Annotated in this window: 57 protein-coding genes and 1 riboswitch (2 of these 58 running past the window's edge); of the genes, 48 read left to right on the forward strand and 9 right to left on the reverse strand. The window is 38.8% G+C overall.

The window, feature by feature from the left end; translation table 11 throughout:
- From tkt to AC1DEF_RS04120, 5 genes are all read left to right on the forward strand, one after another.
- Positions 1-1,766, forward strand: the 3' portion of a protein-coding gene (gene tkt / locus AC1DEF_RS04100; protein WP_013058774.1) for a transketolase. It extends 241 nt beyond the left edge of the window; 1,766 of the gene's 2,007 nt are visible here — the last part of the coding sequence; its start codon lies off the left edge, out of view; the stop codon is at positions 1,764-1,766.
- Positions 1,767-1,914: 148 nt separating this feature from the next.
- On the forward strand, positions 1,915-2,355 hold the full coding sequence (gene sirA / locus AC1DEF_RS04105; protein ID WP_013084721.1) for a sporulation inhibitor of replication protein SirA: 441 nt from the start codon (positions 1,915-1,917) through the stop codon (positions 2,353-2,355).
- 90 nt (positions 2,356-2,445) lie between these two features.
- Complete coding sequence (locus AC1DEF_RS04110; protein ID WP_013058772.1) at positions 2,446-2,658, forward strand: YneF family protein; 213 nt, start codon at positions 2,446-2,448, stop codon at positions 2,656-2,658.
- A 90-nt stretch (positions 2,659-2,748) separates the two neighbouring features.
- Positions 2,749-4,512: an ABC transporter transmembrane domain-containing protein gene (locus tag AC1DEF_RS04115; protein WP_097824478.1), complete on the forward strand. Its 1,764-nt coding sequence runs from the start codon at positions 2,749-2,751 to the stop codon at positions 4,510-4,512.
- Positions 4,502-6,307: an ABC transporter ATP-binding protein gene (locus AC1DEF_RS04120; protein ID WP_097824477.1), complete on the forward strand. Its 1,806-nt coding sequence runs from the start codon at positions 4,502-4,504 to the stop codon at positions 6,305-6,307. The genes AC1DEF_RS04115 and AC1DEF_RS04120 overlap by 11 nt, the downstream gene beginning before the upstream one ends.
- A 21-nt stretch (positions 6,308-6,328) precedes the next feature.
- Here the strand turns inward: AC1DEF_RS04120 and AC1DEF_RS04125 are convergent, their stop codons facing one another.
- Positions 6,329-6,505 carry an aspartyl-phosphate phosphatase Spo0E family protein gene (locus AC1DEF_RS04125; RefSeq protein ID WP_013084718.1) on the reverse strand — a complete coding sequence of 59 codons (177 nt, stop codon included), beginning with the start codon at positions 6,503-6,505 and terminating at the stop codon, positions 6,329-6,331.
- Positions 6,506-6,644: 139 nt separating this feature from the next.
- On the opposite strand from AC1DEF_RS04125, the gene AC1DEF_RS04130 reads away from it, so the two are divergent.
- The 3 genes from AC1DEF_RS04130 to AC1DEF_RS04140 all read left to right on the forward strand — a co-directional run bounded on the left by AC1DEF_RS04130 (position 6,645) and on the right by AC1DEF_RS04140 (position 8,716).
- The gene (locus AC1DEF_RS04130) at positions 6,645-7,352 is read left to right on the forward strand and encodes a cytochrome c biogenesis CcdA family protein (protein WP_034649306.1); all 708 of its coding nucleotides are present in this window, start codon (positions 6,645-6,647) and stop codon (positions 7,350-7,352) included.
- A gap of 210 nt (positions 7,353-7,562) precedes the next feature.
- Positions 7,563-8,120 (forward strand): DUF2179 domain-containing protein, encoded by a 558-nt coding sequence (locus AC1DEF_RS04135; protein WP_013058767.1) that lies wholly within the window; start codon positions 7,563-7,565, stop codon positions 8,118-8,120.
- Positions 8,121-8,224: 104 nt separating this feature from the next.
- Positions 8,225-8,716: a CcdC family protein gene (locus AC1DEF_RS04140; RefSeq protein ID WP_013058766.1), complete on the forward strand. Its 492-nt coding sequence runs from the start codon at positions 8,225-8,227 to the stop codon at positions 8,714-8,716.
- 31 nt (positions 8,717-8,747) lie between these two features.
- Here the strand turns inward: AC1DEF_RS04140 and AC1DEF_RS04145 are convergent, their stop codons facing one another.
- On the reverse strand, positions 8,748-9,173 hold the full coding sequence (locus tag AC1DEF_RS04145) for a DUF2621 domain-containing protein (RefSeq protein ID WP_013058765.1): 426 nt from the start codon (positions 9,171-9,173) through the stop codon (positions 8,748-8,750).
- Positions 9,174-9,449: 276 nt separating this feature from the next.
- On the opposite strand from AC1DEF_RS04145, the gene gabT reads away from it, so the two are divergent.
- From gabT to AC1DEF_RS04160, 3 genes are all read left to right on the forward strand, one after another.
- Positions 9,450-10,805 carry a 4-aminobutyrate--2-oxoglutarate transaminase gene (gabT, locus tag AC1DEF_RS04150; protein ID WP_097824476.1) on the forward strand — a complete coding sequence of 452 codons (1,356 nt, stop codon included), beginning with the start codon at positions 9,450-9,452 and terminating at the stop codon, positions 10,803-10,805.
- A gap of 148 nt (positions 10,806-10,953) precedes the next feature.
- Positions 10,954-12,324, forward strand: a complete 1,371-nt coding sequence (locus tag AC1DEF_RS04155; RefSeq protein ID WP_034649314.1) for a sigma-54 interaction domain-containing protein — start codon at positions 10,954-10,956, stop codon at positions 12,322-12,324.
- A gap of 31 nt (positions 12,325-12,355) precedes the next feature.
- Positions 12,356-13,780 (forward strand): NAD-dependent succinate-semialdehyde dehydrogenase, encoded by a 1,425-nt coding sequence (locus AC1DEF_RS04160; RefSeq protein WP_075419434.1) that lies wholly within the window; start codon positions 12,356-12,358, stop codon positions 13,778-13,780.
- A gap of 36 nt (positions 13,781-13,816) precedes the next feature.
- Here the strand turns inward: AC1DEF_RS04160 and AC1DEF_RS04165 are convergent, their stop codons facing one another.
- Positions 13,817-14,059: a hypothetical protein gene (locus AC1DEF_RS04165; RefSeq protein ID WP_043976583.1), complete on the reverse strand. Its 243-nt coding sequence runs from the start codon at positions 14,057-14,059 to the stop codon at positions 13,817-13,819.
- 124 nt (positions 14,060-14,183) lie between these two features.
- Here AC1DEF_RS04165 and AC1DEF_RS04170 point away from each other — a divergent pair, with 124 nt between their 5' ends.
- The 3 genes from AC1DEF_RS04170 to AC1DEF_RS04180 all read left to right on the forward strand — a co-directional run bounded on the left by AC1DEF_RS04170 (position 14,184) and on the right by AC1DEF_RS04180 (position 15,236).
- Positions 14,184-14,351 carry a hypothetical protein gene (locus AC1DEF_RS04170; RefSeq protein ID WP_014458527.1) on the forward strand — a complete coding sequence of 56 codons (168 nt, stop codon included), beginning with the start codon at positions 14,184-14,186 and terminating at the stop codon, positions 14,349-14,351.
- Positions 14,352-14,458: 107 nt separating this feature from the next.
- Positions 14,459-14,953, forward strand: a complete 495-nt coding sequence (locus AC1DEF_RS04175) for a metal-dependent hydrolase (RefSeq protein WP_230183202.1) — start codon at positions 14,459-14,461, stop codon at positions 14,951-14,953.
- Between the two features lie 133 nt (positions 14,954-15,086).
- Positions 15,087-15,236, forward strand: coding sequence for a hypothetical protein (locus AC1DEF_RS04180; RefSeq protein WP_176521301.1), 150 nt, complete (start codon positions 15,087-15,089; stop codon positions 15,234-15,236).
- Between the two features lie 62 nt (positions 15,237-15,298).
- On the opposite strand, the gene AC1DEF_RS04185 is transcribed toward AC1DEF_RS04180, so the two are convergent.
- Both AC1DEF_RS04185 and AC1DEF_RS04190 read right to left on the reverse strand, forming a co-directional pair.
- Positions 15,299-16,531 (reverse strand): ATP-binding protein, encoded by a 1,233-nt coding sequence (locus AC1DEF_RS04185; RefSeq protein ID WP_255255770.1) that lies wholly within the window; start codon positions 16,529-16,531, stop codon positions 15,299-15,301.
- A gap of 213 nt (positions 16,532-16,744) precedes the next feature.
- Entirely contained in the window at positions 16,745-18,172 is a 1,428-nt protein-coding gene (locus AC1DEF_RS04190) for a cryptochrome/photolyase family protein (protein WP_097824474.1), read from the reverse strand.
- 165 nt (positions 18,173-18,337) lie between these two features.
- Here AC1DEF_RS04190 and AC1DEF_RS04195 point away from each other — a divergent pair, with 165 nt between their 5' ends.
- From AC1DEF_RS04195 to AC1DEF_RS04250, 12 genes are all read left to right on the forward strand, one after another.
- Positions 18,338-19,135, forward strand: coding sequence for a hypothetical protein (locus AC1DEF_RS04195; RefSeq protein WP_477727302.1), 798 nt, complete (start codon positions 18,338-18,340; stop codon positions 19,133-19,135).
- Between the two features lie 251 nt (positions 19,136-19,386).
- On the forward strand, positions 19,387-20,079 hold the full coding sequence (locus tag AC1DEF_RS04200) for a copper homeostasis protein CutC (protein ID WP_097824473.1): 693 nt from the start codon (positions 19,387-19,389) through the stop codon (positions 20,077-20,079).
- 262 nt (positions 20,080-20,341) lie between these two features.
- On the forward strand, positions 20,342-21,706 hold the full coding sequence (locus AC1DEF_RS04205; protein WP_016765332.1) for an aspartate aminotransferase family protein: 1,365 nt from the start codon (positions 20,342-20,344) through the stop codon (positions 21,704-21,706).
- Position 21,707: 1 nt separating this feature from the next.
- Positions 21,708-23,228, forward strand: a complete 1,521-nt coding sequence (locus tag AC1DEF_RS04210; RefSeq protein WP_097824472.1) for a pyridoxal phosphate-dependent decarboxylase family protein — start codon at positions 21,708-21,710, stop codon at positions 23,226-23,228.
- Complete coding sequence (locus AC1DEF_RS04215; RefSeq protein WP_097824471.1) at positions 23,206-24,960, forward strand: IucA/IucC family protein; 1,755 nt, start codon at positions 23,206-23,208, stop codon at positions 24,958-24,960. Before AC1DEF_RS04210 ends, AC1DEF_RS04215 begins: the two co-directional genes overlap by 23 nt.
- Complete coding sequence (locus AC1DEF_RS04220; RefSeq protein ID WP_097824470.1) at positions 24,957-25,550, forward strand: GNAT family N-acetyltransferase; 594 nt, start codon at positions 24,957-24,959, stop codon at positions 25,548-25,550. The genes AC1DEF_RS04215 and AC1DEF_RS04220 overlap by 4 nt, the downstream gene beginning before the upstream one ends.
- A complete protein-coding gene (locus AC1DEF_RS04225) occupies positions 25,529-26,818 on the forward strand; it encodes a lysine N(6)-hydroxylase/L-ornithine N(5)-oxygenase family protein (protein ID WP_043976601.1) in 1,290 nt (429 codons plus the stop codon). Before AC1DEF_RS04220 ends, AC1DEF_RS04225 begins: the two co-directional genes overlap by 22 nt.
- Positions 26,819-26,821: 3 nt before the next feature.
- Positions 26,822-27,979 carry an MFS transporter gene (locus AC1DEF_RS04230; protein ID WP_097824469.1) on the forward strand — a complete coding sequence of 386 codons (1,158 nt, stop codon included), beginning with the start codon at positions 26,822-26,824 and terminating at the stop codon, positions 27,977-27,979.
- Positions 27,976-29,781, forward strand: a complete 1,806-nt coding sequence (locus AC1DEF_RS04235; RefSeq protein WP_097824468.1) for an IucA/IucC family protein — start codon at positions 27,976-27,978, stop codon at positions 29,779-29,781. The genes AC1DEF_RS04230 and AC1DEF_RS04235 overlap by 4 nt, the downstream gene beginning before the upstream one ends.
- Before the next feature lie 284 nt (positions 29,782-30,065).
- Positions 30,066-30,968, forward strand: coding sequence for a formyltetrahydrofolate deformylase (purU, locus tag AC1DEF_RS04240; RefSeq protein WP_042991947.1), 903 nt, complete (start codon positions 30,066-30,068; stop codon positions 30,966-30,968).
- 430 nt (positions 30,969-31,398) lie between these two features.
- Positions 31,399-32,193: a thymidylate synthase gene (locus AC1DEF_RS04245; protein WP_013058746.1), complete on the forward strand. Its 795-nt coding sequence runs from the start codon at positions 31,399-31,401 to the stop codon at positions 32,191-32,193.
- Entirely contained in the window at positions 32,190-32,675 is a 486-nt protein-coding gene (locus AC1DEF_RS04250) for a dihydrofolate reductase (protein ID WP_043976607.1), read from the forward strand. Before AC1DEF_RS04245 ends, AC1DEF_RS04250 begins: the two co-directional genes overlap by 4 nt.
- Before the next feature lie 272 nt (positions 32,676-32,947).
- On the opposite strand, the gene AC1DEF_RS04255 is transcribed toward AC1DEF_RS04250, so the two are convergent.
- Complete coding sequence (locus AC1DEF_RS04255) at positions 32,948-33,166, reverse strand: hypothetical protein (protein WP_043976608.1); 219 nt, start codon at positions 33,164-33,166, stop codon at positions 32,948-32,950.
- Positions 33,167-33,397: 231 nt separating this feature from the next.
- Here AC1DEF_RS04255 and ilvA point away from each other — a divergent pair, with 231 nt between their 5' ends.
- The 7 genes from ilvA (at position 33,398) to AC1DEF_RS04290 (ending at position 40,171) form a co-directional block, all read left to right on the forward strand.
- The gene (ilvA, locus tag AC1DEF_RS04260; RefSeq protein WP_013084697.1) at positions 33,398-34,669 is read left to right on the forward strand and encodes a threonine ammonia-lyase IlvA; all 1,272 of its coding nucleotides are present in this window, start codon (positions 33,398-33,400) and stop codon (positions 34,667-34,669) included.
- A 161-nt stretch (positions 34,670-34,830) separates the two neighbouring features.
- Entirely contained in the window at positions 34,831-35,082 is a 252-nt protein-coding gene (locus AC1DEF_RS04265) for a YpmP family protein (RefSeq protein WP_013058743.1), read from the forward strand.
- Between the two features lie 170 nt (positions 35,083-35,252).
- Entirely contained in the window at positions 35,253-36,095 is an 843-nt protein-coding gene (locus AC1DEF_RS04270) for a DegV family protein (protein WP_013058742.1), read from the forward strand.
- Between the two features lie 150 nt (positions 36,096-36,245).
- Positions 36,246-37,862, forward strand: coding sequence for an ATP-binding protein (locus AC1DEF_RS04275; RefSeq protein ID WP_097824467.1), 1,617 nt, complete (start codon positions 36,246-36,248; stop codon positions 37,860-37,862).
- Positions 37,863-37,886: 24 nt separating this feature from the next.
- Positions 37,887-38,465: an SCO family protein gene (locus AC1DEF_RS04280; protein WP_043976610.1), complete on the forward strand. Its 579-nt coding sequence runs from the start codon at positions 37,887-37,889 to the stop codon at positions 38,463-38,465.
- Between the two features lie 233 nt (positions 38,466-38,698).
- Complete coding sequence (locus AC1DEF_RS04285) at positions 38,699-39,586, forward strand: SGNH/GDSL hydrolase family protein (protein ID WP_241771332.1); 888 nt, start codon at positions 38,699-38,701, stop codon at positions 39,584-39,586.
- Between the two features lie 12 nt (positions 39,587-39,598).
- The gene (locus AC1DEF_RS04290; RefSeq protein ID WP_013058738.1) at positions 39,599-40,171 is read left to right on the forward strand and encodes a YpmS family protein; all 573 of its coding nucleotides are present in this window, start codon (positions 39,599-39,601) and stop codon (positions 40,169-40,171) included.
- 29 nt (positions 40,172-40,200) lie between these two features.
- Here the strand turns inward: AC1DEF_RS04290 and AC1DEF_RS04295 are convergent, their stop codons facing one another.
- Positions 40,201-40,956: a DUF4397 domain-containing protein gene (locus tag AC1DEF_RS04295; RefSeq protein WP_013084693.1), complete on the reverse strand. Its 756-nt coding sequence runs from the start codon at positions 40,954-40,956 to the stop codon at positions 40,201-40,203.
- Between the two features lie 214 nt (positions 40,957-41,170).
- Between AC1DEF_RS04295 and AC1DEF_RS04300 the strand changes: the two genes are divergently transcribed.
- The 13 genes from AC1DEF_RS04300 (at position 41,171) to AC1DEF_RS04360 (ending at position 54,171) form a co-directional block, all read left to right on the forward strand.
- A complete protein-coding gene (locus AC1DEF_RS04300; RefSeq protein WP_164796341.1) occupies positions 41,171-41,332 on the forward strand; it encodes a hypothetical protein in 162 nt (53 codons plus the stop codon).
- A complete protein-coding gene (locus AC1DEF_RS04305; protein ID WP_255255769.1) occupies positions 41,322-41,747 on the forward strand; it encodes a hypothetical protein in 426 nt (141 codons plus the stop codon). Before AC1DEF_RS04300 ends, AC1DEF_RS04305 begins: the two co-directional genes overlap by 11 nt.
- 91 nt (positions 41,748-41,838) lie before the next feature.
- Positions 41,839-42,024, forward strand: a complete 186-nt coding sequence (locus tag AC1DEF_RS04310) for a YjcZ family sporulation protein (RefSeq protein WP_075419415.1) — start codon at positions 41,839-41,841, stop codon at positions 42,022-42,024.
- A gap of 153 nt (positions 42,025-42,177) precedes the next feature.
- On the forward strand, positions 42,178-43,578 hold the full coding sequence (locus tag AC1DEF_RS04315) for an ATP-binding protein (RefSeq protein WP_013058734.1): 1,401 nt from the start codon (positions 42,178-42,180) through the stop codon (positions 43,576-43,578).
- Positions 43,579-43,795: 217 nt separating this feature from the next.
- On the forward strand, positions 43,796-45,265 hold the full coding sequence (locus AC1DEF_RS04320) for an NAD(P)/FAD-dependent oxidoreductase (RefSeq protein WP_097824466.1): 1,470 nt from the start codon (positions 43,796-43,798) through the stop codon (positions 45,263-45,265).
- Between the two features lie 601 nt (positions 45,266-45,866).
- Positions 45,867-46,021: riboswitch (cyclic di-AMP (ydaO/yuaA leader) on the forward strand.
- A 180-nt stretch (positions 46,022-46,201) separates the two neighbouring features.
- Positions 46,202-47,437 carry a dicarboxylate/amino acid:cation symporter gene (locus AC1DEF_RS04325; RefSeq protein WP_097824465.1) on the forward strand — a complete coding sequence of 412 codons (1,236 nt, stop codon included), beginning with the start codon at positions 46,202-46,204 and terminating at the stop codon, positions 47,435-47,437.
- A gap of 108 nt (positions 47,438-47,545) precedes the next feature.
- Positions 47,546-48,895 (forward strand): aspartate aminotransferase family protein, encoded by a 1,350-nt coding sequence (locus tag AC1DEF_RS04330; protein WP_043976613.1) that lies wholly within the window; start codon positions 47,546-47,548, stop codon positions 48,893-48,895.
- Positions 48,896-49,597, forward strand: coding sequence for a CoA transferase subunit A (locus tag AC1DEF_RS04335; RefSeq protein ID WP_097824464.1), 702 nt, complete (start codon positions 48,896-48,898; stop codon positions 49,595-49,597).
- Positions 49,582-50,244 carry a 3-oxoacid CoA-transferase subunit B gene (locus AC1DEF_RS04340; protein ID WP_043976615.1) on the forward strand — a complete coding sequence of 221 codons (663 nt, stop codon included), beginning with the start codon at positions 49,582-49,584 and terminating at the stop codon, positions 50,242-50,244. Before AC1DEF_RS04335 ends, AC1DEF_RS04340 begins: the two co-directional genes overlap by 16 nt.
- 13 nt (positions 50,245-50,257) lie before the next feature.
- Entirely contained in the window at positions 50,258-51,523 is a 1,266-nt protein-coding gene (locus AC1DEF_RS04345; protein WP_097824463.1) for a peptidase, read from the forward strand.
- Between the two features lie 26 nt (positions 51,524-51,549).
- On the forward strand, positions 51,550-52,398 hold the full coding sequence (gene ablB / locus AC1DEF_RS04350; RefSeq protein WP_097824462.1) for a putative beta-lysine N-acetyltransferase: 849 nt from the start codon (positions 51,550-51,552) through the stop codon (positions 52,396-52,398).
- A 67-nt stretch (positions 52,399-52,465) separates the two neighbouring features.
- Positions 52,466-53,878 carry a lysine 2,3-aminomutase gene (gene kamA, locus AC1DEF_RS04355; protein ID WP_097824461.1) on the forward strand — a complete coding sequence of 471 codons (1,413 nt, stop codon included), beginning with the start codon at positions 52,466-52,468 and terminating at the stop codon, positions 53,876-53,878.
- Between the two features lie 14 nt (positions 53,879-53,892).
- Positions 53,893-54,171: a YokU family protein gene (locus AC1DEF_RS04360; protein WP_013058725.1), complete on the forward strand. Its 279-nt coding sequence runs from the start codon at positions 53,893-53,895 to the stop codon at positions 54,169-54,171.
- Positions 54,172-54,206: 35 nt separating this feature from the next.
- On the opposite strand, the gene dat is transcribed toward AC1DEF_RS04360, so the two are convergent.
- The gene (gene dat / locus AC1DEF_RS04365; RefSeq protein WP_013084681.1) at positions 54,207-55,052 is read right to left on the reverse strand and encodes a D-amino-acid transaminase; all 846 of its coding nucleotides are present in this window, start codon (positions 55,050-55,052) and stop codon (positions 54,207-54,209) included.
- A 121-nt stretch (positions 55,053-55,173) separates the two neighbouring features.
- Positions 55,174-56,211, reverse strand: a complete 1,038-nt coding sequence (locus tag AC1DEF_RS04370; protein WP_013058723.1) for an acyltransferase family protein — start codon at positions 56,209-56,211, stop codon at positions 55,174-55,176.
- Between the two features lie 408 nt (positions 56,212-56,619).
- On the opposite strand from AC1DEF_RS04370, the gene AC1DEF_RS04375 reads away from it, so the two are divergent.
- Together AC1DEF_RS04375 and AC1DEF_RS04380 are read left to right on the forward strand one after the other, a co-directional pair.
- Complete coding sequence (locus tag AC1DEF_RS04375; RefSeq protein ID WP_013058722.1) at positions 56,620-56,835, forward strand: YozE family protein; 216 nt, start codon at positions 56,620-56,622, stop codon at positions 56,833-56,835.
- A 202-nt stretch (positions 56,836-57,037) separates the two neighbouring features.
- Positions 57,038-57,671, forward strand: the 5' portion of a protein-coding gene (locus AC1DEF_RS04380) for a hypothetical protein (RefSeq protein ID WP_097824460.1). It continues 53 nt past the right edge of the window; only the first 634 of its 687 coding nucleotides appear in the window; its start codon is at positions 57,038-57,040; the stop codon falls past the right edge of the window.

Below are 57,671 nucleotides of genomic sequence, written 5' to 3' on the forward strand. Positions count from 1 at the left end.
GATATGACTTATCAATTGAAGACCTTAAAAACTTCCGTCAATGGGGAAGTAAAACACCAGGTCATCCAGAGTTCGGTCATACAGCAGGTGTTGATGCAACAACTGGTCCACTAGGACAAGGTATTGCAATGGCTGTTGGTAAAGCAATGGCAGAACGTCATTTAGCTGAAACATACAACAAAGAAGGTTTAGAAATTGTAGACCACTTTACGTATGGTATTTGTGGTGACGGAGACTTAATGGAAGGTGTATCTGCTGAAGCAGCTTCATTAGCAGCACACTTAAAATTAGGACGTTTAGTTGTTTTATACGATTCAAATGATATTTCTTTAGACGGAGATTTAGATCGCTCGTTCTCTGAGAACGTAGAAGATCGTTTCAAAGCTTACGGATGGCAAGTAATCCGCGTTGAAGACGGCAATGACTTGACAGCGATTGCAAACGCAATTGAAGAAGCAAAAGGCGATTTAACACGCCCGACGCTAATTGAAGTAAAAACAACAATCGGATTTGGTTCTCCAAACCACGCGGGTACTTCTGGCGTGCACGGTTCTCCATTAGGTTCCGATGAAACAAAATTAACAAAAGAAGCTTATGCATGGACATTTGAAGAAGATTTCTATGTGCCAGAAGAAGTGTATGCTCACTTCAAAGCTACAATTGCTGAAGATGGCCAAAAGAAAGAAAACGAATGGAACGATGTATTTGCACAGTATAAAGAAAAATACCCTGAACTAGGTCGTCAATTTGAACTGGCAGTAGAAGGAAAGTTACCGGAAGGCTGGGAAGAAACGCTTCCAGCATACGAAACGGGTTCAAGCCTAGCTAGCCGTGCTTCTTCTGGAGAAGTATTAAACGCAGTAGCACAAGCTGTACCTCAATTCTTCGGCGGTTCAGCTGACTTAGCTGGCTCAAATAAAACAATGATTAAAGGTTCAGAAGACTTCACTGCAGCTGATTACAGCGGACGTAATATCTGGTTCGGTGTACGTGAATTTGCAATGGGAGCTGCATTAAACGGTATGGCTCTACACGGCGGTGTAAAAGTATTCGGAGGAACATTCTTTGTATTCTCTGATTATCTTCGCCCAGCAATTCGCTTAGCAGCTTTAATGAAGCTTCCTGTAACATATGTATTCACACATGACAGTATCGCAGTTGGAGAAGACGGCCCAACACATGAGCCAATTGAACAATTGCCATCACTTCGTGCAATGCCAGGTCTTTCAGTGGTTCGTCCTGCAGATGCAAATGAAACAGCTGCAGCATGGCGCTTGGCATTAGAATCAACTGACCGCCCAACAGCTCTTGTGTTGACTCGTCAAAATCTACCAACACTTGAAGGTACAAAAGAAAATGCATACGAAGGCGTATCTAAAGGTGCATACGTTGTATCTAAAGCTGGTAAAGACCAAGCGGATGCGTTAATACTTGCAACAGGCTCTGAAGTAAGCCTAGCAGTAGAAGCACAAAAAGCATTAGCTGCAGAAGGCATTGATGTATCTGTAGTAAGTATGCCTGCGTGGGATCGTTTCGAAGAGCAATCTGCTGAGTACAAAGAAAGTGTTATCCCTAAATCAGTGAAAAAACGTTTAGGTATTGAAATGGCTTCTACACTTGGCTGGGAACGCTATGTTGGAGACGAAGGACAAGTTCTTGGTATTAATCACTTCGGTGCATCTGCTCCTGGTGAAACAATCATGAAAGAATTTGGTTTTACAGTTGAAAATGTAGTAGCAAAAGTGAAAAGCTTGCTTAATGCATAATTCTCTTTCATAAGAAAGAGCAGACTCCTGTGGTCTGCTCTTTTTTTCGACAAAAAAACAAAGGAATTTTTTCATCGATAGACAAGCATTGCGTACACCATTCGGTATAATGGTACAAAAAAGAACGAGCCGAAAGGGAGGATGAATCGTGAGAACGTATGAAGTATATTTAATGGAGGAAGAAGTTGCATCATCCTATTTTCGAAGAGAAAAGCTCATTTATCAGCTGCTGATTGAATATAGAATGAAACGTCACTTGCAGGAAACGCACTTACAAAAACAAGTTCATTACATTACTCGCCAACTGCCCATTTCATTTATTCAACGAGAATTGCTTCAGGCGTTTTCTCATTATCCTCATTTTTTTACTCATCAAGAGACGTTTGTGCTGGAATATCCTCATAAAAAAAGTCGAGCATCTATAAAATTAACGAATCGCTGTATAACAATTGAAGGAGATGGCAATGTTGATGCTGAGACAGCTTTTTTTGAAGTATTACGCAAGCTAGATCCTTGTTTTTTAGCAGTGAATTATGGAACGGATGAATACGGCTGGCTGAGGCCTGTGAAAACAAGAAAATTTGTGTAATTATTTAAGGAAATTGGAACGGAAATATTGTATAATAGCGTATGGTCTAGTACACTGTAAGTTAGACAACACGAAGGAGGAAGTAATACCATGGGAATGTATATTCTAGTTGGTGTTCTAGCATTAATTGTTGGGATAGCGCTAGGATTTTTCATTGCTCGTAAGTATATGATGAGCTATCTGAAGAAAAATCCACCAATTAATGAACAAATGTTAAAAATGATGATGATGCAAATGGGCATGAAACCATCGCAGAAAAAAATTAACCAAATGATGAAAGCAATGAACGGCCAAATTAAATAATGGTTAATTGGACAGACACTCTCTATTCAGAAGGGTGTCTTTTGTTTTATGATAGAGATAAGAAAATGGTTGTGGGGCTAGGGGGATACGATGAAAATTTTTCGAGAGTTATGGTGGTTTTTCAAACAGGAAAAAAAGTCTTACATAACGGGGATAGCGCTGCTCATTATTGTGGCAGCATTAGAACTTCTCCCGCCTAAAATTATTGGTTTAACGGTAGATGGCATTAAAGAAGGGACGCTGAATGGAAAGCGCTTAATGCAGATGGTTGGAATTTTGCTAGGAGCTGCTGTTGTGGCCTATTTCACAAGATACATATGGCGTATTATGATATTTGGTTCATCTGTTAAACTAGCCAAGCAGCTGAGAAATACCCTCTACACTCATTTTACCAAGATGAATCAGGCCTTTTATCAACGGCGGCGAATTGGGGATTTGATGGCCCATGCAACAAACGATATTCAAGCTATTCAACAAACTGCAGGTTCGGGCGTTTTGACACTCGTGGATTCCATTGTCACAGGAGGGCTTGTTCTATGCACAATGGCCCTCACAATCAGCTGGAAATTAACGCTTATTTGCCTTATTCCTATGCCGCTTATGGCCGTTTTAACAAGTTACTATGGTACATTGCTTCATGCGCGGTTTCATCACGCACAAGCAGCATTTTCTACTTTAAATGATAAGGTTCAAGAAAGCATTAGCGGAATTAAAGTCATTAAGACGTTTGGGGAAGAAGCAGCTGATGTCGAAGAATTTCGCATCAAGTCTGCAGATGTTGTGCAAAAGAACATGAAAGTAGCCCGAGTAGATGCATTGTTTGATCCGACCATTTCGATTATTGTAGCACTTTCTTTTTTACTTGCTCTTATTTTTGGCAGCAAGATGGTTATTAGTGAAGAGTTGACACTGGGGCAGCTTGTTACCTTTACAACTTATTTGGGCCTTCTTATTTGGCCGATGCTCGCGTTTGGCTGGCTATTTAACATTGTGGAACGAGGAAGAGCATCATATGACAGGGTATTTTCTTTATTAAAAGAAGAAAATTCGATTGAAGAAGCAGCGCATCCCAGTGTTGAAATGCCGACAGGAAATATTGAAGCTGTTATTCAGAGGTTTTCGTATGGTAAAGAAAACGGATATACGTTAAACGAAATTTATTTTACACTTTCTCGCGGTCAAACGTTAGGTATTGTCGGAAAGACGGGAGCTGGGAAAACCACGCTTTTAAAGCTGCTGCTTCGTGAATTTGATGTAAGCGACGGAGCTGTTTTATGGGGAGGAAAAGACATTAAAGACTATGCTTTTGATTCATTGTACCAAAGCATTGGGTATGTTCCTCAAGATCACTTTTTGTTTTCAACAACAGTTGCTGATAATATCGCGTTTGGAAAAAGAGAAGCAAGCAATCAAGAAGTTAAAGAAGCGGCTAAAGTTGCCAATGTACATAGAGACATCCTCGATTTTACGGATGGCTATCAAACAATAGTAGGTGAAAAAGGCGTTTCGTTATCGGGTGGACAAAAACAGCGTATCTCGATTGCAAGAGCTCTTCTATTAGATCCTGAGCTTTTAATTTTAGACGACTCGCTATCAGCGGTAGATGGAAAAACGGAAGCGGGTATTTTACAAGCGCTGAAGCAGAAACGTCAAAATCGAACAACGATTATTACAGCGCATCGGCTGAGCTCGGTTACTCATGCAGACCTGATTCTTGTACTTGATAAAGGGAAAATTATTCAGCGAGGAACTCATGAGGAACTGCTTAGCGTGAGCGGCTGGTACCAGGATATGTACGATAGACAGCAGCTTGAACGTGCGGTAGAAGAAGGAGAGACGAAAAATGAAAATTGAGCATTCTTCGGTACATAAACGTCTGTTTCGCTATACAATTCCGCATAAAAAATCATTTTTTTTAGCGTTCACATTATTATTAATTGCTACGGCTGCGGATTTATTAGGGCCCATTTTGATTAAAATTTTCATTGACGATTATTTAACTCCTAAGTATTTGCCTCTTCAGCCTCTTGTGTGGCTTGCAAGCAGTTATTTGCTTTTACAGCTTTTAAAAATTTTCGTTCAATACTTTCAGCTTCTGCAGTTCCAAAAAATTGCGCTTCAAATTATTCAGCGGATTCGAATTGACGTTTTTTCTCATGTTCATCGCCTGGCTCTTCGCTTTTTTGACAACACGCCAACAGGAAGCCTGGTATCTCGAATTACAAATGACACGGAAGCCATGAAAGAAATGTTTGTGGAAGTCATCGCGGTTTTTATTCAAAATGGGGTATTTTTGGTCGGTATTTTTATAGCCATGTTTATGCTAGATGTGAAGCTGGCTTTTTATTGTTTAGTTCTTCTCCCGTTCATTTGGGGACTTATGAAGCTTTATCAGCATTACAGCGCTATTTACTACGGACAGCTTCGAGAAAAGCTAAGCCAGTTAAATGCCAAGCTTCATGAGTCTTTGCAAGGCATGTCTATTATTCAGTTATTTCGTCAAGAAAAGCGGCTGCGCTCGGAATTTGAAGAAATCAATGATGAGCATTACAAAGCGGGGATGCGCAATATTAAGTTAGATGGTTTGCTGCTAAGACCGGCAGTCGAAATTCTTTACATGTTAGCCGTTATTCTTGTGCTCAGTTATTTTGGTGTTTCCGTAGCTGACAGTCCTGTTAAAATTGGTGTTCTTTACGCGTTTATCAACTACTTGGATCGTTTTTTTGAGCCTGTTAATGAAATGATGCAGCGTCTCTCTATGTATCAGCAAGCGATGGTATCAGCCTCTCGGGTGTTTAACTTGATGGATGAAAAAGAAAAAAATCCAGTCATGACAGGAGAACAAAAGCAGGGGGTACAAAAAGGAACGGTAGAATTCAGAAACGTAACGTTTTCCTATGACGGTGTTCGAGATGTACTTTCTGATATATCGTTTACGGTAAACGAAGGAGAAACAGTGGCTTTAGTAGGCCATACGGGAAGCGGAAAAAGCTCCATCATTAATTTATTAATGCGTTTTTATGAGCAGCAAAAAGGAGACATTTTGATCGATAATAAACCGCTATCGTCTTTTTCAAATAAACAGCTTCGAGATGAGGTAGGGCTAGTGCTTCAAGATGCCTTTTTATTTGCAGATACCGTAAAACGAAATATTACGCTGCACGAAGACCATTTTTCTGATGAACAAGTAAAAGCAGCGGCGGAATTTGTGCAAGCTCATGCATTTATCGAAGCCCTTCCTAATAAGTATAATGAAGTGCTAGTCGAAAGAGGTTCCACTTTATCAAGCGGCCAGCGTCAGCTCTTAGCATTTGCAAGAACGGTCATCCGGAATCCTAAAATCCTTATTCTTGATGAAGCAACAGCACACATTGATACAGAAACAGAAGAAGCGATTCAAGAAGTGTTAAGAGATATGGGAAAAGGCCGTACAACAATTGCGATTGCCCATCGTTTATCCACTATTCAACACGCCGACTGTATTTTAGTACTGCATAAAGGAAAAATCGTCGAAAAAGGCACACATACTGAACTGCTAAACAAAGGCGGTTTGTACTATAATATGTATCAGCTTCAGCACAGTGAAAAAGAAGAGAATTTCAGCAAAGAAACAGGAGTAAAAGAGATTTATACAGAATTGATAGAGTGAAGGTAAAAAAAGAAACAACCTTCATGAAGAGGTTGTTTCTGTTGTTTGAGCAGGGAATTCATTGTAAACGTTTAATAAATGATCTAATTCTTGACTATGTTTAATAGCAGGTGGAGAGTTTAATCCACTTACTCGGACTATGCGGATGAGTTCTTCTCGTTTCTTTTCAATCGCTAATAGAATATCTTTTTTGGCCAATGCTATGTATCCCTTCTAACAAGTCGTTTACCTAATTATACAAGATAATGGTACTATTTGAAAGAAGTGAGATAAGACAATTTGGTTACAAAATGGTAACGAAAAAGAACAAAAAGAACAAAAAAGGGAAGTGGGAAATGTGGGAGATTTAAATTTGTTTTTGGCATTCGGCGCGGGGTTTTTATCGTTTATTTCACCCTGCTGTTTGCCTTTGTACCCAGCTTTTTTATCGTACATAACGGGAGTGTCAGTTAGCGAGCTAAAGGAAGGCGCTAAGTCACATCAGCGCAAAGCTTTTATTCACACAGCATTTTTTCTATTGGGGTTTTCTGTTATTTTCATTATGATTGGCTTTGCTACTTCTTTTATTGGTCAGTGGTTTTTCAACTATAAGGATTTAATTCGGCAGATTGGCGCTATTCTTATTATTTTCTTTGGTCTAGTTGTACTAGGAATTTTTAAGCCTCGAATTCTTATGCAGGAACACAAGCTTAAATTCGCAAATAAGCCGGCTGGACTCTTAGGTTCTTCTTTTATTGGTATGGCTTTTGCTGCCGGCTGGACTCCGTGTACGGGCCCTATTTTAGTATCGGTTATGGCCCTTGCAGCGACAAACCCAGGCTCCGGTCTTTTGTATATGATAGCTTATTCACTTGGGTTTTCTATTCCATTTTTTATTATGACGTTTTTTATCGGGAAAATGAACTGGTTAAAAAAACATATGAATTCCATGATGAAAGTTGGCGGATATGCAATGATTGGTATGGGATTTATTTTGTATTTTGACTGGATGACAAAAATTATTATTTATACAACGAGCGTATTTGGAGGGTTTACGGGCTTTTAAAAAGGGAAAATGATAAAAAAAAGAATCTGATAATTGGCAGATTCTTTTTATTTTTCAAAAGATAAAATAGTTACTTTTGCTCTTAGGAAATATACAAGAATATGATGTAAAAAATATATAGAAAAAATTTATTTTTACTATATCTTCTATAAATACGGAGTGATACAATGAAATCGTCATATTTTTAATTGTTAAAAAGAGGTGTATAAATTGAAAGATATTTTGTTAATCTTGCTTTTGCAACTGATCTATGTACCGATCTTGACGCTGCGCACAATTTTTTTAGTCAAAGGTATGAGTATGTATGCCTCGGTTTTTGGATTTGTTGAAGCGTTAATTTATGTATTCGGCTTATCTCTTGTATTTTCAGGAGATCAAAGCACGCTTGCTATGGTTGTATATGCAGTTGGGTTTGGAGTAGGAATTATTCTTGGAAGTTATATCGAATCTAGACTTGCTATCGGATATACAACATTCTTAGTTAACCTTATGACCAAAAATGAAGAGTTGATTAACCGCCTTCGACAAGAAGGTTTTGGTGTTACTGTTTATCAAGGAGAAGGAAGAGACAGTGCACGCTATAGATTAGACATTTTAACAAAAAGAAGTAGAGAAGAAGAGCTATTAGCATTCATTGAAGAATATGAGCCTCGTGCTTTCATTATTTCATACGAGCCGCGTAAATTTAAAGGCGGGTTCTTACTAAAAGCAATGAAAAAGCAAAAACAAAAGCAAAAAGCAAAAGCAGATATCACCTCTACTAAATAAAAACAGAAGAGATCCTCTTCTGTTTTTTTGTTGCACTTTTACTTCTGATGTTTTTTGGATTATAATATAAGTAAACACTAAACTATAGTAAAGGAAGGATTTCATTGGTTATTGCTTCAACACTTGTCGCAATTTTTATGGCTTCTTTCATATTAGTTGTTCGAATGAAAGCTGCTGATAAACCAACGAATGCAAAAAAAATTATACTCCCGCCTTTTTTTATGAGTACGGGAGCGTTAATGTTTATCTTTCCAATGTTTCGAGTAACGGGTGCAGAACTGCTTGAGGCGTTAATAGCAGGCATGATTTTCTCAATCCTGTTAATTAAAACGTCTAAATTTGAAATTCGTGACGATCATATTTACTTGAAGCGTTCAAAAGCCTTTGCATTCATTATTATTGGTTTGCTTATTATTCGAATTGCAATGAAAATATATTTAAGTTCTTCAATTGATGTTGGCCAGCTTGGCGGTATGTTCTGGATTTTAGCATTTGGTATGATTGTACCGTGGCGCATTGCTATGTACACATCGTACAAAAAGCTCGAACGAAAGCTGCATAATGATCGTCTTGCTAATACAACGATATTAAACTAAAAAAGGTGGCTACGCAGCCACCTTTTTTAGTTTAAAATAAATGCTGATAAGGGACGGCATCTATTTTTTGCTTTTTTAATGTTTTTAATAAAAATTTATGATCACGTTTAGGCGTAGCTAAAATGTATCCGCGTACGATTAAATCTTCCGTTATAGAGGCTGCTTGTTCCTCAATTGCGAGTTCCCCAATTTTTCCCGCGATTTTTTGTTTGGCTACATCGCGAAATAGTTCAGGTACTGGTTCAACAAGAACGTTTAATAGCTGCTTTTGATCCGCTGACCAAAGGTGGACGGTTTTGGAAAGATAGTGATCTTGCCAATCAAGCTCAGACATGCCGTCTTCTTTTGGTAAGCGCTTTAAAAATTTCCTGAACATAAAAAATCCGCCGATAGCAAACATGCTCATTAAAAAGACCACCCAAAATAAAATAACCCATAAAAACCAGCCCTCTAGCATATTTTTCACTCCTTTATAAAGAGGTCAATCCTAACATTACTATATTTATACATTTATTATAAAAGCCTTGTTCCTTTTATGGCAATATAAAATTCCTGTACTTTATGCGAGAGGAAAGTCTTTTTTGACTCATCAATAAGTTTATATAGACTTATTGATGAGTCAAATATCGTTAGAATTATCTAAAAATGCTTATTTTTCAGCTTTTTAAAAGTTGGCACGTTTTTTGCATATAAACTAATTGAAGAATTATTTAATATGAGAGGAAGATAAAAAATGAGTCAAACTTTTAGCAAAGTAGCAACAAATTTACCGGGAGAAAATGCAAAGCAATTATTAGATAGAAGACACCGTGCCATTCCGAAAGGTGTAAGTTATGGCATTCCGACATTTGCTGATACGGCTGAAGGGGCGATCGTTAAAGATGTCGATGGCAATACGTTTATTGATTTCGTAGGCGCAATTGGCACAATCAATGTAGGGCACAGTCATCCAAAAGTAAAAGAAGCGCTTCACAAACAAGTAGACCGTTTTATTCACACGGGATTTAACGTAATGATGTATGAGTCATACGTAGAGCTTGCAGAAAGATTAGCAGCAATTGCACCGGGTGAATTTGACAAGAAAGTATTACTTTTAAATAGCGGAGCAGAAGCTGTAGAAAACGCAGTGAAAATTGCTCGTAAATATACAAAGCGCCAAGGAATTATTTCCTTTAACCGCGGTTTCCATGGTCGTACATTAATGACAATGACAATGACAAGTAAAGTAAAACCATATAAATATGAATTTGGACCGTTTGCTCCTGAAGTATACAAAGCTCCATATCCTTATGAGTATCGCCGTCCACAAGGGTTATCAGTTGAAGCATACGAAGATTTCATGATTACAGAATTCAAAAACTTCTTAAATACAGAAGTAGCACCGGAAACGATTGCAGCTGTTGTCATGGAGCCGATTCAAGGTGAAGGTGGTTTCATTGTTCCAGGTAAACGTTTTGTGCAAGAAGTGTATCAATTATGTAAAGAGCACGGAATTTTATTTGTATCAGATGAAATTCAAGCAGGATTTGCACGTACAGGCCGTTACTTCGGTATTGAACATTTTGACGTTGAGCCTGATTTAATTACGGTATCAAAATCACTAGGAGCTGGCGTACCAATCAGCGGTGTCATTGGCCGTGCTGAAATCATGGATGAATCTAATCCTGGTGAGCTTGGCGGAACGTATTGCGGAAGTCCTCTTGGATGTGAAGCAGCTTTAGCTGTACTTGATATCATTGAAGAAGAAAAGCTAAATGAACGCGGTGAGTACCTTGGAAAAGTGGTAACATCACGATTTGAAAAACTAGCAGAAAAATATGACTGTATCGGTGATATTCGCGGATTAGGAGCGATGTCTGCGATTGAGCTTGTGAAAGACCGTGAAACAAAAGAAGCAGACAAAGAGCTTACACAGCGCATCGTGAAAGAAGCAAACAACCGTGGATTATTACTGCTTAGTGCAGGAGTATTTGGAAACGTTCTTCGTATCTTAATGCCGATTGTTATTACAGATGAGCAGCTGGAAGAAGGCTTAGCTATTTTTGAAGCAGCACTAGAAGCAAGCGTACAGCTAACGGTTGAAGTGTAAGTGGAATTGAGGCATGAGTGAAGAGAGAACTCTTCACTCATTCTTCATGAATCACAAAGAATGGGTATGTTTGGACACTCTATTTATAGATTTTTCATTTTCTGATAAAATAAAATAATAATTATTTTTTGACGAAAAGGTGATTCAAATGACCATTCATAAAAAGCATATTCAGCAAATTAACGACGAACTTTACGATATATTTGAGTCATCATTTGATGAAATCTTCGTAACTGATGCAAATGGATATGTGTTAGTTGTAAATTCAGAGTGTGAAAAAAACTATGCTTTGAAAGTGGAAGATTTTATTGGAAAGCACGTAAAAGAACTGCAGGAAATGGGTATTTTTTATCCTTCGGCCACGCTAAAAGTGATTGAATCTAATCAAGCAATTGAATTGGTTCAAAAAACAAACTCCGGCCGGTATCTTCACGTGCGGACAAGGCCGGTATTTACAAACGACGGGCATTTAAAAAGCGTTATTAGCTATTCTCGGGATCTCACAGACTTAATGGAATTAAAACGAAAAGTAGAAGAGATGGAAGAACAGCTTGAAAACTATAAAAAAGAATTAAACGAAGCCGTGGATTTAGAAGGCATCGTGACAAAAAGTGAAGCGATGAAAAAAGTTTTTTCAACCATTCAACGAGTTGCTTCTGTAAATACAACCGTTCTTTTACTTGGAGAAACAGGGGTAGGAAAAAGCAGAGTGGCAAAACTGCTTCACCAGCTTAGTACAAGAAAACAGCAACCGTATCATGAGCTTAATTGTGCAGCGCTTCCTGAACAGCTTATTGAATCAGAGCTATTTGGCTATGAAGGCGGTACGTTCACTGGAGCATTTCGAGAAGGGAAAAAAGGGATCATTGAGCTTTCAAACGAAGGCACGCTTTTTCTAGATGAGATTGGTGAACTTTCTCTTTCAGCACAAAGTAAGTTGCTCCACGTGCTGCAAGACCGTACAATTCGTCCCGTGGGCTCAACAAGAGCAGTATCAATAGACGTACGAATTATTGCTGCTACGAATCAAAATCTAGAACAAATGGTGGAAGAAGGAAAGTTTAGACGTGATTTGTACTATCGACTTAATGTAGTGCCGATTACCATTCCTCCTTTACGAGAGCGAAAAGAAGATATTCTGCCGCTTGTCTATCAGTTTCTTCACCATTTTAATACGGTATACGAACGTAATGTACGTTTATCACCAAAGGCGTTAGATGCGTTTTTAGGACAAGAATGGAAAGGAAACGTTCGTGAAGTGGAAAATATCATTGAGCGTCTGGTGGTTACAGGGGAAGAAATGATTACGCTTAAAGATTTGCCTTTTGCAAAAGAGTTTGCTATCGATCCACCTGTGCATACGCTTCCTGAAATGATTGAACATGTGGAAAAAGAGATGGTCATAAAGGCGTTTGAACAGCATAGGTCGTCTTACAAAGTAGCAGAACAGCTTGGTATTAGCCAATCGCAAGCCAGTCGTAAAATTCGAAAGTACGTTTCGGACAGCACAGAATATTGAGTAGATAAATTTAAGCAGGGAGTGAAGAAATATGAAGCAAGCAAACTTATATATTAACGGAGAATTTGTTTCAGCAAATGATACATATGAAGTGGTAAATCCAGCAACAAATGAAGTAGTGGCTGCTGTTGCAAAAGGTGGAGAAAAAGAAGCGAAGCTAGCAGCAGATGCTGCCTATGAAGCGTTTCAAACATGGTCTAAAAAAACAGCAGAAGAGCGCGGTAAATTATTATTTAAATGGCATCAGCTGATCGAAGAACACACGGATGAACTTGCTGAAATAATGACAGTTGAGCAAGGTAAGCCTCTTAAAGAAGCAAAAGGTGAAATTGGCTATGCCAACGGATTTGTTTCATGGTACGCAGAAGAAGGCAAGCGCATTTACGGAGAAACAATTCCAGCTTCTTCTCCTAATAAACGATTATTTGCTCATAAGCAGCCTGTGGGAGTCATGGCAGCTATTACGCCTTGGAACTTCCCGGCAGCTATGATTACGCGTAAAGTAGCGCCAGCTTTAGCAGCTGGATGTACAGCGGTTATTAAACCCGCAGAACAAACGCCACTAACGGCTCTTCGACTAGCAGAGCTTGCACAAGAAGCGGGTATTCCAAAAGGCGTAATTAATGTAGTTACGGGAGATGCAAAAGCGATTGGAGAAGCGTGGCTTCAAGATGGACGTGTACGTAAACTATCGTTTACGGGCTCTACAGAAGTAGGTAAACTGTTAATGCGCGGAGCAGCTGATACGGTTAAAAAAGTGTCTTTAGAGTTAGGCGGACACGCTCCGTTTATCGTAACAGCAAATGCTGATTTAGATAAAGCAGTAACAAATGCAATTGCTTCTAAATTCCGCAACGCTGGTCAAACATGCGTATGTACAAACCGCATCTACGTGCACGAGTCTATTGCTAAACCGTTCGCAGAGCAGTTTGCAGCGGCTGTTAGTCAGCTGAAAGTCGGAAACGGCTTAGAAGAAGGTACGGATATCGGACCTTTAATCGATGAAAAAGCGTTAGCAAAAGTAAAGCGCCACTTAGATGATGTTGTAGCAAAAGGCGGAAACGTCTTAACTGGAGGGGCTGTACGCGAAGAGGGAAGCGGACTGTTTGTTGAACCTACGGTTGTAGATGGCGCAACGGACGATATGCTTTGTATGTACGAGGAAACATTCGGGCCAATTGCTCCAATTGCGACGTATCAAACAGAAGAAGAAGTTATTCGCCGTGCAAATAACTCGCCTTACGGATTAGCAGCCTATGTGTTCACTGAAAATATTTCAGAAGCTATTCGTATTGCTGAAGCTTTAGAATATGGTATTGTAGGGCTAAATGATGGACTACCTTCTACACCACAAGCGCCGTTTGGCGGCTTTAAAGAAAGTGGACTTGGACGTGAAGGCGGACATTATGGAATTGAAGAATATTTAGAAGTGAAATATATTTCTTTAGGCTTTTAACAAAAAGTGATTTCGCTTTCCTGCGAAATCACTTTTTTAGTAATAGTACACGTGGGGAATTTGTGCATGTATGGATTGGAAATTCATAAATAAAAAACAAAATTCTTCTAGAGTACAGCATTCGAGATCTTCGCAATCGTGAGAGTTAAAAAAATCTTCAAGTATAGCTGCCTCCACGTCTTTAAATAACCAGTGATGTTCAACATCCTCGAAATTGCCGTGATAAACCTCACTTAACCCATAGAAGTCGAATATATCTTCCAGCTGCTTCTGTTGCATAGCCATCCCTCCTCTTCCTAGTATAAGAAAAAGAAAGAGATATTAAACAAGCCGTCATACTACTTTGTTTTTTTTTATAAAATCTCGTATAGTTAATAGTAATGACAAGCAAAGGAGTTTCGGTATGTTTACATATATCACGTTATTTGGTTTTCTTGGATTCGCTGTGTATTCGAGTACGTGGATTTATTCTATTGTCAAAAAAGATGGAAGAGCAAAGAAAAATGGAAAGGGTACTCTTATTAGTTTTCTTGTGATGCTTATCGGGTTAGTCGGTCTGCAGCTTACGTAATCATAGATTATTTTGACATTTTTACCACCTTCACTTATAGTTAACGTTGGGCGAACGTATGTGTGATTTTGATCACAGTGCTTGCCTTAAGTTGAAAAAGAAAGAAGGTGGCATATTTGAGATATCACACACATATTGCAACATCGATTGCTGCCGGTGCCGGCGTGGCTATAACAGGAGACGCTTCGTTTACATTTCCTTATGTTGTAGGCATCGCGATTGGAGCACTGCTTCCTGATATTGATGAACCAAATTCATATATTGGTAGAAGATCTCTTGGTCTCGCAAAAATAATTAAATCTATTTTTGGACACCGAGGTATTACGCATTCTATTCTTGCAAGCGGACTTATTTTTTATTTACATACGATGTATGACAACGACTTTACATTAGGAATAGCCTATGGATACGCTTTTCATATTCTTGGAGATTTCTTTTCTAAACGAGGGGTACCTTTTTTCTCACCTCTTAGCAAGAAGAAGTTTAAGCCTCCTTTAACATATGAAACAGGCAGCGGAGCAGAGACTCTTATCTTTTACCTGGCAGTGATAGGAAGTTTCTATATGCTTTATAAGTATCAGCTGTACAGCCAGCTGTTTTAAAGGAAAAAGAGGCTGGGATAAAAGTATGTTAGCCAAGATAAATGACGAACTATTGATCAAAATATTTGATTGGTGGTTCGTTTTTTATTGGAATGGTGAACGTAGGTCTTATCTGTTTAGTTGCTTCTAGCAGTTGATTGGAGGGCAAGGCGAAGACTCCTGCGGGAAAAGCGGCCTAGATGAGACCCCGCAGGAGTCTAGCGACGAGGAGGCTATCGGCCGCCCGCGTAAAGCGAAACCTTGTACGGATATCAGCAGCGGTGTAAAAGGCCATTTATACTAGAGCATTTATCTAATTCGTTCGTCTTTAAATGGAAGTGATTTAGTTATGTCTCAGCCTCTCTTTTAGGCTTCCACTACGTAAAGTTCAGTCGTTTTCATAGGAAGGGTAATGGTAATACTTGTGCCATCATTTTTTTCACTGGATACATGAAAAAAACCATTATGTTCGTTAATAATTTTGTTGCAAATTGTTAGTCCCAGGCCTATTCCTCGTTCTTTTGTTGTATAAAAAGGCTCTCCTATATGAGGGATACGCTTTGAATCAATTCCACATCCATTGTCTTTTATCACAATGCACAGCGTTTCTCTAGCTGATTTTTCAATCGATACCGCCAGCTTGCCGCCGCTTTCCATCGAATCAAGGGCATTTTGTATAATATGAATAAATACTTGGGTTAGCTGTGTTTTTTGCCCACTAACGAGCAGAGGATGTTCTTTTGGATAATGACGAAAGATGTGGATGTTTTTAACTCCAGTAGCCAGTTCAAATTGCTTTAATACCTCATCTAACAAGTCGGTAATAACAAGGTTGTCTGTATATACGTATTCTTGTTTAGCTAAACTCATAAACTCTGTGATGATATGTTCAATTTGTGAAAGTTCATGCTGAATGAGATCTCGATAAATCATTGTTTTCTTCGGCTGCTGTGTCTCACTGAACAGTTGTATAAATCCTTTAATGGTTGTCAAAGGATTTCTAACCTCGTGTGCGATACTTGCAGCAAGGTGACCAATGACAGAAAGTTTTTCTGAATTTCGGATCTTTTTCTCTGCTTGTCTTTTTTCTGTTACGTCTCGTGAGACAAATACAAACCCTTCGATTTCTCCAGTGGATGTGATAATTGGAGCGCCTTTACATTCTAATAAAACGATGGTGCCGTTCACATGAAACTTTCGGTATTCAAATGTAGAGGCGTCTTTTGTTTTGCTCATGTTAGCTAAAATAGTCGAGATTATGTGTTTGTCTTCGGGATACGCATTGATAAGCACATGTTGTCCAATAAGTTCATCAGGATAAACGCCTAACGTTTTAGCGTAAGAAGGAGAAGCATATTCATAAATGCCACCTTCAGTAAGAGCACATACTAAATCATGGGTATGAGATAAAATAGCTTGATGCTTTGGTTCATTGTTATCCGTAATGATTCGATCTTTTAATGGATAAAAAAGCTGATCTTCTTGATTGATGAAGGTGTGCCGAACTTGAGTACCGCACATTCTGCAAAAATTATAATCTTCCTTATAGTTACAAGAAGGACAAACGGGCATCGAATCACTCCAATCAGATCTATGCAATGAGAGAGTTCCCCAGCATATATAATCATTATTATATATTCAAATTATAGGAAAAAATATGAAAAATCAAATGTGCTATAGAGAGGAGAATTGGGCTTGAAAACCCTATAAAGAGATTTCAAATACATGTTTTTAGTTGCAAATAGATAAGAAAGGGAATTTTTTACACGTTTAAAAAATTCAGCATATCAAATAAGAGGTAAATCACGCCTCTTATTTGATATGCTGATAATGCTCTAGAGCTCGCTCTCTAGCTGCTTTATGATCGACAATTGGAGCCGGGTATGTTTTATTAAGTGTAACGTTTGCTTTTTCTAATACGTCTGCTGGGGCCTCCCAAGGTTTATGAATATAAGAAGATGGAATATCTTTAAGTTCTGGAAGCCACTTTTTAATATATTCTCCTTCTTTATCAAATTTTTCTGATTGAGTAATTGGATTAAAAATACGAAAATATGGCGCGGCGTCTGCACCCGAGCCTGCAACCCACTGCCAGCCCATTGTGTTATTAGCTAAATCTGCGTCTACTAAGGTATCAAAAAACCAATTTGCTCCGTGTTTCCAATGAATTAAAAGGTGCTTTACTAAAAAGGAAGCGGCTACCATTCGAACTCGATTGTGCATAAAACCTGTTTCCCACAGTTCCCGCATCCCGGCATCGACAAGGGGATAGCCGGTTTTTCCATTTTTCCAAGCTTGAAGCTCTTCATTGCCGTCAGCCCACTGAAATTGCTTGAATTTTTCATTAAGCGGTTCAGTTGTAGTGTGCGGGAAATGATAAAGCAGCTGATAAGCAAAATCTCTCCATATAAGTTGACGAATAAACATTTCAGCTTGCTGTTCAAAAGCACCAGAACTTATTTTTTCTGCTTTAGTTCTCAAATAATGATAAAGAACTCGAGCTGAGAGCTGTCCTGTAGCGAAATAAGGAGATAGAAATGAATTTAATGCTTCAGCAGGAAAATCTCGTCCTTTTTCATAATGAAGCAGCTTATTCTTTAAAAACGTTTTGAACACATCAATCGCGCCTTTTTCCGTAGCTTCCCACGTCGACTTAATCGTTTCATCCCACGGTATGCTTGGAAGCAAATCGAGATCTGAGACTGAAAGAGATTCAACCGGTTTAGAGGAGGCCTGTATGGAAGTAACTTTTTTTACAGCAGAAGATACGGAATGTTTTTGAGAAGCTTTATAATAAGCTGTAAATACTTTATAAGGCTCTCCATTTTCTTTTGTGATTTTCCAAGGTTCATGAAGGAGAAATCCCTCAAATGTGCGAATATTTATTTGTTGCTCTGAAAAAAAAGCTTGAAGCTCTTTATCTTTTTTTAGCGCATGTGGTTCATAGCGTCTATTCCAATAAATATCTTGTGCATTCGTTTCATGGAGTAATTTTTGCAACACATCTTTAGGGTTTCCTTTTTGTACAATCAGCGTTCCTTTTATTTTTTTGATCGAGGTTTTAAAGTCATTCAGCGCATGGTGAAGCCACCATTTACTTGCACTTCCCATTGAGCTTTCTTCATAGTCGTCATGGATATAAACAGGTACAACCATTCCTTCTTTAGCTGCGTGAAATAGAGCTGGGTTATCAACCAGCCGAAAATCTTTTCGAATCCATACGATAATGGTTTTATTCATCATGTGCCACCTTTCTATCTGCAATTTGCCTCGATTATAGCTTTTTTCTTATACGTTCTACAATTTTGAATGTGTAGAAGGCCTATTTTCTTATGGACGAATTTCAGATTGATGGTAAAAAGAATAACGTAAACAGAGTAAGAGAATGGGAAGGAGCCCTTAAAAATGAGAAATTCGTATGGAATGAAACAAACCGGACAACCGATATCCAATCCATATATGCAAGCAGCACCTAAACCTGCTAAAATGCCGCCTATGCCTTCTGCAAAAGAAATGCAGGCAATGCCGATGCAAGAAGGCGCAAATCAAATGCCAATGCACGGAGAAATGCCGCCGATGAAAGATGCAATGCCGTCGATGCATGGAGGAATGAATCAAATGCCAATGCAAGGCGGAATGCCGCCGATGCAAAAAGAAATGAATCAAATGCCAATGTACGGAGAGCTACCGCCAATGCATGAAGGAATGGGTCAAATGCCGATGCAAGACGGAATGCCGATGCATGGAGGAATGGGTCAAATGCCGATGCAAGACGGAATGCCGATGCATGGAGGAATGGGTCAAATGCCGATGCAAGGTGGAATGCCGATGCACGGAGGAATGGGTCAAATGCCGATGCAAGGAGGAATGCCGCCAATGCACGGAGGAATGGGTCAAATGCCGATGCAAGGAGGAATGCCGCCAATGTACGGAGGAATGGGTCAAATGCCGATGCAAGGAGGAATGCCGCCAATGCATGGAGGAATGGGTCAAATGCCGATGCAAGGAGGAATGCCGCCAATGCATGGAGGAATGGGTCAAATGCCGATGCAAGGAGGAATGCCGCCAATGTACGGAGGAATGGGTCAAATGCCGATGCACGATTGCGGATGCCGCGATTTCTCAGCACCCGTTGGGTATCAGCAGCCTCATTCTTTAAATGATTGGATGTTCATGCAACAAACAAATCCACGTTCTTTTTAATAAACCCTTTACCCTAGATAAAAGGGATGTATTTTTGAATCTTTAGTATAAATATAGAATTTTATTAATTGAAACGTCATGAGAAAAAGAATAGTTCTTACTCTTTTTCCATGACATTCAATTTTTTGAAAATATTAATCACATCTTTTGGGTGTTTTCTTACATAAGAGAGTTTGGTAGAGTTTTTTAAGTATAAATACAGGGAAAAGAAGGCAAAAGCTCTATATTAAAGGGGAAAGGGTGTTTTTAGAATGATATTAGAAGTCACAGCTGCAACCTTACATGATGCTAAAGTTGCCCAGGAACATGGTGCCGATCGTATAAGCCTTGTAACTGGAATCGGTGAAGGCGGCTTAACCCCAAGCTACGGTTTGATGAAAAAAGTGAAAGAAACGATACATATCCCAATATTTGTGATGATTCGTCCACATAATCAATCTTTTCAATATGATGAAGACGATTTGCAAACAATGATTGAAGATATTAAATATGCAAGAGAAATTGGCATTGATGGAATTGAAATAGGCTGTTTAACAGAAGACAAAATTATTGATGAGCAAGCTTTAAAGCGACTGCTCGATGCGGCAGGAGAAATGAATGTAACGTTCCACTTAGCATTTGATGAAATCTGTGATCAAGAAAAGGCGCTTGAAACGCTTTTAAGCTATAAGCAAATTCAGCGTGTCATGACTTCGGGAGCGGATAAAAGTGCGCTAAACGGTATTCCTCATATTAAAAAACTGTTAAGAAGAATGAAAGATAAAGATATTATTTTAATCGGGACAAAAGGGCTGAAACCTGAAAATCTTCAAGCGTTCTTATCCGTTACTCCCGTGAAAGAAATTCGTATTGGTTCAGGGGTTCGAGTGAATTGTCAATATACGAAACCGCTTGATCCAAGGAGTGTAAAAGCTGCAAAAGAGACGATGAATAAACAAAAGTAACAGAAGTGCTACAAGAAATTGTAGCACTTTTTTATTTGGAAATAGAAAGGGACTTATTACATAGTTTTCCCTAAATGGAAAACATCATAAAACCCTGTGAATCCTTGATACATAAGAGAAATGCTGTGTTTTTTCGACTTTAGAGTGAAATAGGAATAATTTCATATTTTCAGAATAATCATTGACAGTGATAATCATTATCATTTATTGTTGTAATTGTTAATGAAAATCATTATCAATTGAATAAACAGGAGGATATGATATGTCAACGTCAACGAAACAACTTACATCAAACGAAATGCTGCTTGCTATGCAAAATGAACGTGAATCCAATGCAAGGTCTTATCCTAGACGCCTTCCTATTGCAATTAAACAAGCAAAAGGCGCCGTAATCACGGATATGGATGGAAAAGAATATATTGATTGTTTAGCAGGAGCCGGCACGCTTGCTCTGGGTCATAACCATTACGTAGTCCATGAAGCAATACAAGACGTTTTAGCAAAATCTATTCCTTTACATACATTAGATTTAACAACGCCTGTGAAAGAAGCTTTTATCGATGAAGTATTTGCTAGTTTGCCAGAACAATTTGCAAACAAAGCCAAAATACAGTTTTGCGGTCCAACTGGAGGAGACGCAATTGAAGCGGCTTTGAAGCTTGTAAAAACAGCAACAGGTAACCGAACGATTTTATCTTTTCAAGGGGGATATCACGGCTCCACGCACGGAACGTTAAGCATCAGCGGTACAACGAGTCCCAAAAAGCATATTCATGCGCTAGTGCCCGATACCCATTTTCTACCTTATCCATATGAATATCGCTGCCCGTTTGGCGTAGGTGCTGAAGGTCACACGTACATTAGTACGTACATTGAAAATATGCTGGATGACCCTGAAAGCGGAATTGTTACTCCGGCGGGTGTTGTAGTAGAAATTGTACAAGGAGAAGGAGGCTCTGTTCCGGCGCCGATTCCATGGTTAAAAGAGCTTCGCAGAATCACAAAAGAACGAAACATTCCGCTTATTGTCGATGAAGTTCAAACTGGAATTGGACGAACAGGAAAGCTGTATGCATTTGAGCACGCTGATATTCAACCGGATGTATTAGTGCTATCTAAAGCAATTGGAGGCAGCCTTCCTTTATCAGTCGTTCTATATGATAAAAAGCTGGATCAATGGGAAGCGGGTGCACATATCGGCACCTTTAGAGGAAATCAGCTTGCGATGGCTACAGGACAAGCCACTCTGCAATTTATAAAACAAGAAAACTTACCTGCACATGCTCATGAATTAGGAGCTTATATTCAGAGTCAGCTAAAGCATATTCAAAAGCAAGTATTCTCAATTGGTGATGTACGCGGAAGAGGTTTGATGCTGGGCATTGAAATCATAGACGCAACAAAGCCGGCTAATAAAATCGGCAGTCATCCTGCAAACGGTGAGTTAGCTAAGCTGATCCAAAAAGAATGTTTCGACAGAGGCGTCATTTTAGAAGTGGGTGGAAGACATGGTGCTGTTATTCGTCTGCTTCCTCCATTAATTTTAACGAAACAACAAACCGATGAAGTGTTAACAAGATTTGAAGAAGCGATAAAAGCAGCAGAAGAGAAGTGGGTGAATAAATAAAATGGCGCCGTTTGAAAAGTGGTTTTTATCATCATCCAAAGAAAGCCTCGAGAATTATGAAGCGATGATAGGCGGAATGACTGAGATGATTAAACGTCACTACCAGGAACTAAAATCCCCTTATACTCACATAGACGTTGACGAACTATCGAACTTAGTCAATCGTTCGGTCTATTTTAGCGAACACGAACAGCCGCTAGAAGATCTGTTTGATGACGTACAAGCCGTAGTGCTGGATCATTCGCTTCATATTTCGCATCCCGGGGCAATGGCGCACTTGCATTGTCCTCCGATTATACCGGCCCTTGCTGCGGAAGTGATGATTTCTGCTTTGAATCAATCTATGGACTCGTGGGATCAAAGTCCGGCAGCTACGTATATAGAAGATCAAGTGATTGATGAGTTAACACAACAAATTGGTTATCCAAGCTCTTCTTCTGGCGTTTTTACAAGCGGAGGGACTCAGTCGAATTATATGGGCCTTCTGCTTGCTCGTAATGAATATTGTCATGCTGCATTTTCCATTGATGTTAGTGAAGAAGGTTTACCGCTCCAAGCTAAAAAACTGCGGATTTTCTGCTCCGAAAAAGCCCACTTTACAGTGCAGCAATCTGCAGCTCAGCTTGGACTGGGCATGAATGCAGTGGTGAGTGTAAAGTGCAATGAAAGGCACGAGATGGATATAGAAAATTTAGAAGAAGCAATACGGGAAGTCAAAGCCCAGGGAAACCTTCCTTTTGCTGTTGTAGCAACGGCAGGCACGACGGATTTTGGAAGCGTAGATCCTCTTTTTGAAATGAGTAAGCTAGCTAAAAAAGAAGGGCTTTGGCTTCATGCTGACGCCGCTTATGGAGGAGCGCTGCTATTTTCACATAAATATCGTGAACGCTTAAAAGCTCTTGAACGAGCAGATTCTATTACGATGGATTTTCATAAGTGGTTTTATCAGCCGGTAAGCTGCGGCGCATTTCTAGTGAAGAATTCAGCTATGTTCAAACACATTCAGCTTCATGCAGATTATTTAAATCCTGAAGAAGATGAGCATGTACATTTGGTAGATCGCAGTATTCAAACGACCAAACGATTTGACGCCTTGAAGCTATGGCTGACTTTCCGTGCAGTAGGTACAAATGAGTATGGAAAAATGGTTGATCATACGATTGAAACGGCTAAGCAGACAGCTGAACATTTACGAAAGCAAAGGAATATTACGGTGTTAAATGATCCTTATATGAACGCGGTTGTATTTCGCTATGTGCCAGATACTTTATATAGTGATTGTCAAAAACAGCAGCATTATGAAAAAAAGTTAAATCAGCGTATTCAGCAGCATTTATATGAAAAAGGCACTTTTATCATGGCAAAAACAAAGCATAAAGAGCAAGCTTATTTAAAGCTAACGATGTTAAATCCTATGATTACAGTTGATTCTGTTGCCACTCAGTTAGAGGAAGTCGTGGCTTTAGGAAAAGAGTTGGAGAAAAAGGAGGAGCGATTACGTGAACGCTCAGTTATCGGCTAATTTTATTACAATGCAAAATATTATTAATTGCTATATTCGAGAAACAGGTAAGGGAGTATGGCAGTCCATTTCAGAAATGAAAAGCGAAGAAACGCTCGTTCTTAGGCTAGAAAAACAGCCGGTAACTCTTTACTTTCCAGTAAAGTACCGTTCAGCTACCGGACGGCACTTGTTCTTTCCGGTCTTTTATTATCGCATTCAGAAAGAGGAGCTCAAGGAGTTAGATGTCGTCACTCTTTTAGCCTTTCTTTTAAAAGAAGTAACAGATCATTTACTACAGGTGAATGAGCTAATTGTACGTGTACTATTAAGCTACGAAAATATGAAATTGTTCATTGAAAAAAGACAGAAAGAGTTAGAAACGTGCTATAAATGGGACAAAACGTTCTTAGAATCTGAGCAGTCATTGCTTATTGGCCACCAGCTGCATCCGACACCTAAAAGCCGTCAAGGGATATTACCTGAAGAAGAAAAGGTGTTTGGGCCTGAAGTGAACGGCAAATTTCATCTTCATTATTTTAGAGCACATAAATCGCTTGTTACAGAACAGTCCGCCGAGAGTCAAACCGCTTCACAGCTTATTAAAGAGCAGTTGAAAAAAGATAAGAAGGTTTCTGAAGAATTCATACAGGTGTATTGCCAAGCGGACGATTATTCACTTATACCTATGCATCCGCTGCAAGCTCGTTATCTTTTAGGAAAAGAAGAAGTGTGTGAATGGATTCAAAAAGGCCGGCTTGCTTATCTAGGGCCACACGGTCAGCCGTTTTATCCGACTTCGTCTGTTCGAACCGTATACAGTGAAGATGCAGATGTGATGTACAAATTTTCTATTCCGGTGAAGATTACGAATTCACTGAGAGTGAATAAACGCAAAGAATTAAGCAGAGGTGTAGAAGTAAGCCGTTTATTGCAAGAAGGATTACAGGCGGAGCTTCAAGAAAATCATCCGGCTTTTCAAGTGATTGAAGATCCTGCTTACATCACGCTTGGAAAAAAGGAGCTTGGGTTTGAAGTCATGATTCGAAGCAACCCTTTTCAAGGTGAGCAAGGGAACCGTACAACACTCCTAGCAAGTTTGTGTCAAGATCATGTGTTTGGGAAAGCTTCTCAAATTGAAAATATCATTAATCATATTGCTTCAAGTGAAAATAGCACAAATGAAGACATAAGCAAGCGCTGGTTTAAACGCTATTTAGATGTTTCTTTTCATCCTATGATGTGGCTTTACACTCAAAAAGGAATTGCGCTGGAAGCTCATCAGCAAAATTCCGTTATTAAACTTGATGAAAACGGATATCCATCGGTGTTTTACTACCGTGACAACCAAGGCTATTACTTTATGAAATCAAAGGAACAAGAGCTTCGCAAGCTGCTTCCTTCCTTAAACGGAGAAAGCGATACGGTATGTGATGATGCTGTAGCAGAAGAAAGATTTCGTTATTACGTATTTTTTAATCATATTTTAGGATTAGTTAATGCTTTTGGTGCAGCTGGCCTCGTTCAAGAGTCAGATCTGCTATTGATTCTGCGACAAGAAATAGAGAGGTACAAAGAAAAAGATCATACGGGGCTTGTTTCATCGATGTTAGAAGAGAAAGTGCTTCCTTGTAAAGCCAATTTCTTAACGCGCGTTCATGATATGGATGAGCTGGTAGGCTCTCTTGAAACGCAGTCTGTTTATGTAAATGTTGAAAATCCTCTGTACGAATCTGCAGGTGTACGGGTATGAAATCAGCATTACAAACGCAGTATCCATTTATGATGCAGCAAAAGGAGCAGAGCATCACCTTTCGCTCTGTTTCTTTTGCAAAAGATTTCGAACGGCTGTACAAGTGGATGCATGAACCGCATGTTATTCCGTATTGGAATTTAAATATTTCAAAACAGGCGTATGAGCAGCATTTAAAAACATTTCTCGCTGATTCCCATCAAAAACTGCTAATTGGAGAAATTGACGGTGTACCTATGAGCTATTGGGAATCTTATACGGTCGACGGCGATATTATCAGTAACTATTACCCTTATGAAAAAGGAGATCAAGGGATTCATTTATTAATTGGAGAACCTGCTTTTTTAGGAAAAGGCTATATTTATCCGCTCCTTCTTAGTTTACTAAAGCACAAGTTCGAGGTAGCAGATACTGCTAAAGTAATAGCGGAACCAGATATACGAAATGAAAAGATGATTGCAGTATTTAAAAAATGCGGGTTTCAATTTATGAAAGAAGTGTCGCTGCCTGATAAAACAGGCTTACTGCTGAAATGTGAAAGAACAGTATTTGAAAGAAGGTGGAGCGAATGGAACAACGGGACATTTTAGACGTAATTGGAGTAGGAGTTGGTCCATTTAATTTAGGATTAGCAGCTTTAATTGATAAAACAGATTGTACATATAAATGTTTTGAACAAAAAAAGGAGTTTAATTGGCATCCAGGAATGCTTTTAGAAGGGACAACTCTTCAAGTTCCGTTTATGGCAGACGTGGTCACGATGGTGGATCCGAAGAGTCCATACACGTTCTTAAATTATTTGCATGAGCATGAGCGCTTGTATCAGTTTTATTTCTTTGAGAAGTTTCATATCCCAAGAAACGAATACAATCATTATTGCCGCTGGGTAGCAAGCCAGCTGAGCGGGCTTGAATTTAACAGCACAGTAAAAGAAGTGAAAATGCATGAAGATGCTAAACCTTACTACGAAGTAATAGTTGAAAAAGAAGGGAGACTTCATACCTTTTACAGCTATCATCTTGTAACCGGAGTAGGTACACAGCCCGTAGTGCCAAGAGACTTTCAATCAGTAGCCAGCGATACGTTCTACCACTCCGCTCAGTACAAAATGAATCGTGAACAAACGCTGAAGGCTAAAAGTATTACCGTAATTGGCTCTGGTCAAAGCGCAGCTGAAATTGTCTATGATTTACTTCAACAGCAGCCTCAGTTTGACTATAAGCTGAATTGGTATACGCGCTCAAAGGGATTTTATCCGATGGAATATTCAAAGCTTGGCCTTGAACATTTTTCGCCTGATTATACCCGCTATTTTTACAGATTGCCCCAAGAGAAAAAAGAGAGCGTTTTACGAAATCAAGCTCTTTTATACAAAGGAATAAGCTTTGAAACGATCGGTGATATTTATGATTTGATTTACGAACGAACAATTGGAGGAAAAGAAGTGCCGCTAATGATGCGCGCGCTTACGGAACTTGCAGGCGTTGAAAAGACAAACGATACACATCTTCTTACTCTTCACCAATACGAGCAGGCCTCGTTTGAAAAAGAAGAAAGTGAAATTGTCATTATGGCCACGGGCTATCATGCAAAAGAGCCTTCTTTTATGGAAGGTTTAAAAGAACATTTGCTGTTTGATGAAAAAGGACAGCTGAAAATTAATGAACTCTATCAAGTTGAGATGAAGAAAAAAGGCGCCCCGCTATTTGTTCAAAACGGAGAACTTCATACACACGGGGTTGGAGCACCAGACTTAGGTTTAGGGGCTTATCGCAATGCTGTCTTGATTAATCAAATTGCAGGTAAAAACGTGTATAAAATATATAAAAATACTGTTTTCCAAAAGTTTGGGTTTTAAGAGATGATTTCTCCGCGCTTTGTTTTTATCTGTTTATTTATGACCATGACGTCGGAAGTGTTATTATCACCATTTTATCCGCAGTATTTTACAAGTGCTTTCCATGTAGATGGAGTTGCAATGACGTCTTTTTTTATTATTTGCTGCCGGATTGTGGTCATTGTTATGACTCCTTTATGGGGAATGCTGCTTAAGAAGTGGAAAGTAAAACATATAATCGTAGCGTCACTTCTAATGACAGCCTTAGTTAAAGTCATTCTGAGTGAAGTTTCTACTTTTTATGGGTTTTTAGCCACTTCGTTAGTATTACTTGTGTTTCAAAGCAGTTTATATCTTTTATACCCATATTTAGTAGGCGGCATGAAAAATGGACAGAAAAAGGCAAGTGCTGCAACAACCTATGTATTTATTGTTCATACGGCTATTATTGTCGCTAGCTTGTTTGGAAGTGCGATTATTGCATGGGAAATGCCGCTTAAAGTATATCAATACTTTGCTTTAGCTGATATGGTACTGGCCGTATGGCTCGTAACAAGAAAAGCTTCATCTTTTAAAAAAGAAAAAACACCAGCGTACACTCAAAGTATAAACGAGCCTATTTTTTTCTATTTGCTGGCTATTTTCTTTTTTCACCTTGGACACAATGTCATTCGCCCTTATTTTACATTGTTTACAAGCGACACATATGGCATGAGCAGTCAAGGCAGCGCTTTGTTATATGTGATGCCGAGCATTATGGCGATCGTCTTAAAGCTTGCGATACCTACAAAGCTATTTAATGGAAAAGTTATACCGCTTTTTTATAGCGTAACGGGTGCTAGTGCTTTACTGCTATGTTTGCAAGCATATGCCGATCATCTCAGCATGTTTATTATAAGTCGAATTTTATATGGAGCCGGGTTTTATTTCAGCATGGTTATACTTGATATCTATTTATTTCAAAAAAGCAAAGAAGGAGCTGCTTACTATTACAGCTGGCTTATTGCTGTTCAAAATATTGCCCTGCTGATTGCACCGCTTTTAGCACTAGAAATCAGCAAAGTAAATTTAGCGCTTCCTTTAGCAGTTGGTGCCGCTGCTTTGCTAGCTGCTAGCGCTGTAATGCCGCTGCGCAATAAAACAATCCCTATTCTAAGACAAGTAAAGGAGAATGAAGGATGAAAATCAAAGAAACGAATCTTTCCGTATTTAATAAGCAATCATGGGAAAAAGCAAATCGCCAGCTTTTAGCTAAAATGCTGCAGGAATTCATGTATGAAAATATTATTGAGCCAAAACAGCTGCAAAAGCAGGGGGCGCTTGCCACGTATCGATGGGAAGACCACCGAGGCGTTACGTATACATATCAAGCGAAACAGCGATTGTTTGACAGTTTTTCTGTACTGCCAGAAAGTATTAAGCTGACATCTAAAGCGTCAACCCCTACATTTTCGGAGGCCTTGCAGCTGTTAATTAGCTTATCTGAAGACAAAGGAATGTCTAGCTCAACCGCAGGTCACTTAGCAAAAGAATATTTTCATACATTAATAGCAGACGTGCATTTGCAAAATCGAAAATCAGCTGATGAATTAGCAGGTATGGATTATGCGGAGCTAGAAGGTGAAATGACGGGACATCCTTGGATTACATACAACAAAGGGCGTATCGGATTTGGCTATGATGATTATCTGCGGTTTGCACCTGAGCAAAAACAAAAAATTCAGCTTTCATGGATTGCTGTAGCGAAGCAAATTTCTTCTTTTCATTCATTAGATACCCTCGGCTTCGATGATGTTATGAAACAGGAGCTAAGCGGTGAGACGCTAGCTGAATTTGAAAAAGAATTAACAAGCCAAGACCTTTTAGCAGCGAACTATTACTATATTCCCGTCCATGAATGGCAGTGGATGAACGTGATTGTTCCTTTATTCGCTGAATACATTGCAAATGATTTAATTATTCCGTTAGGAGAAGGTGAAGATCAATATTTTCCTCAGCAGTCGATTCGTACATTTGTGAATACAACAAACCGAGGTAAATATCATGTAAAGCTTCCCATGAGTATATTAAATACGCTTGTGTACAGAGGCCTTCCAAGTGAGCGGACGGTAATTGCTCCTCAAGTAACTCAGCACATAAAAGGCATACGAGATCGCGATGCGTTTTTAAAAGATACGTGCAAAGTAGGACTTTTAGGTGAAGTGGCTACGTTAAACGTAACTCAGCCAACGTTTGCTTCTATTAAAAACGCGCCTTATCAGTATTTAGAAATGCTGGGAGTCGTTTGGCGTGAAAGCATCTATCAAGAGTTAGAAGAAGGAGAGCATGCGATTACGCTAGCTGCGCTTTTACATGTTGACAGTAAAGGGAAAGCTTTAGTTTCGTCGTATATAGAAAAGTCGGGCTTAACTCCTGCCGAGTGGATTGATGCGTTAACCAGAGCTGTGTTGCCGCCGCTTCTTCATTATTTGTATCAATACGGTACTGTATTTTCTCCGCACGGTCAAAATACGGTATTGGTGCTTAAAAACAACAAGCCCGTTCGAATTATTATGAAAGATTTTGTAGATGACGTGAATATTAGCGATCAGCCGTTTGAAGAACTGCAGCAGCTATCTTTTGAATTAAAAGAAGTGCTGCGCAGCGAAGAGCCGGAAGGACTGACGCAGTTTATTTTAACAGGGTTATTTGTTTGTCACTTCCGCTATTTAGCGACTATTTTAGAAGAGCATGAAGGCGTAGAAGAAGCGGACTTTTGGAAAAGTGTACGAGCAGAAATTTTACATTATCAAGCATCATTTCCACATTTAAAAAAACGATTTGAATTGTTTGATTTATTACGTCCAACCATTACGAAATTAACGTTAAATCGAAATCGAATGTTTGATTACGGATACGAAGATGACGGAGATCGTCCTCACGCAAGCGAATATGGAAAGGTACGGAATGCCTTGCATGAGGTGAGTGAAAAAGCTGTTCAATAATAAGGAAAAGCCGCTGGTGTTGTTTAGCGGCTTTTTTATGGTTAATTCAAAAGCAGGAAGCGAAGGGGATGAGCTGCAGCACTTTAGGAAACACTCATTTTAGGTATGTGTAGAACGTAAAGGTGAGTGAATGAACGATTTGATGGAGTAGATGTTAGAACAACAAGTACACAAGCTGAAGCAAACGTTTCGGCTTTCTTTTGTCAAAGTCTTATTTCAATGTCGCATCGCTACAAGGATAATGGTACAATTGTCTGTATATTTAAAAAAAGAGAGGGAATTACATGAAATCGCATATTCAAAAACATTTAACTTCATATAAAGAGAAATATAAAAATCGCGGTCGGCTGCTAATTAGCTGTCCGGACAAACCGGGTATTGTAGCCGCTGTGTCTACGTTTTTACATGAGCACGGTGCAAATATTGTAGAATCAAGTCAACATTCAACGAACCATGAAGGGGGTATGTTTTTTATCCGTTTCGAATTTGAATGTGAGGATTTATTAGCTAAAGAAGCAAAGCTAGAAGAAAGCTTCAAAAAAATTGCCGATACGTTTTCAATGAACTGGCAGTTTACATATGCTCATAATTTGAAAAAAACAGCTATTTTTGTGTCAAAAGAGCCTCATTGTCTACTAGAGCTGCTGTGGGCATGGGAAAGCGGAGATTTGATGACAGACATCGCTGTCGTTGTGAGCAATCACGAAGATGCGCGCGAAGTGGTTGAATCATTCGGTATACCGTTTAAGCATATACCGGCGACAAAAGACATTCGCCAAGAAGCAGAAGCCAAACAGCTGCAGGTATTAAAAGATTATAATATTGACGTGATTATTTTGGCGCGTTATATGCAAATTTTAACGCCGACTTTTGTGGCGGAAAATCCGTATCGTATCATTAATATTCACCATTCATTTTTACCGGCATTCATTGGAGCACGTCCATATGAACGCGCATATCAACGAGGTGTAAAATTAATTGGTGCTACGTCTCACTATGTAACAGACGACTTGGATGAAGGACCAATTATTGAACAAGATATTGAACGCGTGAACCACCGTGATGATGCGGATGACTTAAAGAAAAAAGGCCGCTTAATTGAACGTACGGTGCTCGCACGTGCTGTGAAATGGCACTTAGAAGACCGCATTTTAGTGCATGAAAACCGCACAATTGTATTCAATTAACAAAGACTAAGCTGTTGAAAAAGTAGTTTAGCCGAAGGAAGATCCGAACGATGAATCGAGATTCTTGAAAGAGAATGAAATTCGTTCGGATTTTTTTATGGTCATGGTAAACGTAGATTTCATCTGTTTAGTTGCTTCTAGCGGTTGATTGGAGGCAAGGCGAAGACTCCTCCGGGAAAAGCGGAACAGATGAGACCCCGCAAGTGTAAGCGACGAGGAGGCTCATCGGCCAAGTCTTGCACGGAGATCAACCGCGGTGTCATAAGCGATTATTTAATTGATTTTGTTAGGTCTCATTCTTGTTTTTCTAGGGGAATTGCGTATCTAAATGATAAAAAACTTTTCCGCATGAGCTGAGATTTAGTTGTTTACTTAGCTCGTGAACACTTATACAATAGAAAAGGACTTTTTAATAAAGGAAGTGTCGGAAGTGAAACAATATCTTGAACTTTGCGAGCATGTGTTAGCAAATGGAACAAAAAAAGAAGATCGGACAGGAACAGGTACAATTAGCACATTTGGCTATCAAATGCGTTTTAATTTACAAGAAGGTTTCCCGGTATTAACGACAAAAAAACTTCATTTAAAATCAATTATTCATGAATTGCTTTGGTTTTTACAAGGAGATACAAACGTTAAGTATTTACAAGATAACGGCGTGCGCATTTGGAATGAATGGGCGGATGAAAACGGCGAGCTTGGCCCTGTGTATGGGCATCAGTGGCGTTCATGGCCAACGCCGGACGGAGAAAAAATTGATCAAATTACCAATGTTATCAATCAAATTAAAAACAACCCTGATTCTCGCCGCTTAATGGTAAGCGCCTGGAATGTGTCTGATGTAGACAATATGGCTTTACCGCCGTGTCACTGCTTATTTCAGTTTTACGTAGCGGACGGCAAATTGTCTTGTCAATTGTATCAGCGCTCAGCTGATATTTTCCTAGGCGTACCGTTTAATATTGCTTCATATGCGCTGCTTACAATGATGGTGGCACAAGTGTGTGATTTAGAGCCAGGTGATTTTGTTCATACGTTTGGCGATGCGCATATTTACAGCAATCACATTGAACAAGTAAACCTGCAGTTAACGCGTGAGCCTCATGCTTTGCCAAAAATGAAAATCAATCCAGACGTAAAATCAATTTTTGACTTTAAATTTGAAGACTTTGAGTTAGTAGACTATAATGCGCATCCTCACATCAAAGGAGCTGTGAGCGTATGATTTCCCTCATTGTCGCAATGGATCAAAACAGGCTGATCGGTAAAGAGAATGATTTGCCATGGCGCCTTCCGGAAGATTTGAAGTATTTCAAGCGCATCACAACGAGTCATACGATTGTAATGGGAAGAAAAACATTTGAATCAATTGGACGGCCGCTTCCTAATCGCGAAAATGTGGTTCTTACGCGTCAAAAAGATTATCAGCAAGAAGGAGCAACCGTTATTCATTCAGTTGAGGAACTAGAAGCATTAGATGCTGAAAAAGAAGACGAGCTCTTCGTGATTGGCGGAGCTACTCTGTATGAGCAAACATTAGACGTTGCAAATCGACTTTATATTACGCATATTGAAGAATCCTTTGAAGGAGATACACATTTTCCTTCGATTGATTTGAGCGAATGGAAAGTTATTTCGAAGCAGCAAGGAATTAAAGATGAAAAAAATCCCTACACGTATTATTTTACCTTATACGAGCGAAGCTGAGCTCTTTTGTTTATAAAAAACGCGAGTCTGGTACAAAGTATGTTAGTCGAAGAAAGATCCGAACGTTGAATCGTTCGGATCTTTTCATTATGAGGGTGAAGGTAGATTTCATGTATGTAGGTGCTTTTAGCAGTTGATTGGAGGCTCACCGCCCGCGGAAAGCGAAGTCTCGCATGGAAATCAAATGCGGTGTAACAAGCACCTCCTATTAGCTAGCTTCTATACTCCGTTTATTCGTCTTTAGATTGATTTCGTTATGTTTCAATCTCTTTTTATATTGATTTTAATTGCTTTATCATTTCGTGAAAAGCCGCTGGGCTCACAAACTGTTCAGGGCTCCAGTTAGCTTCAATCCATTGAATCAGCTCGCTTGGTGTATTAAAAACTTCTCCGCTCGTATCTGCTTTGCGAAGCATGTATCTACCGTTTTCTTCATCTGCAACTATTTCGCACGGAACGGCACTTTCATGACTTTGAAGCGAAAACTCCATTTATTCCACAACCTTTCTTAATTTATACCTGTTATCGCATCAGCTGCATGTAGAAAGTATGGGCAATTTTGTAAGTCTATTTAGCGTTTGCTAAACATATGTAAAGTATGTGGACAGTAAAATAGTTGGAAAAGTTTTTTTAGTTATTATTAATGAAAAATAATGATTTTTCTAAATTTTTTGTGATATAATGTACAAATTAATAATGGTAGAAGAGGAAGGAAGTTGGTTATGAAACAACAAGTAGATAATCGAACAAAACACGTACATTTAGAGGACATCATGATTGCAAATCAATTGATTAAAGATGTTGTTGTGCATACACCACTACAGCGTAATGACGTTTTGTCTGAACGATATGAATGTAATATCTATTTAAAACGTGAGGATTTACAGGTGGTGCGCTCATTTAAAATTCGCGGTGCGTACAATCGAATCAAAAAGTTATCCCCAGAAGAATTAGAAAATGGAATTGCCTGTGCAAGTGCAGGAAACCACGCACAAGGTGTAGCATATGCGTGCCGTCATTTAAATATCGATGGTAAAATCTTTATGCCGAGCACAACGCCGCGCCAAAAAATTAATCAAGTGAAATTTTTAGGCAAAGATAACGTAAAGGTCGTACTAATCGGAGATACGTTTGATGATTCTTATGAACAAGCTATTGCATGCAGTGAAGAAGAACATCGAACATTTATCCACCCATTTAATGATGTAGACGTTATTGCAGGACAGGGTACAGTAGCCGTTGAAATGTTCAATGACTGTGAAGATGAAATTGACTACGTATTTGCGGGTATCGGCGGGGGCGGATTAATTTCCGGTGTCGGCACATACGTAAAAAGCATCTCGCCTCAAACAGCTGTGATTGGGGTAGAACCAGCAGGCGCGCCTGGCATGCAGACATCTTTAGCAAATGGAAATGTAGTGACGCTACCGGCAATCGATCCATTTGTAGACGGAGCAGCTGTTAAAACAGTTGGAACGCTTCCGTACGACATCAGTAAAGAGCTTGTGGACGATATTGTAGTTGTTCCTGAAGGCAAGGTTTGTACAACCATTTTATCTCTATACAATGAAAATGCGATTGTAGCAGAACCAGCAGGAGCTCTTTCGATTGCTGCTCTTGACTCATACCGTGAGCAAATTAAAGGAAAAACGGTTGTTTGCGTCATCAGCGGAGGAAACAATGACATTGGACGTATGCAAGAAATCAAAGAACGTTCAATGATTTATGAAGGATTACAGCATTATTTTATCGTTAATTTTCCTCAACGCGCAGGAGCTCTTCGTGAGTTTCTAGACGAAGTGCTTGGACCGACAGACGATATTTCGCGCTTTGAGTATACGAAAAAGAATAACAAAGACAGCGGACCAGCACTTGTGGGAATTGAGCTCAAGCATAAAGAAGATTATTATCCACTGATTAATCGTATGGATAAAAAAGGATTCCCTTACACAGAAATTAATAAAGAAAGCAACTTGTTTCACTTATTTATTTAAATAGAAGCTCATTTTAAAAAGGAATGCTTCATCAACTGTCGAATAAGTTGATGAAGCATTTTTATTTTAAAAAATATTTGTGTTTTCTTTTTATTTTATCAAGACAGAAAGTGCCTGAAGCATTATAATAAAATAAACGGGTAAAAAGAGGGTTGATCGCCTTGCTATTAAAAAGCCTTGAATTTAAACATGTCAGTGGTCAAAAAGTAAAAATTACTGAAATTCCAGTTTTAGAGGAAAATAGCACGTTTCGGTTCATGTTATCTGCAAAACTTGATTTATTTATTAGACAAATCACGAACGAATCAGTTCCGAAGCAAACCTACTCGTTTCAAGAATATTTAAAACGCGTGTTGAAATGGAAAGATTACGAACAGCTCTTTAAGTCTCATGTATTAAAACATAATGCATAAACGTAAAAGTTGACTTTTCTGAATATTTCAGCAGAGTCAACTTTTTTTTGTTGATATAAAAGGTTGAACATGCGTTTTACGAATTAGCAAAACTTGCATTCTATTATAACTATATTGTTGTAAGTGTTCATGTTATACTAGTCTGCAATGCATCTTATAGGGGTGAACACATGGCGAAAATTAAAGTGGTAACGGATTCAACAATTGATTTAACGTTGGAAGAAGCTGAAAAATACGGTATTGAGATGATACCTTTATGTATTAACATTGATAATGAAACGTATTTAGATCGCGTGGAATTAACGCCGACAGATTTTATTGAAAAAATGAAAAATTCAAAAGAATTACCAAAAAGCTCTCAGCCAGCTATTGGTTCTTTTGTTGAAGTATATGAACGATTAGTTAGTGAAGGGTATGACGTCATTTCGATTCATATGACTGGGGGAATGAGCGGAACTGTTCGAGCAGCTGAAAGCGCGGCTCAAATGGTAGAAGGAAACATCACCGTTGTTGATTCTATGTACATTACAAAAGCTCTTTCGTTTCAAGTCTTTGAAGCGGTGAAAATGATTGAAGATGGGCACACAGTAGAAGAAATTATCACGCGCTTGGAAGAGGTGCGTCAAAATACGAATCTTTTTGTCGTAGTTGATACGCTTGAAAATTTGGTTAAAGGTGGACGTATTGGACGAGGAAAAGGATTGATCGGTTCTCTTTTAAATATTAAGCCAATTGCTTCTCTAGCTGACGGAGTATATACTCCTGTTGCTAAAGTGCGCAGCCATTCTCAAATTGTTAAGTTTTTAACGAAACAGTTCGAAGAGCATACAGAAGGAAAAAGTATTAAAGGAGTAGGGCTTGTACATGCAGATGGATTTGGACTCGCCTCTAAGTTAAAAGAATCAATTGTGAAGGCAAGGGGCTATACGCAATTTTCGATTGAAGATACGACGCCTATTATTTCAACGCATACAGGTATTGGTGCAATTGGTTTTATGTATTTTGCTGAATAAAGTGGGTTGCTTTTTGCAAGTCACTTTTTTGGCTTTCTCTTTTTTGGAAAAAGAGGAAAGAGAAGTGGACAAACGTGTGATATAATAGAATCAACTTTCTACCAGCGAATGCTGTGCTGGTTACTATTCTTTTGAATCCGGAGTATACCGATGAAAAAATATATTCGAAATTTGAGTGTGTTTAACAAAACGGTTTTATTTTCTACTTTAATTATAGTTGCCCTTGGAGTCATTTCTTTAGCCATTAGCTATCAAGTTCAAAAAAAGATGGCAAAAGAGACACTAACGCAGCACGCGTTAATTATGGCCGATTTATGGAGGGAGTCTTTATCTAAACAAGACGTAATAGCAGCAGTGGATTCAAGGAACGGGACGATTCCTGAAAAAGACGAGCTAGAAAAGCAGTTCAGAAAGATTTACCAATTGCATCCGTCGTACTTGCAGGGATATATTATGACGACCGAAAAATTCAAGTCGCATGGAAATAAGATTATCGTAACAGCGAATAAGAAAATTAAGCAATCACTAGAGCCATCCATGATTTATTATGGAGGAGAAGAATTTTACAAATCATTTAAGCAAGCAGAACAAGAAAAGAAGAATATCGTAACATCTACATACAAAGACGAATTCGGGACGTGGATAACCGTTTTATCGCCTATTACAAACAGCTCCGGAAAAGTCGTGGCTATTCTTGGTGTAGATATAGATGCAAGCGCTATCTATATCTATCAAAAACGTTTAATTGTGGCTTTGATCGTTGCATTTACGATTTTGTTTACCTTCATTATTGTTATTCAAGACTGGGGACTAAGGCGATTAATGTCGCCCCTAGGAGAATTAGTAGAAGGAATTCAAGCAGTAAGTCAAGGGAAGTTTGATGTGAAACTGACACATGAAAATGATTCTGAGTTAGGGAATGTACACACAAGATTTAATGAAATGGCAGAGCGGCTTCAGCAGCTTTTTCAACAAGTGTCAGCAACAAAAGAACAGCTGAACGTAGAAACGAATTTCAGTCATTCAAAAGATGGAATTGCTAAAGCGATTGATGAATTAGAAGTTATTATGGAAAAAACGAGGATGCAAAAGGAATTGCAGCGAGCAGAGAAAATGAATGCAATTGGTCAATTAGCTGCTTCTGTAGCCCATGAAATTCGAAATCCTATGACGGTGGTAAAAGGGTTTTTACAGCTTTTTCAAGATAACACAAAGCTTTCAAACACTGAATTAAGTTACATTCATCTTATGATTAACGAAATGGACAGAGCGGAAGCGATTATTCATGACTATTTATCTTTAGCCAAGCCGGATGTTCATCAGCATCGTTTTATTAACTGCTTGGAGTGTATTACAAGCTTAGTAGACTTATTATCTTCTTATGCTTTGTTAACAAATAATATACTCATAGAATTAGACGCAAAAGAAGAGATGTATGTTCGCGGCAGCCGAAACGAATTGAATCAAGTTCTGCTTAATATTATGAAAAATGGAATTGAAGCCATGAGAGCTGGAGGAACGCTTCGAGTAGGGCTTTACAAGCGAGAAGGGCAAGTACATATTCAAATTGAAGATACTGGTATAGGCATGACCAGTGAACAAGTGAACCGGCTGGGAACAGCATTTTATTCTTTAAAAGAAAAAGGAACAGGGATTGGTCTGATGGTGTCTTATCAACTGGTCGAACAAATGAATGGAAGAATTGAAGTGGAAAGCATACCAGGAAAAGGTTCAACGTTTACCTTGATTTTCCCTAGCTATGACTAAACTTTAACCGTGCAGGAGGAACATATGAAAAGCTGGTCTTATAAATTGTCTTTTTTACTGCTCATTAGTTGTATGATGTTAACAGCCTGTGGTTCCAAAATAGAAAATCCTCTCAATTGGAAGATGGACTCTTTTTCTTATGTTAACCAAGATCAAAAGAAAGTAGGGCTAAGTCAGCTGAAAGGGAACGTTTGGGTAGCTAACTTTATCTTCACAAGCTGCGAAACCGTATGTCCCCCAATGACGGCTCATATGGCTAAATTACAAAAAATGGCCAAGGATGAAGGGCTGGACGTTCGCTTTGTTTCATTTAGCGTAGACCCTGAAGTGGACACTCCACCGAAAATGAAGGACTATGCGACTAAATTTGGTGCTGATTTTTCGAATTGGGATTTCTTAACGGGTTATAAACAAGCGGAAATTGAAAAGTTTGCGCTGGACCAATTTAAAACGATTGTGAAAAAGCCGCAAGAAAATCCGCAGGTTATTCACGGTACGGATTTTTTTCTAATTGACAAAGATGGAGTCGTTCAAAAATCTTATCAGGGAGTGACTGATCCTCCTTATGAAGATATGATAAAAGATATCAAAACCCTTCAGTAAGAGCTATAAATCCGTCAAAAATATCCGCCAAACACAGCTATCTTTATAGTGATGTGTTAGCGGATATTTTTATGAAAGAAACATGCTTATCCTTTTTTTTACATATACTATATATAAGAAACGTAGTAAAATATCAACTTGACATAGTATGATAAGATATAAAGATATAGTTATTCAGAGCGGTAAGCAGTATTGCTTGTGACAGCGAGAATACAGCATAGTTAGTAGGTGTTATGATGAGAAAATGGAAAAGTATAGTGATAAGCAGTATGAGTGCGGTGGTGTTAGCGAGCTGTTCGACGACGACTTTTTTGCCAACGGACAATAAAGAAGAAGCCGTTCAGAAAGAAGTGGATTTAACACCTAAAAAGCATATTCCGAAAGGCTTTTTTCCTGTAGATTTAGATATTGTAGCCATTGGTGACTCATTAACAGAAGGAGTAGGAGATGAGTCTAAAAAAGGCGGTTATGTACCATACTTAACTAAATACCTTTCTAAACAAAATGAAGTGCAAAATGTACGAACAGAGAATCTAGGCAAAAGAGGAAACCGGACGGATCAGCTATTAGCGAGGTTAAATCAGCCGGGAGTAGCAGCTGAAGTATCAAGAGCAGACATCGTTTTCTTGACGATTGGCGGCAATGACGTGATGAAAGTGGTAAGAGATTACTTTTACAATATCTCAATTAAGACGTTTGAATCACAGCAGTCAAAATATGAAAAACGTCTAAATGACGTGTTTTCACGTATACGTAAGCTTAATCCTAATGCTCATATTTATTTAATTGGTTTTTATAATCCATTCTTTAAATCGTTAAGTGATGTGAAAGAAATTAATGTCGTTATTAATGAATGGAATGCGGCAAGCGAGAAAATTGCTTCTCAATATGATAATGTAAGTTATGTAAAAATTGATGATATTTTTTATGATTCTGACGTAAATTTATTAGGGAAAGACGAGTTTCACCCTAATAAAAAAGGGTACAAACTAATGGCTGAACGCATTAGTAAATCAATGGAGGAAGAAGATCCTCTCGTTGGAGATCAGAAAAAGGAAACAGCAAAAGAAGTTACATCTGATGAAAAAGAGAAAAACACGAAAGAGAGTGGGAACGAGTAAGGAGATTGTTATATGAAGAAGTGGAAAACCCTATTTATCGCGTTATTAGGGATTAATGTTCTAGGGGCTATCCTTATTATTGCGTTTATTTTTCAACCGGTTGACAAGGCCAATCCAACTCCCTCTGAAAAAGTAGAAGGAGACGCAGAACTAACTATTTTGGCTAAAAAAGCGGACTTAAATGTACTGATTGATAAATATTTAAAGAAAGAATTTAAGAATCAGCCGCTTAACTACAAAATTACTCTCACCGATGTAGTAAGAGTAGACGGTACGATTCAAGTATTCGGCGATGACATTAATATTCGAATGACATTTGATCCAATCGTACAAAAAAATGGAGATATTGTGCTTGAACAGCAGTCACTTTCTGTTGGAAAGCTGCAGCTTCCTGTCCGCACAGTGCTTCGATACGTAAATAATAACTTTGCGCTACCAGAATGGGTAACGATTGATCCAAAGAATGAATCAGTATACGTAGCGTTACAGCAGATGAAGTTAGAGAGTGATTTTGCTGTAAAAGTACAAAAGTTTGATTTGAAAAATGATGATATTCGCGTACGTTTAATTTCGCGCAGTGAATAAAAAACCTTCCAATTTGGAAGGTTTTTTTGTTAACGATCTTGGGAAATCAGCGCTTCTAATACAGGACGGTTCTTAGCAAATCCGACGGCATATACTGTATATGTTCGATTCGGGCGAAGGTTCAGTGCCGGGATTTCGAGTACTACATTTTTGGTTCCTGCTATGCGCACACTAAGTTGAACATGCATGGGGGATAAAGGCAAATATTTTGTGACTTCTTTAAACTGCACTCCAGAAAAAATGACGTCTCCGCCTCTAGCCGCAATATCCACAGCAGGAGCATCCGGAGAAAGGTGCACAAACCGAAGCTTTGTTTCTCCACTTGGTACATCCGTATTGTCATAGATAAACAATAAATCAAGCTTGTTTAGCTCATCTACCGCCGCTACCGTGTAATTTTGGTTTCCTTCAAATGTAAATGATTCCGTTAAAACAGGTCTTCCCGTTTCTCCAGCGGGATAAATAGAAATTGTATATCTTCCAGGTTCTTGTAATTCAATATAATCTGTTTCTTGTTTATAAGTTAAGTTGCGAATCACTCGTTTGTTGTTAATATAAATATCTACAGATGGAGAATCTGGAGAAGCGTGAAGTATACGAATTTGCGGCGGATTTACGCGCAGATTCGTATTTTCAGAAGAAGTTAAGATGGCCTGCTGGATATAGTACAAATGCTTTTGATAATAATGAATATGCTTAGATGGATCACTATACTTATAGTAGTTAGCTAGAAAATCGTATTTCATTGCTTTTTTAATATATTGATCAAAGGAATAATTAGCCATATGTTCAGCTCCCTTATTGTCGGAGTATAAAAACATTTCCATACGTAACCAAACATATGCTAAAACTCATAATTTATGCCGATCACTGATCACTCCCGAGACCTCCAAGAAGAAACAATGAGCCAAATGCCCTCTATGTGCATATACTGAATCAAATTATTGACTGAAGGCTTATTGTACGACCGAAATTAGTATAGAAAAAAGGAGTGAGAGCATGCGCGATTTTTATGCTCGGATGCTACGGTTAATTATGTTAAGTTTTTTACTGCTGCTACTTTTAATTCAATTTACAGAGCGCTCTACTTCATTTATTCACATTACCCCCGCGCTAAATAAAGTAACCGAGCGAATTGAGCTGATTACCTATGATCAATAAATGTATGTTTTCTGCGTTTCGATATGTACTTGTTCTTTATGCTATCTGCTTTACATTTTTATTTGTTAGTACAGTTCCAAGTCTATTTGGTTTCACCGTGACCGTTCAAGAAACGGATTATCACCATCTGCATCGCGGAGATATAGTTGTCTTTAGAGACGAATCATCTTCTTCAAAGAATGAACTTGTACTGGCCCATAATCAAGAGCTTGATGTACTGGTTACAGCTCAAAGAGATTCTTTGCCTGCTTCTTTTAAAGTGATTGGAAGCTACGCATACCATCTCCCGTATATAGGGGGCATTATTGGATTTATGAAAGAGCTTACTACGTTACTGGTAATGGGAAGTATTTTACTTTTGTTGTTTTCGTATACGCTGCAGCCGAAAAGGCGAATATGGCGTAAGAGAAAGTGAAAAATGGGCGAATGCACATACAGGACAATCAACTAATGCATATAAAGTACAGTGTACGAAATGAATAAAAAAAACAAGAGGAGAGATTGCTATGTATAACTACGATTGTTACGACCCATGCCATCACGGAGGCTATCACCACCTATATGATACTTGCCACTATCCAATTAGCTATCCAATTGGCGGTTATCATCATTGCGGAACGGGTCAGTCATTTGCATTAATTGTTGTGCTATTTATTTTATTAATCATCATTGGCTGCACCTGTTTTTGCTGATTAGGCCTCATTTGCTCGCATGTGCGAGCTTTTTATAACAGATAGAAAAGGACAAACTTACATATAAATTGTTTAAATAATAAAAAAATTTTGCCAAATCAACATTTACCATATTATACTATAGCTAGTAACTCAATAAGCGAAGGTGAATATATGGAAAAGGAAAAAGTATTTCAACAGCTATTTTCAATGTCATTTACACCAATGCTCGTAATGAATATGGATGGAGATATTCAAATTTTAAATGAAGCGTGCTGCCACCTTTTTAAAACGACGGAAGAACGACTTCTTTCCTGTAATGTATTTGAAGAGCCAAATCGCTTTTTTATTGAAAAGCATGAAGTGGAACCGTTAAGAAAGCAAGAGGAAGAAGTTGTTTTACTTAAGAAAAAAGTAGATCAGCAGTTTCCGATGCACATCCATATTCAGCGCACGGAAGGGGATATTCCGCTCTTAGTTGTTCAGTGGAAAGAGTTTTCCTCAAGTATTGAAAAACAAGAGGAAGTCATTCGAAAAATGAAGCAATATAAGCAGTTTGTCCAGCAAAGTCAAGATGCATTTATTGTAACAAGAGAAGGCCGAATTCAATATTTGAATCCTGCTGGTGTTAAACTTCTTGGCGGCGAGAAAAAAGAAGAGTATATCGGGCGTCCTTGGCTTCATTTTATTCACCCCGAACATTTAGAAATCGTAAAAGAACGAATGGTTCAGCTGATGAATGGAATGTCCGTGAGGCCGCGTGTTGATGTGAAACTATTGACTAAAAAAGGAGTTGTCATTATTGAATCTTCGGCAACCAAAATTAAGTTTGAAGGACAGGATGCCATTCAGTATATTATTCGCGACGTAACGGATCGAAAAAAATATGATGAAATGGCAAGCAAATCTGAAAAGCTTACAATGGTGAGCAAGTTAGCGGCAGGAGTAGCACATGAAATTCGTAATCCAATGACGGCGATTAAAGGTTTTATTCAGCTGTTAAAAGCATCGAAACAGTACAACGAAGAATACAATGATATTATGCTTGAAGAATTGAATCGCGTCGAATCCATTATTCAAGAATTTTTAACGCTGGCCAAGCCTAAAATTGAAAATTCATACCACCCCAAAAGTCTCAATCAAATCATACGTCATGTGACATTACTATTAGATACACACGCCAATTATAAAAACTGTCGTATTATTAATGAGATTAGTGATGAGATTACAATCTTTTGTGAAGAAAATGCGCTTAAACAAGTTTTTATTAATTTAATTCAAAATGCGCTTGAGTCAATGAGCAAAGGTACAGTTAAAGTCACCGTTGAGAAAAGAAATGAATACGGCATGGTCATTATCGAGGATGAAGGCTGTGGAATTGATGAGCAATCTTTAGCTCGGCTAGGTGAACCATTTTATTCCACTAAACAAACAGGAACGGGGCTAGGGTTAATGATTAGCTACCGAATAATCGAACAGCATCAAGGGCATATTTCATTTGCGAGTAAAGTAGGAGTAGGAACAAAAGTAGAAATTGCTCTTCCGTACATTAAAGAACCAGTGAACATTTCATAGCGCTTGCTATTCGTTCACTGGTTTTTATTTGTTCGGAATAAAAACGAATGTTTTTTAAATATTTTATTTTAATGTTCGTGTATATTGTTGACTAAAGGATTTTTTTTTGATATATTATCAAATGGCTAGAAAATAACCGAATGATAATAAAAAAAGAAAATTCGGTCAATAACTTTTATCTTTTACCCAAAGAAAAAAGATGATGGGAGAATGTACAATGAACTCAAATTATGATGTTATTGTGGTAGGGGCAGGACCCGCTGGGATTTTTACTTGCTATGAGTTAACGTTAAAATTACCGGAAGCAACTATTTTATTAATCGATAAAGGACACGATATCTATCGACGTAATTGTCCGATTCTTCAGAAAAAAATTGAAAAATGTCCGCCTGCGGTTGGCAAAAAAGAGTTTGCTGGCTGTTTGCCCGCTTGTTCTATTACAAATGGTTTTGGTGGAGCCGGCGCATATTCAGACGGGAAATTTAATATCACCAGTGAATTTGGAGGTTGGATGACGGATTATCTATCTGAATCACAGGTGGTAGATTTAATTAAATATGTGGATGAAATTAATTTAAAACACGGAGCAACCGATACGATTACGGATCCGTTAACTGATAAAGTTCGTGAAATTGAAAAACGCGGATACGCAGCAGGATTAAAGCTATTGCGTGCCCAGGTGCGTCATTTAGGAACAGAGCAAAATTTAGAAATTTTAAAAAGCATTTATGAATACTTAAAAGAAAAAATTGATATGCAGTATAAAATGGAAGTAGCCGATTTAATAACAGAAAAAGAAGACGGTCAGCATATCGTGCGCGGTATCGAATTGAAGAATGGTGAAAGAATTACGGCTGATAAAGTGGTTGTTTCACCAGGTCGAGACGGCTCGAAGTGGATGAGCGACTTACTAAAAAAACGTCGTTTAAAAATGATTAACAATCAAGTGGACATCGGCGTTCGAGTCGAAACATCCAACGTTGTTATGGAAGAAATCAACAAGCACTTGTACGAAGGGAAATTCATTTACAATACGTCTGTAGGTACAAGAGTCAGAACGTTCTGCAGCAATCCTTCAGGACATGTGGTAGTAGAGAATCATTCAGGTATTATGTTAGCAAATGGACACGCATACAAAGATCCGAAGCTTGGAAGTCAAAATACGAACTTTGCGCTGCTTGTTTCCCATAAATTTTCGGATCCATTTGATCAGCCGAACGAATATGCGCACGAAGTATCAAGATTAGCTAATATGCTGTCAAACGGGGGCTTAGTTGTTCAAAAGTATGGAGATATTTTAAAGGGCCGTCGTTCAACAGCGACTCGAATTAAAGAAGGCTTTTTAGAACCAACGTTAAAAGAAGCTGTACCTGGTGACTTGGGCTTAGTGCTTCCTTATAATACGATGAAAAGCTTAATTGAAATGACAGAAGCACTGGATCATGTAACGCCTGGGTTAGCATCTGAACATACGCTATTTTACGGTGTGGAAGCGAAATTTTACTCCGCCCGTCCGAAGTTAAACGATAAGTTTGAAACTGAAATTTCTGGTTTATACGTGGGAGGAGACGGAGCTGGTATTACGCGAGGGCTCGCGCAGGCAAGTGCGTGCGGTGTGTGGGTAGCGCGTGACATTGTTGAAAAATTAAAGAATCGCAAAGCAAGTTCTGAACCTGTTACTGTATAAAAAAAGAGGCCGTCACGGCCCCTTTTTTTTATGTGTTAAATAACGAGAGCGACTAAGTAAAAAGTAAAGAACTTGTACCGCTCCAACTCCGATAGTTTTATATGATAATTACCCGCTCTTTTCTAAAAAGTATGACGGAATACATCCTTCTATCGTGAACAGAATTAAATACAATAAGGCGAATTGATAATGTCCATTTCTTTGCATCAATAAATTCAGTGAAATTTTAGGGAGGGTATATCAAGCAATACAAGGATAAAATCAACAGTTGAAAAGAGTTATTTTTTGATGAGTAAAATATTTATGAATGCAATAAAGTACACGGATGTTAGAATAATTATGCAAATTCATGAATGGAAGTTAATGAGAAGAAAGTTCACTTTGCAAACTATTTTTTGAATTAATTTTTTATCCATTAGATTGTAAGTCTTGTTAAATAAGTATTTATAGTTTATTGAAATATGATGTAAAAATTTTAAAATATAACAATTATCAACTTTTTATGATAAAATCATGCATTATCTTTGAATAAAAACTTGACAGAAACATATAAAATGAATTTTAATTAAAGTAACAATTATTATCATGCAAAAATATTAAAGAAAATTATTTGCTTAATCTCTTTTGTTTTATAAGAGAACGGGGGACCCATATTTGTGCGTAATGTACTTGGGGTGAATCTTGAATGAATCAAGTAGGGTAACTCACGTACCCGAATCCGACAGCTAACTCCGTAAGCATTCAGTGAGGGAATAACAGGTCTATGAAACCATGATATTCTCATGGTTTTTTGTATAGCTAAAAATATTCCTAAACTATTAATCTGAAAATTTTTAATATATTGTATATTTTGAGTGTTATCGTTCTCAATGCATGGTAAAATAAGTATAGTAGTTAGAATCATTCTAATATAATTTATTTACGGGAGGTAAATCTATGAAGCTATCGACAAAGATCATTATCGCGCTAATTGCTGGTGCTATTGTGGGAGTGTTAATTAACGCTTTTGCTCCAAGTGCTTTTGCTCCGCTGGACAAGTACTTGTTTACACCGCTTGGCCAAATTTTCTTAAGCTTAATTAAAATGCTTGTTGTACCAATTGTGTTTTTCTCTATCACGTTAGGTGTAGCAGGTTTAGGAGATCCTAAAAAACTAGGAAGAATCGGGGCTAAAACAGTTTCGTACTTCCTAGTGACAACAACCGTTGCTATTGTAATTGGTTTATTATTAGCATTTGTTATTAAACCAGGAACATTTGGATCTTTTGATACAAAAAACGCTTCTTTTGAAGCCGAAAAAGCACCGCCAGTTGGAGAAACATTCTTAAATATGATTCCAGTCAATCCAATTCAAGCGATGGCTGAAGGGAATATGCTTCAACTTATCGTTTTCTCTATCTTTATCGGTTTTGGTATAACGATGCTTGGAAGTAAAACAAAAGGGCTTTACAATTTACTTGAGCAAGGCAATGAATTGATGATGTACCTTGTGAATCTAGTGATGAAGTTTGCTCCTTACGGAACATTTGGGCTTCTTGCAACAGCAGTCGGAAGTCAAGGCTGGCAGGCAATTAAAGCGATGGGGCTGTACATGATTGTAGTCGTGCTCGCACTGTTTATCCATTCGATCGTAACATATGGGGGATCAGTCGCTCTTATGGCCAGACGTAACCCAATTGAATTCTTTAAAGGTTTTGCTCCTGCGATGACAGTTGGATTCAGTACATCAAGCAGTAACGCAACGCTTCCGATTTCAATGAATGTGGCTCAAAAAAATCTTCGTGTCCCGGAGTCCATCAGCAGTTTTGTTCAGCCGTTAGGTGCTACCATTAACATGGATGGAACGGCAATTATGCAAGGTGTAGCGACTATTTTTATTGCACAAGTATACGGCGTTGACCTGTCGCTGGGTGCTCTTGTGACGGTTGTATTGACAGCGGTGCTTGCTAGTATTGGTACAGCAGGTGTGCCTGGAGTTGGTCTCATTATGCTAGCAATGGTATTGAGTTCGGTTGGTCTGCCTGTAGCAGGTATCGGATTGATTATTGGAATTGATCGCTTGCTTGACATGCTTCGTACATCTGTAAATATTACGGGAGACGCTGCGTGTGCCGTTATTGTGGCTGAGTCAGAAGCAAAGCGTATCGATAAATCTGTAACGCAATCAGCTTAATAAGCGTAAAAGCTCTAGTTATATGCTAGGGCTTTTTTTATTGGCAAGAAACTCTTCGTTTCAGCATACAGTTTAATAAGAGTGTATGTTTGAAAGGAGAGTGCGGAAATGAATAAAACTCATGTAATAAAGCCGCTGCTCGACGACGACTACCCAGTTATTTCATATGGAAAAGGAATTTATTTGTACGACCAAGATGGAAAAAGGTACATAGATGCTTCGTCGGGGGCAGTTACAGCAAGTATTGGACACGGCGTAAAAGAAATTATTGATGCGATGACCGATCAGGCACAGAAAGTTGCGTTTGTATATCGGTCGCAGTTTACAAGTGATCCAACAGAAGCCTTAGCTAAGAAACTATGTGAATTAAGCAGCAATCATTTCCAGTGGAGCTTTTTTGTTAACAGCGGGACAGAAGCGACTGAAACGGCTATGAAAACGGCAATTCAGCATTTTCAAGAGCAAGGAAAGCCAACCAAAACAAAGGTTTTGTCACGCTGGATGAGCTATCACGGTATTACAATAGGAGCTCTGTCTATGTCAGGGCACGTTGGAAGACGAAAACGCTTCTCGTCTTTGCTTGAAGATTATCCTTCGGTTTCGCCTCCTTATTGCTATCGGTGTCCATTTCATCAAACCTATCCATCTTGTAATCTTGCTTGTGCACGCGAATTGGAAACAGTTATCAAACGAACCGGCCCTGAACATATTGCTGCTTTTATTACAGAGCCCATTGTAGGAGCAGCCGGAGCAGCGCTTACACCTCCTCCCGGTTATTATGAAGTGATAAGAGAAATTTGCGATAAATATGATGTGTTATGGATTGCGGATGAAGTCATGACTGGAGTTGGGCGTACAGGCGTGATGTTTGCGTATGAGCACTGGGGAGTTAAACCAGACATCATGACGCTTGGAAAAGGAGTGGGAGCAGGATATACACCAATAGCCGTTACGTTAGCTAGCAGCAAAACGATTGAACCTATCATGAACGGATCCAAATTAATTATGAGCGGACATACGCTAAGCGCTAATCCGCTGTCATCCGCTGTAGGGATAGCTGTTTTAACCTATATTGAAAAGCATGATCTTGTTCAAGAAGCAGCGCTGAAAGGAGACTATTTAGTAGGGGAATTGAAGAAGCTTCAACTTCTTTACCCTATCATTGGTGATATACGTGGCAAAGGCTTACTAGTTGGTCTTGAGCTTGTGCAAAACCCAAAGACGAAGGAGCCTTTTTCATCTTCGGAAAATATGACGGCACGCGTAATAAGTAAAGCCCAAAAAAATGGTCTGCTCCTTTATCCTTCACAAGCAGGAACAGACGGAGTAGAAGGAGACGGCATTATTATTGCGCCACCATTTACGATTACTCATCGTCAGCTTGATGAAGCGGTCGATCTGCTTTCGAAAACATTGCATGAAGTGCAAAATGAAAAACAGAGAAATGAGGTGAAATGAGTGACAAAGGTCGAAAACTCATTTCAAAAGATCACAACTGTGGAACAAGCGATTGAATACGTGGATCATGCGGCTACGCTGATGATAGGAGGATTTGGAGGAGTAGGCAGCCCGCCTTCTCTCATTGATGCTCTGATTGAAAGCGGAAAATCAAATTTTACATTGATATGTAATGATTCAGGCTTTCCTCATATTGGTGCGGGAAAATTGGTAAGCCAAGGAAGAATTCAAAAGCTGATTGCTTCTCATATTGGATCGAATCCAGTGGCTGGGACGCTCATGACAGAAGAAAAGCTGGAAGTTGAGTTTTCTCCTCAAGGAACGCTTGCTGAACGGATTCGAGCGGGAGGAGTTGGACTCGGAGGAGTACTGATTGATGTAGGAATAGAAAATGACATTATTCAATTTGGAAAAGAAAAAGTGGAAGTAGACGGCAAGACATTTTTAGTGGAAAAGCCGCTCACAGCCGACGTTGCTTTTGTGTATGCAAAAAAAGCAGATCCATTCGGCAACTTGCTTTATGATAAAAGCGCTCGAAACACTAATCCGTTAATGGCAATGGCAGGTCGTATAACTATCGCTGAAGTGGATGAAATTGTTCCTCTTGGGGACATTGACCCAGAGAACGTGATGACGTCAGGTGTATTTGTGGATTATATTGTCCCTTCAAAAGGAGTGAATTGGAAATGGGTTTGGGAATAGATATTCGTCATCGTATTGCAAAACGTGCTGCGGCTGAAATTCAAAACGGCATGATTGTTAATTTAGGGATTGGCATTCCTTCTCTTATTCCTAATTATGTGCCAAGCGCTGTTCATGTGATGTTTCATGCTGAAAATGGAATTTTAGGGTTAGGATCTTCCCCTCCTTTAGGTGAAGAAGATGAGAATGTTTGCAATGCAGCAGGCTATCCAACAACTACCGTTCAAGGGGCTTCATACTGTGACAGTGCTACAGCCTTCGCGATGATTCGAAAAGGATACGTCGATATGACCATTCTTGGTGCGTTGGAAGTGAGTGAAAAAGGGGATTTAGCTAATTGGATTGTGCCAGGTAAGCGAGTTCCTGGGATGGGAGGAGCGATGGAATTAGCTCAAAAAGCGAAAAAAGTCATTGTGCTAATGAATCATACGAGCAAGACAGGAGAACCGAAGCTGGTTAAGACGTGCTCTTTACCTCTGACTGCTTCGGGCTGCGTGGGATTAGTTATTACAGATCGGGCGGTTTTTAAAGTAGAAAAAGATGCGCTTCTTCTAACAGAGTTAATGTCTCCTTATACTGTAGAGGATATTTTGAGTTCAACAGAAGCGACAGTTCGCCTGAGTGATCAATTGATTACGATACCATAAGGAGGACCCTTACATGAACATACAGCAATCTATTCATAACTGGATGACAGAGCATCGTCAAAGTGCAGTGCGTTTACTCAAGCGTTTCGTAGAAGAAGCAAGCGTACAAGGTTCTGAAAAGCATGCGCAGGCAATTGTTATTGAACGCCTTCGACAGCTGCAGTTAGATATTGATATATGGGAACCGGACGAAAAAATACTTCGCAGCCATGAAGCTTTTGCCTCCAACCGTTCTACTTTTCGAGACAGTCCGAATGTGGTAGGCGTGTTAAAAGGGAAAGGCGGAGGGAAATCCATTATTTTGAATGGGCACATTGATGTAGTGCCACCCGGAGATCTTTCACAGTGGACGGAAGACCCTTATACGGCTGTTGTAAAAGATGGAAACTTATATGGACGCGGAGCAACGGATATGAAAGGAGGAAATGTGTCGTTACTCTTAGCTATTCAAGCGTTGAAAGAGCTAGATATTTCACTAAAAGGAGATGTTATTTTTCAAAGCGTAGTAGAAGAGGAAAGCGGAGGGGCAGGAACACTTTCCTGTGTACTTAGAGGGTATAAAGCAGATGGTGCCATCATTCCAGAACCAACCAACATGAAGATCTTCCCTAAACAGCAAGGCTCCATGTGGTTTCGAGTCACCGTGCATGGAGTAGCAGCACATGGAGGGACTCGGTATGAAGGCGTGAGTGCGATTGAAAAAGCAGCTGTGGTGCTTAAACATATTGAGGGTCTTGAAAAAGAGAGAAACAGCCGAATTACGGATCCGCTCTATAATAAAATCCCCATTCCCGTGCCGATTAATATCGGAAATATACAAGGCGGAACGTGGCCTTCTTCAGTCGCTGATCAAGTAATATTAGAAGGCAGGATAGGAGTTGCTCCGCATGAAAAAATGAAAAATGTCAGAGCAGAAATGAAATCCTGGCTTGAACTTTTGGCTCAGCGTGATGAGTGGTTTGCTGAGCACCCTGTCGACTTGGAATGGTTTGGGGCCCACTGGCTTCCCGGTGAAATTGAATTGGAGCATCCGCTTATGACCTCTCTTTCGTCCTCTTTTTATCAAGTGAAACAGAATCAGCCGATCATTGAAGCATCTCCTTGGGGAACGGACGGAGGGATACTGTCACAAGTAGGAGATATTCCAACAGTTGTTTTTGGACCGGGAGTAACAGAAGTGGCCCACTTTCCGAATGAGTATATTTGTATTCAAACGATGCTTGACGCAGCGGAAATTATTGCTCTCACTGTAGCAGACTGGTGCAGTATTGCGGACTAAGCTAAAAAGGGAGAGGATACAAACAAATGGGGAAACAAGAAAATATTTGTCAGCCAACCTTTGCTATGACTCTTTTTTTAGATGAATATAACAAGCGTCTGAGAATAGATGATTACCGGGGAAATGTGAACGATATTTACAGCTATATATATAAAGAAATTGATAAGAAAACGTACGAAAAGTGGATTATAAAAGCACGTGCTGAACATCTGTTGGACTGGATAAGCTTGGGATTTTCTTTAGAAGCAACTGTTCCCTACTATTTTAACGGAAGCGAAGCGTATCTTTTATGCTACTATACGTCTCAATCCCGCCGAGACAGCGGGGAGACGTTAAAAGAAACAGAGCTGCTTCAAGATGTGTTGAATTTGCCGACATCTGATTATTCTTCTTTATCGAATCAACTGATCATGCGCCAAGCCATTTCATCTGACGCTAAACAACTTTCTCAGCTCTACCGTCAAATCTTCACAGTGTATCCTACTCCCCTCTACGAAGAAGAGTATCTCTCTAATTTGCTTCAAGAAGATAGCTTGTTTTATATCATAGTTGACAAGAACGATATTGTTAGCGCTGCTTCTGCTGAAATTGACTATGTCTATCACAATGCTGAACTAACGGATTGTGCGACTCTCCCTGCTTACCGAAAGTATGGATTCATGAAGCATTTATTAAACGCACTAGAGGCGGAGCTAAAACAGCGGCATATTTTTTGTGCATACACAATAGCGAGAGCGCTTTCATTCGGGATGAACGCCGCCTTTCAGCAGCTTGGCTATACCTATACGGGAAGGTTAACGAATAATTGTTACATTTATAAATCGTTAGAAGATATGAACGTATGGGTGAAGGATCTGTCAAAAAGTAAAGGGTGAGAAATAATTAACCAATTTATGGGCTGTAACATATAACAATAGTAAATCTTCATAAAGGAGCGATTGTATGTTATATGATTTATATAAGCCGTCCCGACACTGGAAAGATATTGAGTTATGGAAAGATGTTCCTGAAGAAAAATGGAATGACTGGATTTGGCAATTAACAAACACAATTCGAACGTTAGATGATTTAAAAAAGGTTATTAACTTAACTCCTGAAGAAGAAGAAGGAGTACGCATTTCAACCAAAACCATTCCGCTCAATATTACGCCTTACTATGCATCTTTAATGAATCCAGATGATCCTCGCTGCCCCGTCCGTATGCAGTCTGTTCCGGTTGGCAAAGAACTTCATAAAACAAAATATGATCTAGAAGATCCCCTAGATGAAGACGAAGATTCTCCAGTGCCAGGGTTGACTCATCGCTATCCTGATCGCGTTTTGTTCTTAGTCACCAATCAATGTTCCATGTACTGCAGGTACTGTACTCGAAGAAGGTTTTCAGGACAAATCGGAATGGGCGTTCCAAAAAAGCAGTTAGATGCTGCGATTGCTTATATCGCCAAAACACCTGAAGTACGAGATGTACTCATTTCAGGCGGTGATGGCTTGCTGATTAATGACAACATTTTAGAATATATTTTGAAGAATTTACGAGCTATTCCCCATGTGGAAATTATTCGGATTGGCACAAGAGCACCCGTTGTGTTTCCACAGCGAATAACAGAAAATTTATGTACCATTTTAAGGAAATATCATCCAGTATGGTTAAATACTCACTTTAATACATCCATTGAAATTACGGAAGAGACAAAAAAAGCATGTGAAATGCTTGTCGATGCAGGCGTTCCAGTTGGCAATCAAGCGGTTATTTTAGCTGGGATTAATGACAGCGTAGCTATCATGAAAAAGCTTATGCACGATTTAGTGAAAATACGCGTTCGTCCTTACTATATTTATCAATGTGATTTGTCAGAAGGAATTGGGCATTTCCGCGCACCTGTTTCCAAAGGGCTTGAAATTATGGAAGGGCTGCGAGGTCATACGTCTGGCTATGCTGTTCCAACGTTTGTTATTGATGCGCCAGGAGGAGGAGGAAAGATTGCAGTTCAGCCAAACTATATTATTAGTCAAAGCGCAAGTAAAGTTGTTCTGCGAAACTTTGAAGGAGTGATTACGACGTATCCGGAGCCAGAAAGCTATGTGCCTGGGCGTGCAGATGATTATTTTCGAGCTGTTTATCCATCATCGGATGCTAAAGATTCTTCCATCGGCATCTCGGGTCTTATGAATGATGCTCAATTCAACCTTGTACCGGAAGGGTTAGGGAGAGTAAAAAGACGTAAAACATATGAAAGTGACAGTGCTCACGAAAGTCTAAAAGATAAACGTGAAAAAAGAGATGAATTAAAAGATAAAAAGTTTAAAGCTCAGTTGAAAAAAGACGTTAAAAGCGACGATGCTCCATCATCTTAAGGAGGTCCTGTAATATGACTGTTCAATGCGCATGGTGCGAAGAAGAAAAAGCGGTAGAAACAACCAATACCGCATACTGGGAATTGCCAGATGGAACGAGAAGTATTGAAATTACTCATATGCCATGTATCAGCTGTTCAGGTTGCGGGATGTCATATCAAGAAGAAGAGATCATAGAAGAAGTGGAAACACAGCTGCTTCTTGTCGATACAAAAAAACTTGATGAATCCATTCGGTATGATGAGCTATTAAAAGTGCCAAGATTATTAAAGCGCAACTACTTTAAATTCTAAAAAGCCGCCCCTTATTTTGTAAGGGGCGGCTTTGCTTATTGATAAGCCTTTGTTCCAGCAGTGCGCAGGCTGTAGGCGTGTTTTAAAGCCACTGTGACAGGACGGAAAGTTGGAAGTTCGACTTCGTCTATTTTCGAAACGGGCAAGAGACCAACAGACGTGCTCGTAATAAAAACTTCATCAGCGTCTTTTAAAAAGGAAGGAGTCATATTTTGTTCGCGGATTTGAATGGCTTGTTCCTGCGCACATTCCAGCACGTTAGCGCGCGTAATACCGGATAGAATTTTTCTTGTGGCAGGAGTCGTGAACAAGACGTTGTCTTTTATCGCAAATACATTGCTGCTCGACCCTTCGGTTATGTATCCGTCTTTTACTAAAATAGCTTCTTTACATCCTTTAGAAGCCGCAGCTTGTTTGGCCAGAAGGTTAGGAAGTAGGTTCAATGATTTGATATAGCAATTAGCCCATCGTTCGTCTTCCAAAAGAAGCGTGGAAATGCCTTTTTCATAGGCTTCTTCAGGTGTTTGGCGAGGGTGACGTATTGTGAGTGCTAATTGTGCAGGTACATCGGGAAATAAATGATTTCGAGGAGCAATCCCGCGCGTAACTTGAATATAAATATCAGCGTCTTTTAACGTTGATTTTTCCATTGCTTGATGAATGATGTCCTTTAGCTCTTGTCTTGAAACCGGCAGCTCGATAAAGATTGCCTTTGCACTTCTTTCTAAGCGGTCTAAGTGACGTTCAATTGAAAACGGAACTCCTTTGTATACGCGAATAAATTCATAAACACCGTCTCCAAATTGGTGACCGCGTTCATCAATTGGAATAACAGCCTCATTAATATCTCTAAACTCTCCAGCATAATATGCTAATTCCATCTTGAAAAACTCCCTTCCTTCAGATATTAAAACGTTAACATAAAATTCAGCAAAATGAAATTATTTACTTGGTTTCTTCGAAGAAAATGAAAAAAGTCATACTCCTTTAGGAGTATGACTTTTATGAAAACGTACGTTTGAATGCTAATGAAAATTTCTGAATGGCTTTTTTAGGTGTAACAAACTGAACGATGAGCTTAGTACCTGTGATGAACCAATCGACAATACGGCTGCCGAGAAGCATCGTTACTAAAATGGACAGGGCAATTAAGACGATAATCCCCCATGACGTTGGCTCTAGACTTTTTGAGAAGTCAGTTGTAAAGAACCATTTTAAAATGAAGCCGTGCAATAAATACACGTATAGGGATCGCTGTCCAATGCTTGTTAAAGCAAAACCGCGCGTTGGAATTAAAGCCATAAAGGCAAAAGATACAAGAAAAGCAATTCCATAGTGAGAAACGCGCATTAAAAATTCGGCCACATTGTCGTACGTGTTCGTTCCATACAGCATATCTGTGTAAGCCGTGTCGTCTAAGAAAGAATAGCTTCCGATTAATGTCACTAGTAATACGATGGATGCAATGATTCGATTTCGCGCTGTCAAAAGATTTGTAAAAGGCTCTTGTCGCTGTGACAAATAGTAGCCTAAAAGGAAAAACGGGAAGAAGACAAACATTCGGCTAATGCTTAGAATTTTATCAAATCCGTCAATATCAATGAAGCCCATTGCAAGTCCAAGCGAAATAGAGACAGTTAAGCTAATCCACATCGGGAATTTCGCAAAGAAAGGAAGCATTAATTTCCAAAAAATTAAGCTCAGTAGAAACCACATTGCCCATCTAGGAACCAAATATTGAAGCGTGTACGTTTCATCTGTATAAAGCACACTATAATATAGGGTATAGATAGTTTGGAAAGCTAAGTAAGGAAGAGCCACCTTTGTAAATATTTTTTTGTAATAGCCTTTTTTATGAAAATTTTTTGAGAAATAACCTGCTAATAAAATAAAGACAGGCATATGGAAAATAAAGATAAAGTGATAAATGGACAGCATTCCGCTGCTATCTGTTCGGTACGGAGAAATCATGTGTCCAAATACAACCAAAAAAATTAATACAAATTTAGCATTATCAAAGTAAGCATTTCGAGTATTCATAGTATTATTTTTCCTCAACATATGCTGATGTAAACCTCCCACCAACAAGATTTATTTAAATGGCGATTATTGTTAGAATAACCTTTCACTACGGAATTAAAACATGAATTCTTCTTTTTTGCAATTACATAAAGGTTTGAGAAACCTGTCGAATCAATGCTTTTGTTATAAAAACGATGTGTTTTTGTTACAAATGTCTTTTTGAAAAAAGAAAAATATTGATATAACAATATTTATTCGTTACGCTAATAGTGAAATTTGTTTTGCAACTGTAACATGAATTTAATATTTTTTGTCCAGTAAACCACTTATATTGCAGTGTTCGACATCTACATATCACAGAAGAAAGTTGTAGATTTCTTGAAAAAATGATAGAAAAGATACACATACCGCTGGAGGGGGAGTACGATGAAATCCTTTTATCACTATATAATGAAATTCCGATCAAATAAAAAACATGATCGAATGGGAGAGTTTGCGCGAAGTGCTTATGATGATCACAGCTTCCCGAAATCTTCAACAGATTATGACGAACTGAGTTCTTATTTAGAGCTCAACGGACATTATTTATCAAGTATGACCGTATTTGATGAAGCATGGGAGCTTTATCAAAATAATGCGTGAGGAATAAAAAAGCAGGCTGATGGATATCCATCAGCCTGCTTTTTTATTTTCTTTAGCTCATGCAATAAGCAGGGGTAAAAATGATAGAGGGCAATAGATAATAAAGGCTTGGTTCTAAAGATGTTATACTTCCCCTTTTTTAGTTACTGCATATAATATTGTAACTTTTCAGTAGGTGTATGTTTACTAAGGAGGTGCGACGATGGCAGGGAAGAAAAAACCTAAATACGGAATTGGTGAAACAGTCGTTGTAACAATATACGGGACCGTTGGCACTATTACCGATATAAAAGTGATGGATGGGATTTTTGTATACGAAATCAACCATAGTGAAGGTCTTTTTTTAGAAGATACAATTGAGCTTCTAGAAGAATATGAAGGTCAAATATTAGTACAGGAAAGAGTAGAGCTTGAATATAAATTTTTCTTCGGCGATATCGTCCAGGTTTTTAATTATGGAAAAGAGTTATTTAAAATCATTGGTATTCGAACAGAAATATGGCGTTATAAAGAGGATTCATGGGAAGATATTGTCTATGAATTGTCACGTATAACAGATGGAGAATGGCTTGAGGCTAGTGAAGAAGAACTCATTCTCGTAACTCCTCATGAGGAAACAGAAAATTACGCTCAAAGTGTTGATATGTTGTATTTAGGTAAAGAAATTAAAAAGACGGAGTTGCTACCAAAGATGAAAAAACAAAACGGTTCTGAAAAAGAAGAAGTGAGGTTAACTAAAGAAAAGCATGAGATTATAAACGGTCTTTTAGATGTGTACAATGATTATAAATTTTTGTATGAGCTTTTTGAAGATGAAGAATACGCTGAAGTCATGA

The sequence above is a fragment of the Priestia sp. 10L35 genome (assembly GCF_056395685.1).

What these genes read in the sequence shown, in the direction of transcription:
- AC1DEF_RS04320 (WP_097824466.1), top strand. Translation starts at nt 43,796, where the DNA reads ATGAACTCAAATTATGATGTTATTGTGGTAGGGGCAGGACCCGCTGGG.
- AC1DEF_RS04235 (WP_097824468.1), top strand. Translation starts at nt 27,976, where the DNA reads ATGAAAATCAAAGAAACGAATCTTTCCGTATTTAATAAGCAATCATGG.
- AC1DEF_RS04325 (WP_097824465.1), top strand. Translation starts at nt 46,202, where the DNA reads ATGAAGCTATCGACAAAGATCATTATCGCGCTAATTGCTGGTGCTATT.
- AC1DEF_RS04165 (WP_043976583.1), bottom strand. Translation starts at nt 14,059, where the DNA reads ATGCAACAGAAGCAGCTGGAAGATATATTCGACTTCTATGGGTTAAGT.
- AC1DEF_RS04310 (WP_075419415.1), top strand. Translation starts at nt 41,839, where the DNA reads ATGTATAACTACGATTGTTACGACCCATGCCATCACGGAGGCTATCAC.
- AC1DEF_RS04280 (WP_043976610.1), top strand. Translation starts at nt 37,887, where the DNA reads ATGAAAAGCTGGTCTTATAAATTGTCTTTTTTACTGCTCATTAGTTGT.
- AC1DEF_RS04220 (WP_097824470.1), top strand. Translation starts at nt 24,957, where the DNA reads ATGAAATCAGCATTACAAACGCAGTATCCATTTATGATGCAGCAAAAG.
- AC1DEF_RS04155 (WP_034649314.1), top strand. Translation starts at nt 10,954, where the DNA reads ATGACCATTCATAAAAAGCATATTCAGCAAATTAACGACGAACTTTAC.
- AC1DEF_RS04205 (WP_016765332.1), top strand. Translation starts at nt 20,342, where the DNA reads ATGTCAACGTCAACGAAACAACTTACATCAAACGAAATGCTGCTTGCT.
- AC1DEF_RS04225 (WP_043976601.1), top strand. Translation starts at nt 25,529, where the DNA reads ATGGAACAACGGGACATTTTAGACGTAATTGGAGTAGGAGTTGGTCCA.
- AC1DEF_RS04305 (WP_255255769.1), top strand. Translation starts at nt 41,322, where the DNA reads ATGATCAATAAATGTATGTTTTCTGCGTTTCGATATGTACTTGTTCTT.
- AC1DEF_RS04315 (WP_013058734.1), top strand. Translation starts at nt 42,178, where the DNA reads ATGGAAAAGGAAAAAGTATTTCAACAGCTATTTTCAATGTCATTTACA.
- AC1DEF_RS04250 (WP_043976607.1), top strand. Translation starts at nt 32,190, where the DNA reads ATGATTTCCCTCATTGTCGCAATGGATCAAAACAGGCTGATCGGTAAA.
- AC1DEF_RS04375 (WP_013058722.1), top strand. Translation starts at nt 56,620, where the DNA reads ATGAAATCCTTTTATCACTATATAATGAAATTCCGATCAAATAAAAAA.
- AC1DEF_RS04200 (WP_097824473.1), top strand. Translation starts at nt 19,387, where the DNA reads ATGATATTAGAAGTCACAGCTGCAACCTTACATGATGCTAAAGTTGCC.
- ilvA (WP_013084697.1), top strand. Translation starts at nt 33,398, where the DNA reads ATGAAACAACAAGTAGATAATCGAACAAAACACGTACATTTAGAGGAC.
- AC1DEF_RS04285 (WP_241771332.1), top strand. Translation starts at nt 38,699, where the DNA reads ATGATGAGAAAATGGAAAAGTATAGTGATAAGCAGTATGAGTGCGGTG.
- AC1DEF_RS04300 (WP_164796341.1), top strand. Translation starts at nt 41,171, where the DNA reads ATGCGCGATTTTTATGCTCGGATGCTACGGTTAATTATGTTAAGTTTT.
- AC1DEF_RS04330 (WP_043976613.1), top strand. Translation starts at nt 47,546, where the DNA reads ATGAATAAAACTCATGTAATAAAGCCGCTGCTCGACGACGACTACCCA.
- AC1DEF_RS04195 (WP_477727302.1), top strand. Translation starts at nt 18,338, where the DNA reads ATGAGAAATTCGTATGGAATGAAACAAACCGGACAACCGATATCCAAT.
- purU (WP_042991947.1), top strand. Translation starts at nt 30,066, where the DNA reads ATGAAATCGCATATTCAAAAACATTTAACTTCATATAAAGAGAAATAT.
- AC1DEF_RS04190 (WP_097824474.1), bottom strand. Translation starts at nt 18,172, where the DNA reads ATGAATAAAACCATTATCGTATGGATTCGAAAAGATTTTCGGCTGGTT.
- AC1DEF_RS04160 (WP_075419434.1), top strand. Translation starts at nt 12,356, where the DNA reads ATGAAGCAAGCAAACTTATATATTAACGGAGAATTTGTTTCAGCAAAT.
- ablB (WP_097824462.1), top strand. Translation starts at nt 51,550, where the DNA reads ATGGGGAAACAAGAAAATATTTGTCAGCCAACCTTTGCTATGACTCTT.
- AC1DEF_RS04115 (WP_097824478.1), top strand. Translation starts at nt 2,749, where the DNA reads ATGAAAATTTTTCGAGAGTTATGGTGGTTTTTCAAACAGGAAAAAAAG.
- dat (WP_013084681.1), bottom strand. Translation starts at nt 55,052, where the DNA reads ATGGAATTAGCATATTATGCTGGAGAGTTTAGAGATATTAATGAGGCT.
- AC1DEF_RS04210 (WP_097824472.1), top strand. Translation starts at nt 21,708, where the DNA reads ATGGCGCCGTTTGAAAAGTGGTTTTTATCATCATCCAAAGAAAGCCTC.
- AC1DEF_RS04170 (WP_014458527.1), top strand. Translation starts at nt 14,184, where the DNA reads ATGTTTACATATATCACGTTATTTGGTTTTCTTGGATTCGCTGTGTAT.
- AC1DEF_RS04110 (WP_013058772.1), top strand. Translation starts at nt 2,446, where the DNA reads ATGGGAATGTATATTCTAGTTGGTGTTCTAGCATTAATTGTTGGGATA.
- AC1DEF_RS04345 (WP_097824463.1), top strand. Translation starts at nt 50,258, where the DNA reads ATGAACATACAGCAATCTATTCATAACTGGATGACAGAGCATCGTCAA.
- AC1DEF_RS04120 (WP_097824477.1), top strand. Translation starts at nt 4,502, where the DNA reads ATGAAAATTGAGCATTCTTCGGTACATAAACGTCTGTTTCGCTATACA.
- AC1DEF_RS04145 (WP_013058765.1), bottom strand. Translation starts at nt 9,173, where the DNA reads ATGCTAGAGGGCTGGTTTTTATGGGTTATTTTATTTTGGGTGGTCTTT.
- AC1DEF_RS04290 (WP_013058738.1), top strand. Translation starts at nt 39,599, where the DNA reads ATGAAGAAGTGGAAAACCCTATTTATCGCGTTATTAGGGATTAATGTT.
- AC1DEF_RS04370 (WP_013058723.1), bottom strand. Translation starts at nt 56,211, where the DNA reads ATGAATACTCGAAATGCTTACTTTGATAATGCTAAATTTGTATTAATT.
- AC1DEF_RS04295 (WP_013084693.1), bottom strand. Translation starts at nt 40,956, where the DNA reads ATGGCTAATTATTCCTTTGATCAATATATTAAAAAAGCAATGAAATAC.
- AC1DEF_RS04340 (WP_043976615.1), top strand. Translation starts at nt 49,582, where the DNA reads ATGGGTTTGGGAATAGATATTCGTCATCGTATTGCAAAACGTGCTGCG.
- AC1DEF_RS04230 (WP_097824469.1), top strand. Translation starts at nt 26,822, where the DNA reads ATGATTTCTCCGCGCTTTGTTTTTATCTGTTTATTTATGACCATGACG.
- AC1DEF_RS04270 (WP_013058742.1), top strand. Translation starts at nt 35,253, where the DNA reads ATGGCGAAAATTAAAGTGGTAACGGATTCAACAATTGATTTAACGTTG.
- AC1DEF_RS04255 (WP_043976608.1), bottom strand. Translation starts at nt 33,166, where the DNA reads ATGGAGTTTTCGCTTCAAAGTCATGAAAGTGCCGTTCCGTGCGAAATA.
- kamA (WP_097824461.1), top strand. Translation starts at nt 52,466, where the DNA reads ATGTTATATGATTTATATAAGCCGTCCCGACACTGGAAAGATATTGAG.
- AC1DEF_RS04360 (WP_013058725.1), top strand. Translation starts at nt 53,893, where the DNA reads ATGACTGTTCAATGCGCATGGTGCGAAGAAGAAAAAGCGGTAGAAACA.
- gabT (WP_097824476.1), top strand. Translation starts at nt 9,450, where the DNA reads ATGAGTCAAACTTTTAGCAAAGTAGCAACAAATTTACCGGGAGAAAAT.
- AC1DEF_RS04275 (WP_097824467.1), top strand. Translation starts at nt 36,246, where the DNA reads ATGAAAAAATATATTCGAAATTTGAGTGTGTTTAACAAAACGGTTTTA.